At 52.7% G+C, this 55,297-nt stretch carries 56 protein-coding genes, 1 other RNA gene, 4 pseudogenes and 1 riboswitch (1 of these 62 cut by a window edge); of the genes and pseudogenes, 30 read left to right on the plus strand and 31 right to left on the minus strand.

Features of this window, described 5'->3' with window-relative positions; genetic code table 11:
• Positions 1-191 precede the first annotated feature (191 nt).
• Positions 192-1,130, minus strand: a complete 939-nt coding sequence (cysK, locus tag HPC37_RS01435) for a cysteine synthase A (RefSeq protein WP_208121474.1) — start codon at positions 1,128-1,130, stop codon at positions 192-194.
• 189 nt (positions 1,131-1,319) lie between these two features.
• Between cysK and hutW the strand changes: the two genes are divergently transcribed.
• Both hutW and HPC37_RS01445 read left to right on the plus strand, forming a co-directional pair.
• Positions 1,320-3,134, plus strand: a complete 1,815-nt coding sequence (gene hutW / locus HPC37_RS01440) for a heme anaerobic degradation radical SAM methyltransferase ChuW/HutW (protein WP_208121475.1) — start codon at positions 1,320-1,322, stop codon at positions 3,132-3,134.
• Position 3,135: 1 nt separating this feature from the next.
• Complete coding sequence (locus tag HPC37_RS01445; protein ID WP_208121476.1) at positions 3,136-3,750, plus strand: NAD(P)-dependent oxidoreductase; 615 nt, start codon at positions 3,136-3,138, stop codon at positions 3,748-3,750.
• Here the strand turns inward: HPC37_RS01445 and cysZ are convergent.
• Positions 3,734-4,537, minus strand: a complete 804-nt coding sequence (gene cysZ, locus HPC37_RS01450; protein WP_208121477.1) for a sulfate transporter CysZ — start codon at positions 4,535-4,537, stop codon at positions 3,734-3,736. The genes HPC37_RS01445 and cysZ overlap by 17 nt on opposite strands.
• A 200-nt stretch (positions 4,538-4,737) precedes the next feature.
• Here cysZ and zipA point away from each other — a divergent pair, with 200 nt between their 5' ends.
• Entirely contained in the window at positions 4,738-5,721 is a 984-nt protein-coding gene (gene zipA, locus HPC37_RS01455; RefSeq protein ID WP_208121478.1) for a cell division protein ZipA, read from the plus strand.
• A gap of 41 nt (positions 5,722-5,762) precedes the next feature.
• Positions 5,763-7,771: pseudogene (gene ligA, locus HPC37_RS01460) on the plus strand (NAD-dependent DNA ligase LigA).
• Here the strand turns inward: ligA and HPC37_RS01465 are convergent.
• From HPC37_RS01465 to HPC37_RS01475, 3 genes are all read right to left on the minus strand, one after another.
• Positions 7,768-8,331, minus strand: a complete 564-nt coding sequence (locus HPC37_RS01465) for a 5-formyltetrahydrofolate cyclo-ligase (protein WP_208121479.1) — start codon at positions 8,329-8,331, stop codon at positions 7,768-7,770. The pseudogene ligA and the gene HPC37_RS01465 sit on opposite strands and share 4 nt — an antisense overlap.
• Before the next feature lie 11 nt (positions 8,332-8,342).
• Positions 8,343-8,524, minus strand: a non-coding RNA gene (gene ssrS, locus HPC37_RS01470) — 6S RNA.
• Positions 8,525-8,623: 99 nt separating this feature from the next.
• On the minus strand, positions 8,624-8,914 hold the full coding sequence (locus tag HPC37_RS01475) for a cell division protein ZapA (RefSeq protein WP_208121480.1): 291 nt from the start codon (positions 8,912-8,914) through the stop codon (positions 8,624-8,626).
• 128 nt (positions 8,915-9,042) lie between these two features.
• On the opposite strand from HPC37_RS01475, the gene HPC37_RS01480 reads away from it, so the two are divergent.
• The 9 genes from HPC37_RS01480 (at position 9,043) to rplS (ending at position 16,886) form a co-directional block, all read left to right on the plus strand.
• Positions 9,043-9,597, plus strand: a complete 555-nt coding sequence (locus HPC37_RS01480) for a UPF0149 family protein (protein WP_208121481.1) — start codon at positions 9,043-9,045, stop codon at positions 9,595-9,597.
• A gap of 10 nt (positions 9,598-9,607) precedes the next feature.
• Positions 9,608-10,966, plus strand: a complete 1,359-nt coding sequence (pepP, locus tag HPC37_RS01485; RefSeq protein ID WP_208121482.1) for a Xaa-Pro aminopeptidase — start codon at positions 9,608-9,610, stop codon at positions 10,964-10,966.
• A complete protein-coding gene (ubiH, locus tag HPC37_RS01490) occupies positions 10,944-12,146 on the plus strand; it encodes a 2-octaprenyl-6-methoxyphenyl hydroxylase (RefSeq protein ID WP_208121483.1) in 1,203 nt (400 codons plus the stop codon). Before pepP ends, ubiH begins: the two co-directional genes overlap by 23 nt.
• Entirely contained in the window at positions 12,143-13,369 is a 1,227-nt protein-coding gene (locus HPC37_RS01495) for an FAD-dependent monooxygenase (RefSeq protein WP_208121484.1), read from the plus strand. The genes ubiH and HPC37_RS01495 overlap by 4 nt, the downstream gene beginning before the upstream one ends.
• A gap of 64 nt (positions 13,370-13,433) precedes the next feature.
• The gene (locus HPC37_RS01500) at positions 13,434-14,798 is read left to right on the plus strand and encodes a sodium-dependent transporter (RefSeq protein WP_208121485.1); all 1,365 of its coding nucleotides are present in this window, start codon (positions 13,434-13,436) and stop codon (positions 14,796-14,798) included.
• 164 nt (positions 14,799-14,962) lie between these two features.
• A complete protein-coding gene (gene rpsP / locus HPC37_RS01505) occupies positions 14,963-15,211 on the plus strand; it encodes a 30S ribosomal protein S16 (RefSeq protein ID WP_208118784.1) in 249 nt (82 codons plus the stop codon).
• Between the two features lie 17 nt (positions 15,212-15,228).
• Positions 15,229-15,753: a ribosome maturation factor RimM gene (gene rimM / locus HPC37_RS01510; RefSeq protein ID WP_208121486.1), complete on the plus strand. Its 525-nt coding sequence runs from the start codon at positions 15,229-15,231 to the stop codon at positions 15,751-15,753.
• Between the two features lie 16 nt (positions 15,754-15,769).
• Positions 15,770-16,504 carry a tRNA (guanosine(37)-N1)-methyltransferase TrmD gene (gene trmD, locus HPC37_RS01515; protein ID WP_208121487.1) on the plus strand — a complete coding sequence of 245 codons (735 nt, stop codon included), beginning with the start codon at positions 15,770-15,772 and terminating at the stop codon, positions 16,502-16,504.
• 34 nt (positions 16,505-16,538) lie between these two features.
• Positions 16,539-16,886 (plus strand): 50S ribosomal protein L19, encoded by a 348-nt coding sequence (rplS, locus tag HPC37_RS01520; RefSeq protein ID WP_208121488.1) that lies wholly within the window; start codon positions 16,539-16,541, stop codon positions 16,884-16,886.
• A gap of 108 nt (positions 16,887-16,994) precedes the next feature.
• Here rplS and dnaJ read toward each other — a convergent pair.
• From dnaJ to dnaK, 4 genes and pseudogenes are all read right to left on the minus strand, one after another.
• A pseudogene (gene dnaJ, locus HPC37_RS01525) lies at positions 16,995-18,144 on the minus strand (molecular chaperone DnaJ).
• Between the two features lie 25 nt (positions 18,145-18,169).
• The gene (locus HPC37_RS01530) at positions 18,170-18,403 is read right to left on the minus strand and encodes a DUF2798 domain-containing protein (RefSeq protein WP_208121489.1); all 234 of its coding nucleotides are present in this window, start codon (positions 18,401-18,403) and stop codon (positions 18,170-18,172) included.
• A gap of 8 nt (positions 18,404-18,411) precedes the next feature.
• Positions 18,412-18,795, minus strand: coding sequence for an AraC family transcriptional regulator (locus tag HPC37_RS01535; RefSeq protein WP_208121490.1), 384 nt, complete (start codon positions 18,793-18,795; stop codon positions 18,412-18,414).
• 59 nt (positions 18,796-18,854) lie between these two features.
• Entirely contained in the window at positions 18,855-20,774 is a 1,920-nt protein-coding gene (gene dnaK / locus HPC37_RS01540) for a molecular chaperone DnaK (protein ID WP_208121491.1), read from the minus strand.
• A 236-nt stretch (positions 20,775-21,010) separates the two neighbouring features.
• Between dnaK and cmoA the strand changes: the two genes are divergently transcribed.
• The 5 genes from cmoA to HPC37_RS01565 are packed head-to-tail and all read left to right on the plus strand — an operon-like array spanning position 21,011 to position 24,552.
• Positions 21,011-21,742, plus strand: a complete 732-nt coding sequence (cmoA, locus tag HPC37_RS01545) for a carboxy-S-adenosyl-L-methionine synthase CmoA (protein ID WP_208121492.1) — start codon at positions 21,011-21,013, stop codon at positions 21,740-21,742.
• Positions 21,742-22,704, plus strand: coding sequence for a tRNA 5-methoxyuridine(34)/uridine 5-oxyacetic acid(34) synthase CmoB (cmoB, locus tag HPC37_RS01550; protein ID WP_208121493.1), 963 nt, complete (start codon positions 21,742-21,744; stop codon positions 22,702-22,704). The genes cmoA and cmoB overlap by 1 nt, the downstream gene beginning before the upstream one ends.
• 6 nt (positions 22,705-22,710) lie before the next feature.
• A complete protein-coding gene (locus HPC37_RS01555) occupies positions 22,711-23,124 on the plus strand; it encodes a group III truncated hemoglobin (protein ID WP_208121494.1) in 414 nt (137 codons plus the stop codon).
• 1 nt (position 23,125) lies between these two features.
• The gene (locus HPC37_RS01560) at positions 23,126-23,683 is read left to right on the plus strand and encodes a DNA-3-methyladenine glycosylase I (protein ID WP_208121495.1); all 558 of its coding nucleotides are present in this window, start codon (positions 23,126-23,128) and stop codon (positions 23,681-23,683) included.
• 41 nt (positions 23,684-23,724) lie between these two features.
• Complete coding sequence (locus HPC37_RS01565) at positions 23,725-24,552, plus strand: D-hexose-6-phosphate mutarotase (RefSeq protein ID WP_208121496.1); 828 nt, start codon at positions 23,725-23,727, stop codon at positions 24,550-24,552.
• Here HPC37_RS01565 and HPC37_RS01570 read toward each other — a convergent pair.
• Entirely contained in the window at positions 24,549-25,232 is a 684-nt protein-coding gene (locus tag HPC37_RS01570) for a 4'-phosphopantetheinyl transferase family protein (protein ID WP_208121497.1), read from the minus strand. The two genes, HPC37_RS01565 and HPC37_RS01570, sit on opposite strands and share 4 nt — an antisense overlap.
• A gap of 52 nt (positions 25,233-25,284) precedes the next feature.
• On the opposite strand from HPC37_RS01570, the gene HPC37_RS01575 reads away from it, so the two are divergent.
• Both HPC37_RS01575 and HPC37_RS01580 read left to right on the plus strand, forming a co-directional pair.
• Positions 25,285-25,995 carry an AzlC family ABC transporter permease gene (locus HPC37_RS01575; RefSeq protein WP_208121498.1) on the plus strand — a complete coding sequence of 237 codons (711 nt, stop codon included), beginning with the start codon at positions 25,285-25,287 and terminating at the stop codon, positions 25,993-25,995.
• Entirely contained in the window at positions 25,988-26,308 is a 321-nt protein-coding gene (locus HPC37_RS01580; RefSeq protein WP_208121499.1) for an AzlD domain-containing protein, read from the plus strand. Before HPC37_RS01575 ends, HPC37_RS01580 begins: the two co-directional genes overlap by 8 nt.
• A gap of 62 nt (positions 26,309-26,370) precedes the next feature.
• Here the strand turns inward: HPC37_RS01580 and HPC37_RS01585 are convergent, their stop codons facing one another.
• The gene (locus HPC37_RS01585; protein ID WP_208121500.1) at positions 26,371-27,726 is read right to left on the minus strand and encodes a TolC family outer membrane protein; all 1,356 of its coding nucleotides are present in this window, start codon (positions 27,724-27,726) and stop codon (positions 26,371-26,373) included.
• Between the two features lie 143 nt (positions 27,727-27,869).
• Here HPC37_RS01585 and HPC37_RS01590 point away from each other — a divergent pair, with 143 nt between their 5' ends.
• The gene (locus HPC37_RS01590; protein ID WP_208121501.1) at positions 27,870-28,496 is read left to right on the plus strand and encodes an NUDIX domain-containing protein; all 627 of its coding nucleotides are present in this window, start codon (positions 27,870-27,872) and stop codon (positions 28,494-28,496) included.
• A gap of 136 nt (positions 28,497-28,632) precedes the next feature.
• Positions 28,633-29,463, plus strand: coding sequence for a 3',5'-cyclic-AMP phosphodiesterase (cpdA, locus tag HPC37_RS01595; protein ID WP_208121502.1), 831 nt, complete (start codon positions 28,633-28,635; stop codon positions 29,461-29,463).
• Between the two features lie 58 nt (positions 29,464-29,521).
• Here the strand turns inward: cpdA and dsbB are convergent, their stop codons facing one another.
• Together dsbB and nhaB are read right to left on the minus strand one after the other, a co-directional pair.
• Positions 29,522-30,058 (minus strand): disulfide bond formation protein DsbB, encoded by a 537-nt coding sequence (gene dsbB, locus HPC37_RS01600; protein ID WP_208121503.1) that lies wholly within the window; start codon positions 30,056-30,058, stop codon positions 29,522-29,524.
• Between the two features lie 9 nt (positions 30,059-30,067).
• Positions 30,068-31,615: a sodium/proton antiporter NhaB gene (gene nhaB, locus HPC37_RS01605; protein WP_208121504.1), complete on the minus strand. Its 1,548-nt coding sequence runs from the start codon at positions 31,613-31,615 to the stop codon at positions 30,068-30,070.
• A gap of 371 nt (positions 31,616-31,986) precedes the next feature.
• Between nhaB and gap the strand changes: the two genes are divergently transcribed.
• Positions 31,987-33,006: a type I glyceraldehyde-3-phosphate dehydrogenase gene (gene gap / locus HPC37_RS01610; protein WP_208120353.1), complete on the plus strand. Its 1,020-nt coding sequence runs from the start codon at positions 31,987-31,989 to the stop codon at positions 33,004-33,006.
• Positions 33,007-33,099: 93 nt separating this feature from the next.
• Here the strand turns inward: gap and HPC37_RS01615 are convergent, their stop codons facing one another.
• The 7 genes from HPC37_RS01615 to HPC37_RS10840 form a co-directional block, all read right to left on the minus strand.
• On the minus strand, positions 33,100-33,999 hold the full coding sequence (locus HPC37_RS01615; RefSeq protein WP_208121505.1) for a siderophore ABC transporter substrate-binding protein: 900 nt from the start codon (positions 33,997-33,999) through the stop codon (positions 33,100-33,102).
• 1 nt (position 34,000) lies between these two features.
• On the minus strand, positions 34,001-34,780 hold the full coding sequence (locus tag HPC37_RS01620; protein WP_208121506.1) for an iron ABC transporter ATP-binding protein: 780 nt from the start codon (positions 34,778-34,780) through the stop codon (positions 34,001-34,003).
• Positions 34,777-35,730, minus strand: coding sequence for an iron chelate uptake ABC transporter family permease subunit (locus HPC37_RS01625; protein WP_208121507.1), 954 nt, complete (start codon positions 35,728-35,730; stop codon positions 34,777-34,779). The genes HPC37_RS01620 and HPC37_RS01625 overlap by 4 nt, the downstream gene beginning before the upstream one ends.
• The gene (locus tag HPC37_RS01630) at positions 35,723-36,676 is read right to left on the minus strand and encodes an ABC transporter permease (protein WP_208121508.1); all 954 of its coding nucleotides are present in this window, start codon (positions 36,674-36,676) and stop codon (positions 35,723-35,725) included. The genes HPC37_RS01625 and HPC37_RS01630 overlap by 8 nt, the downstream gene beginning before the upstream one ends.
• 72 nt (positions 36,677-36,748) lie before the next feature.
• Complete coding sequence (locus HPC37_RS01635) at positions 36,749-37,537, minus strand: alpha/beta hydrolase (protein WP_208121509.1); 789 nt, start codon at positions 37,535-37,537, stop codon at positions 36,749-36,751.
• Between the two features lie 35 nt (positions 37,538-37,572).
• Positions 37,573-38,547 carry a TonB-dependent receptor domain-containing protein gene (locus HPC37_RS10835; protein ID WP_235961255.1) on the minus strand — a complete coding sequence of 325 codons (975 nt, stop codon included), beginning with the start codon at positions 38,545-38,547 and terminating at the stop codon, positions 37,573-37,575.
• Positions 38,513-39,685: a TonB-dependent receptor plug domain-containing protein gene (locus tag HPC37_RS10840; RefSeq protein ID WP_235961257.1), complete on the minus strand. Its 1,173-nt coding sequence runs from the start codon at positions 39,683-39,685 to the stop codon at positions 38,513-38,515. Before HPC37_RS10840 ends, HPC37_RS10835 begins: the two co-directional genes overlap by 35 nt.
• A gap of 169 nt (positions 39,686-39,854) precedes the next feature.
• On the opposite strand from HPC37_RS10840, the pseudogene HPC37_RS01645 reads away from it, so the two are divergent.
• Positions 39,855-40,816 (plus strand): annotated as a pseudogene (locus tag HPC37_RS01645) (YbgA family protein).
• Here HPC37_RS01645 and thiE read toward each other — a convergent pair.
• The 7 genes from thiE to HPC37_RS01685 all read right to left on the minus strand — a co-directional run bounded on the left by thiE (position 40,813) and on the right by HPC37_RS01685 (position 47,211).
• Positions 40,813-41,466, minus strand: coding sequence for a thiamine phosphate synthase (gene thiE / locus HPC37_RS01655; protein WP_208121512.1), 654 nt, complete (start codon positions 41,464-41,466; stop codon positions 40,813-40,815). The pseudogene HPC37_RS01645 and the gene thiE overlap by 4 nt on opposite strands.
• Before the next feature lies 1 nt (position 41,467).
• Positions 41,468-42,286, minus strand: coding sequence for a bifunctional hydroxymethylpyrimidine kinase/phosphomethylpyrimidine kinase (gene thiD, locus HPC37_RS01660; protein WP_208121513.1), 819 nt, complete (start codon positions 42,284-42,286; stop codon positions 41,468-41,470).
• Positions 42,276-43,067 (minus strand): hydroxyethylthiazole kinase, encoded by a 792-nt coding sequence (thiM, locus tag HPC37_RS01665; protein ID WP_208121514.1) that lies wholly within the window; start codon positions 43,065-43,067, stop codon positions 42,276-42,278. Before thiM ends, thiD begins: the two co-directional genes overlap by 11 nt.
• A gap of 6 nt (positions 43,068-43,073) precedes the next feature.
• Positions 43,074-44,021, minus strand: coding sequence for an ABC transporter substrate-binding protein (locus tag HPC37_RS01670; RefSeq protein WP_208121515.1), 948 nt, complete (start codon positions 44,019-44,021; stop codon positions 43,074-43,076).
• Positions 44,022-44,030: 9 nt separating this feature from the next.
• Complete coding sequence (locus HPC37_RS01675; RefSeq protein ID WP_208121516.1) at positions 44,031-44,777, minus strand: ABC transporter permease; 747 nt, start codon at positions 44,775-44,777, stop codon at positions 44,031-44,033.
• Positions 44,761-45,486, minus strand: coding sequence for an ABC transporter ATP-binding protein (locus tag HPC37_RS01680; protein ID WP_235961259.1), 726 nt, complete (start codon positions 45,484-45,486; stop codon positions 44,761-44,763). Before HPC37_RS01680 ends, HPC37_RS01675 begins: the two co-directional genes overlap by 17 nt.
• A gap of 55 nt (positions 45,487-45,541) precedes the next feature.
• Positions 45,542-45,632: riboswitch (TPP riboswitch) on the minus strand.
• A gap of 97 nt (positions 45,633-45,729) precedes the next feature.
• Entirely contained in the window at positions 45,730-47,211 is a 1,482-nt protein-coding gene (locus tag HPC37_RS01685) for a carbon starvation CstA family protein (RefSeq protein WP_208121517.1), read from the minus strand.
• Positions 47,212-47,439: 228 nt separating this feature from the next.
• Here HPC37_RS01685 and HPC37_RS01690 point away from each other — a divergent pair, with 228 nt between their 5' ends.
• Together HPC37_RS01690 and nadE are read left to right on the plus strand one after the other, a co-directional pair.
• On the plus strand, positions 47,440-48,876 hold the full coding sequence (locus tag HPC37_RS01690) for a nicotinate phosphoribosyltransferase (protein WP_208121518.1): 1,437 nt from the start codon (positions 47,440-47,442) through the stop codon (positions 48,874-48,876).
• Positions 48,873-49,619, plus strand: a complete 747-nt coding sequence (gene nadE / locus HPC37_RS01695) for an NAD(+) synthase (protein WP_208121519.1) — start codon at positions 48,873-48,875, stop codon at positions 49,617-49,619. Before HPC37_RS01690 ends, nadE begins: the two co-directional genes overlap by 4 nt.
• On the opposite strand, the gene HPC37_RS01700 is transcribed toward nadE, so the two are convergent.
• The 3 genes from HPC37_RS01700 to serB are packed head-to-tail and all read right to left on the minus strand — an operon-like array spanning position 49,616 to position 51,264.
• The gene (locus tag HPC37_RS01700) at positions 49,616-49,795 is read right to left on the minus strand and encodes a DUF5363 family protein (RefSeq protein WP_208121520.1); all 180 of its coding nucleotides are present in this window, start codon (positions 49,793-49,795) and stop codon (positions 49,616-49,618) included. The genes nadE and HPC37_RS01700 overlap by 4 nt on opposite strands.
• 8 nt (positions 49,796-49,803) lie before the next feature.
• Positions 49,804-50,295 (minus strand): YajQ family cyclic di-GMP-binding protein, encoded by a 492-nt coding sequence (locus HPC37_RS01705; protein ID WP_208121521.1) that lies wholly within the window; start codon positions 50,293-50,295, stop codon positions 49,804-49,806.
• A 15-nt stretch (positions 50,296-50,310) separates the two neighbouring features.
• Complete coding sequence (serB, locus tag HPC37_RS01710; RefSeq protein WP_208121522.1) at positions 50,311-51,264, minus strand: phosphoserine phosphatase SerB; 954 nt, start codon at positions 51,262-51,264, stop codon at positions 50,311-50,313.
• A 103-nt stretch (positions 51,265-51,367) separates the two neighbouring features.
• On the opposite strand from serB, the gene HPC37_RS01715 reads away from it, so the two are divergent.
• The 3 genes and pseudogenes from HPC37_RS01715 to HPC37_RS01725 all read left to right on the plus strand — a co-directional run bounded on the left by HPC37_RS01715 (position 51,368) and on the right by HPC37_RS01725 (position 54,582).
• Positions 51,368-52,021: a YtjB family periplasmic protein gene (locus HPC37_RS01715; RefSeq protein ID WP_208121523.1), complete on the plus strand. Its 654-nt coding sequence runs from the start codon at positions 51,368-51,370 to the stop codon at positions 52,019-52,021.
• A gap of 77 nt (positions 52,022-52,098) precedes the next feature.
• Positions 52,099-52,605: a hypothetical protein gene (locus HPC37_RS01720; RefSeq protein WP_208121524.1), complete on the plus strand. Its 507-nt coding sequence runs from the start codon at positions 52,099-52,101 to the stop codon at positions 52,603-52,605.
• A pseudogene (locus HPC37_RS01725) lies at positions 52,580-54,582 on the plus strand (TonB-dependent receptor plug domain-containing protein). The gene HPC37_RS01720 and the pseudogene HPC37_RS01725 overlap by 26 nt, the downstream one beginning before the upstream one ends.
• A gap of 86 nt (positions 54,583-54,668) precedes the next feature.
• Here HPC37_RS01725 and rpsT read toward each other — a convergent pair.
• A complete protein-coding gene (gene rpsT, locus HPC37_RS01730) occupies positions 54,669-54,935 on the minus strand; it encodes a 30S ribosomal protein S20 (protein ID WP_208120365.1) in 267 nt (88 codons plus the stop codon).
• Between the two features lie 283 nt (positions 54,936-55,218).
• On the opposite strand from rpsT, the gene murJ reads away from it, so the two are divergent.
• Positions 55,219-55,297, plus strand: the beginning of a protein-coding gene (murJ, locus tag HPC37_RS01735; RefSeq protein WP_208121525.1) for a murein biosynthesis integral membrane protein MurJ. Its footprint extends 1,493 nt past the window's final position; 79 of the gene's 1,572 nt are visible here — the first part of the coding sequence; it begins with the start codon at positions 55,219-55,221; its stop codon lies off the right edge, out of view.

Raw genomic sequence — 55,297 nt, forward strand, 5'->3', positions numbered from 1 at the left:
GGCCTCAACAAACGAAAGAGGTACATTATGGCTAAGAAACAAAAACTATTTTTGCGCAAATCGCATCATTAGCAGTTGCCTTTACCCTCACTTTGGGTGTGACTGCCATCAGCGTAACGCAATACATTAACTAAGTTAATCACAAACAAAACCCGCCAATTGGCGGGTTTTTTATTGCCTGCAAAGAGGGGTTAAATCCCCTCAAAAAGTGCAGTACTCAAGTAGCGCTCTGATGCCGATGGCAACACCGCCACAATCACTTTGTCGGCAAATTCCGGCAGTTTTGCCAAGCGATCTGCCGCCGCCACCGCCGCACCGGATGAAATACCGGCCAAAATGCCCTCTTGCGCCATGAGTTTGCGCGCGGTGGCCAGTGCGGTGTCGCTGTCGACTTGCTCAACACGGTCGATCAAATCCAAATCCAAGTTTTTCGGGATGAAGCCAGCACCAATGCCTTGAATTTTATGCGGGCCAGGTTTGACCTCGTCACCGTTTAACGTCTGGGTGATAACCGGCGATTCTTTTGGTTCAACAGCAACGGATACAATCGCTTTGCCGAAATCTTGCTTAATCGCGCGGCTGATGCCGGTGATGGTGCCGCCAGTGCCCACGCCTGCCACCAACACATCAATTTTGCCTTCACTGTCGTGCCAAATTTCAGGGCCAGTGGTTTGCTGGTGAATGGCTGGGTTGGCAGGGTTTTCAAATTGTTTTAACTGCACAAAGCGCGCATCGGAACTGGCGATTTCTTGCGCTTTTTCAATCGCGCCTTTCATGCCTTTGGCCGCCTCGGTCAGCACCAAATTCACACCCAAGCCTTTAAGCAGGCGTTTGCGCTCTTCACTCATGCTCTCAGGCATTGTCAAAGTGATTGGGTAGCCGCGCGCCGCTGCCACATAGGCCAGCGCAATGCCGGTGTTGCCGCTGGTGGCGTCCACAATTTCTTTGCCTTGGCTCAAAATGCCGTCTTTTTCAGCCTGCCACACCATGTTGGCGCCGATGCGGCATTTCACGCTGAAGCTTGGGTTGCGGGATTCAATTTTCACCAGCAAATTGCCGTTGTGGCCGAAGTGTTTCAAGCGCACCAGTGGGGTGTGCCCGATGGTTTGTGAATTGTCTTCAAAAATCATACTCATCTCCTATGGTTGTACCTTGAGGATACACCGCACTTGGGCTTTGCTCAACTGCTTGTGGTTATATCTTATAACTGTTGGTTATTAATCAAATAGAATTGAAAATCATTATTATTTGATTTTGGTCAAACCGCACTTTGCGGCAATTTGGTATAACGTGGCTCTCATCAACAACCGAAGACAACGATGATCAACACACTTGACTACACGGCACAACAAGCCGCACCTCACGCCTTCCCTGAGCGGCAGGCGTTAATGCCGATTTGGGGCGGGCAGGCGGTGGCGCGTGACCAGTGGCCTGCATTGTGGCGCCAAGGCATGGTGCATGCCATCCGCGGTGATGCGCTGGCCTATTTGCACATCCCTTTTTGCGCCAGCCACTGCGTTTTTTGCGGGTTTTATCGCAACCGCTGGCAAGATGACCAAAGTGCGGTTTACACCGACCGCGTCATCGAGCAACTCAAATACGAAGCTCGCCTGCGTGAAGACAACGGGCAGGTCCGCGCGGTCTATTTTGGTGGCGGCACGCCAACAGCGCTGCACACCGCCGATTTGGTGCGCTTAATCCGCGCCTGTTATGACTATTTGCCCTTAAGCGAGGACTGCGAGTTCACCATTGAAGGGCGCATCAGCCACTTTGAGCTTGATAAAGCCCGCGCCTGCATTGACGCTGGCGCCAATCGCATTTCTATTGGGGTGCAAACCTTCCATACCCCGCTGCGCAAACGTCTCGGGCGCAAGCACAGTGGCGAGCAGGCGGTGGACTACCTCAGCGCCTTGAGCGAATTAAACGCCGTGGTGGTGGCGGATTTGATTTTTGGCCTGCCGAGCCAAACGGATGAGATTTGGGCGCGTGATATTGCCATCGCCGCCGCGCTGCCCATCGCAGGGCTGGATATTTATGCTTTTAATAATTACGCCCATTTGCCGATCAACCGCCTGATTGAGCACGGCACCTTGCCAGCGCCTGCCAGCTTTGCCGAGCAAAGCCTGCAGTATGCCTATGCCGCCCAGCAACTTGGCGCAGCGGGCTGGCAGCAGGTGAGCAACAACCACTTTGCCTACCCAAGCCGCGGCGAGCGCAATCGCTACAACACGCTGGTGAAATCCAACCTGCCGTGCTTGGCTTTTGGCTCCGGCGCGGGTGGCAATTTGGGGGAATATCGCTACCAAGTTGAAAGCGATTTGACGCAGTATTTATCAAGCCCAACCGACAGCGCGCCGCTGTCGTATTTCAGTCAGCACAGCGCACACAAAACGCTGCTCGGGCAAGTGCAGCACAGCTTAGAGCTGGGCTACTTAGACGCCAATTTATTTGCCGACAACCCACAAGCGCAGCAGCTGCTTACTCGTTGGCAGCAACAAGGATTGTTAACGCGCAAAGAGGCGCACATCACGCTTAACACCAGCGGGCGCTATTGGTCGCCCACATTGATTCGTAAACTCATGCTCACGTTGCCTGAGCCGACTAAGGATACCAACATGAAACAGCCGTTAACCGACGCACAAAAAACCGCACTTTGCGATAATCTTAAGGCCAACCCTGGGCAAATTTTGGAAATGCTCGCGGGCATGAATCAATGTAGCCTTGAAGAGGTCATCGCCTGCCTGCCACCAGAGATGGTGATGAAAACCCGCGGCGAGCGGATGGTGGAAATTCTGCAAGCCATTGCAGGCTGGGAGGATGACGTGACTTTTATTGTGCACACGCCCGATGCCATTGCCGAGGTGACAGGCAAATTGCCGATGGGCAAAATTGCCCGCGGTTTTTACAACTTTGACCAACGTGCCAAGGGCGCGCTGCACGGGCATTTGCGCTATGAAAATTGCGCCGCGATTTATCTCCTCGACCGCCCGTTTATGGGCAAACGCACAGTGGCGCTGACCTTTATCAATCGCCAAGGTGAGGCGATGTTCAAAATTTTTGCCGGCCGCGAGGCCAACGGCGAGCTTAAAGCCGCGCAACTTGAAGCGTTTCGCGAGTTGATGCAAGGAGCGTGATATGATTCTCATTTTTGGCGCCAATGGCAAACTCGGGCGTGCGTTGTGCGACGCACTCACCGCACCGCTCACCGCCGCGGTGCGCAGCGCACCGCGTGATGATTTTTTCACTCAAAACGCGATCCCAATCGTGCAGGCTGATGTGCTGGACAAAGCGCAGTGTGAGGCGGTTGTCCGCGCCGTGCAGCCAACGGTGGTGATTTCAACTGTAGGTGGCAAAAACGCCGATGGCGTGCGCAGTGATGGCGTGGGGAATATCAATATTATCGATGCCGTGGCCAAACACGCACCCAACGCCACCTTGGTGCTGGTGACCAGCGTGGGCTGTGGTGAGCAATGGGCGATGATGAGCGAGCGCTTTCAGCAGGCTTTAGGTGAGGCGATCACCGCCAAAACCGCGGCGGAAGATCACCTCAAAGCCAGCGCGCTGAACTGGCTGATTGTCCGCCCAGGTGGCCTGACCGATGGCATGGCACACGCCGTGGAGTTGGCCTGCGAGCTGCCGGCGCAACACAGTGTTTATGTCAGCCGGCAAAGTGTCGCACGCGCCATTGCCACACTGATTGCGCAAGGCGCTCGCCACCAGTGCGTCAGCGTGGTTAGCGCGAAGGCGTAATATCGCGCGGCGATGTAGCAACCGCACTTTGTGTTTTTTGCTCGCTTAACAACAGTGGGCGGTAGTGGTCAACCCAAAGTGCGGTCGCGCCACACACCGCTACCGGGATAATAATAAAATTCAAAAACGGCACAAAGGTACACAGCGACACCAGCCCGCCAAAGGTGAGGTTGAGGGCGCGTTTTTCGCCGAGTTGGTAGCGCATTTTCATAAAGGCGATTTTGTGGTTATCAAACGGGTAATCGCAGTACTGAATCGCCGCCATCCACGCACCATAAAGGAAAAACAGCGGCGGAATAACCGTTTGCCCAATGCCAGGGACAAAGCTCAGCGCAAACAAGCCTAAAAATTTTGGGAAGGAGTAGACAAACTTTTGCCACTCGCGTTTGACAATCCGCGGCGTGTCTTTGACCAAATCGAGCATGCCGGCGTCATTGAGCTTTTCACCGGTGAGCATAATCTCCACTTTTTCCGCCAACATGCCGTTAAAGGGCGCGGCGATAAACCCTGCCAACAGGTTGAAAATAAAGAAATAAATCACCAACAGCGTGATCACCGCCAGGGCATAAATCACATAGCTGAGCCAATCAAGCCAGTCAGGCACAAAACTCACCGCCCAGGCGGCAAAGTGGCCGACTTGGCCCATCATTAGCCAAAAAATGGCAATCAGCAGCACGATGTTGATCACAATCGGCATCACCACAAAGCGGCGCAGCCCCTTTTGGGTAATCAGCCGCCAGCCTTGCAAAAAATAATCGAGTCCTTGTTTGTAGTCTGAGGTAAACATAGCGTTCTCTGTTGATCGAAAATGGGCTCACTATAAGGCAGCACCAAGGAGAATGCAAATTTTGTGCGCTGGCGGGCAAATTCTGCTAACTGCGTAGTCCACGGGCAAAAAATGTGGTAAGCTAATTCCCACGTGTTGCTGTGCCGTGAGCGTGCGGCAGTGCGGCAAATCCTCTCAGGGTGTACATAAATAGGTGCAAAATGGATTTACATATTATTTTAATCGTTTTTATCGTACTGATTGTTGCTGTGTTGCTCATTCATGGGCTGTGGTCGAGTCGGCGTGAAAAATCGCAACTGTTTAAATCCGCCAAAACCTTCACCTATGATTCTCGCGTGGCCAACAACGATATTTTAGACATTGAAACACCTCAAGCGTCTGCCGCGTCTGTGCCACCTGCCGGTGCAACCAATGCGCCCGCTCCCGAGCCTGCCGCGCGTGAGCCGATGAGTGTAGCCGAAGAGGTGGACAACATCCGCATCACGCTGCCGGGGCATAACACTAACGCCAGCAGCGCACCCGCTGAGCCGAAAGCGAGCCTATCGCGCTCAAGTTTGCTGCACAAAAGTGTGGCTGAAATTGAGCAACAAGCCGACCGTGAGCATGGCATCACCATCACCGCGCCGGAAGATCGCGCCGCGCTGGCTGAGCGGGCCGCGCAGTTGCCAAAAATTGATGAGTTGCAGCCACAAGAGAGCGCCGTGACTATTCAAGAGCCGCCGGCACCTAAAGCGCCTGAAAACGAGATAAAAGCCGAAGCTCCGAAAGCGGAGAAAAAATCCGCCCCGAGTGACACCATTATTTTTTATGTGGTGCCCAAAGCCGGCGCGTTCAAAGGCTTGGAGATTGTGCAATCCCTTGAAAGTTTGGGCTTTAGCTATGGTGAAGGGCAATTGTTCCACCGCCACTTCCAGCTGCAAGACACCACCAGCCCGATTTTGTTCAGTGCCGCGCATATGTACAAGCCTGGAATTTTTGACATGGCCACCATTGCCGATGCTACCTCGCAGGGCTTGATTGTGTTTATGACATTGCCAACTCACGGCAACAATTTAGCCAATTTCCGCCTGCTGCTCCATAGCGTGAAAACACTCTCTGACGATCTCAATGGTGAGGTGCTCGACGTGCATCGCACGCCGTTTAACGAACAATCCAAAGCGGACTACCTCGCCATGTTGCAATAACCTAGACCGCACTTTAACGTGCGGTTTTTTCTGGAAGCTTTATGACCATTGAATCCCAACTCGCCCACTTGCGCCAAACGCTGCGCCAGTATGAATACGAATACCACGTGCTTGACGCCCCGAGCGTGCCCGATAGCGAATACGACAAATTAATGAACCAGCTCAAAGCGCTGGAAGCCAAGCACCCGGAGCTTGTCACGCCAGACTCCCCCACCCAGCGCGTGGGCGCCAAGCCGCTGGCTGGGTTTCAGCAAATTCGCCACGAGATCCCGATGCTCTCGTTGGATAACGCCTTTTCAGACGACGAGTTTTTTGCCTTTGTTAACCGCGTGCGCGAGCGCTTAGGCGATGACCGCACGTTGACTTTTTGCTGTGAGCCCAAGCTTGATGGCTTGGCGGTGAGCATTTTGTATGAAAACGGCCAGCTGGTGCAAGCCGCCACCCGCGGGGACGGCACCACAGGAGAGGACATCACCGCGAATATCCGCACTATTCGCAGCATTCCGTTGCAGCTTTTAGGCAGCCAAATTCCACCCGCCTTGAGGTGCGTGGCGAGGTGTTTATGCCCCACAAAGGCTTTGAGCGGCTCAACGAACACGCGCTGCAACACGGTCAAAAGCCGTTTGCCAACCCGCGCAATGCCGCCGCCGGCTCCCTGCGTCAGCTTGACCCGAAAATCACCCGCCAGCGCCATTTGCATTTCAACGCCTACGGCATTGGCGCGTTTGACGGTGTCGCCCTGCCGGATACGCACTACGCCCGCTTGCAATGGCTGAAAAATTTCGGCATTCCTGTCAATCAGGAAATTCGCCTGTGCACCGGCACGGACGAGGTGCTGGCGTTTTATCGCGACATCGGCGAAAAGCGCGAGCAATTGGGCTACGACATTGACGGCACAGTATTGAAAATCAACAGCATCGCGCTGCAAGAACAGCTTGGCTTTGTCGCGCGCGCACCGCGCTGGGCGATTGCTTATAAATTCCCCGCGCAAGAACAGCTGACCGTGCTCAATGATGTGGAGTTTCAAGTCGGTCGCACAGGTGCGATCACTCCTGTCGCCAAGCTGGAGCCAGTGTTTGTCGCCGGCGTGACTGTCAGCAACGCCACCTTGCACAACGGTGATGAAATTGCCCGCCTTGGCCTGGCCATTGGTGATACCGTGATTGTCCGCCGTGCGGGCGATGTGATCCCGCAAATTACGGGAATCGTGGCGGAAAACCGCCCTGCTGATGCGCGTGCGATTGTCTTTCCAAGCCACTGCCCTGTGTGTGGCTCGGCCATTGTGCGCATTGACGGTGAGGCGGTGGCGCGCTGCACAGGCGGGCTGATTTGTGATGCGCAGCGCAAAGAGGCGCTGAAGCATTTTGTCTCGCGCAAGGCGATGGACATCGACGGCGTGGGCGAGAAGTTGATCGAACAATTGATGGCCAAAGAGCTCATCCACACACCTGCGGATCTGTTTCGGTTGGATAAAACCACGCTGATGCGCCTTGAGCGCATGGGGGAAAAATCGGCGCAAAATGCCCTGGATAGCCTGGAAAAAGCCAAATTCACCACCTTAGCGCGCTTTATTTTCGCCCTCGGCATTCGCGATGTGGGGGAGGCGACCGCACTGAATTTGGCGAATTATTTCAAAAGTTTAGAGGCCATTCGCACCGCCAACGAAGAGCAACTCAAAGCCGTGCCTGACATCGGTGAGGTGGTAGCCAAACGCATTGTGTTGTTCTGGCAAGAGCCGCATAACGTGGCGGTGGTGGATGACTTGCTCGCGCAAGGGATTCACTGGCCGGAAATTGAAGAAAAAGCGGTGTCGGACAACCCCTTCAATGGCAAAAGTGCGGTGCTCACCGGCACCTTGAGCCAAATGACGCGCGATCAAGCCAAAGCCTTGTTACAAAGCTTGGGCGCGAAAGTCAGCGGCAGCATTTCAGCCAAAACAGACTTTTTAATTGCTGGCGAAAAGGCAGGCTCCAAGCTTACCAAGGCGGAAAGCTTGGGCGTGACAATTTTAAGCGAGGCGGACTTTTTAGCCTTGGTTGAAAACGCTTAAACCACGATCATGTGCGCCAGTGGCACGTCCCACGCCTCAACTGGCAGGGCGTCCACGCGCTGGCAACGGTGAGCAATGCCCACCGGCAAAAAGCCTTTGGCTTGCCAGTTTTGCAAAGTGCGGTCATAAAACCCGCCGCCCATGCCGAGGCGATTGCCTTGCTTGTCAAACGCCACAATCGGGGTGAACAACACATCAATCGCCTCAAGTGGCACGTGGGTGGTTTCATCAAACGCCGGCTCTAAAATGCCAAAGCGGTTGGTCACCAGCTGGCTTTGGCGCGTGAGTTTGAAAAACTGCAAATGCCCTTTTCGCTCAGCATCAAGCCGCGGCAGGCACACGGTGACATCACGTTTGAGCAGCGCATCAATTAAAAGTGCGGTTGGCACTTCACCGTCAAAATCAAGATAAAGCGCCACCGTTTGCGCGTTGTGTTGTTTGACAAAATCCAGCGCCTGCTGGCACAAAGCTTGTTCGGCTTGAATTTGTTCAAGAATGGATAAAGAAAGACGTTGTTGTCGCATATCGCGACGCAGTTGTTGGCGTTGTTGTTTTTTCATGCACACAATTTAGAAAACCCGAGATGCCGTTGTGGATGTTCGGTCCTTGAACCCATCGGTTCAAGGGAGTCGGTCGTACCGCTTTTAGGCTTCTCAGCAAGCTGAGCATGCTCACCAGCGATGAGAGACAGACTCTAAGGTTTGTAAGTATCGGCTCAGGGACTTAATCCACTGACGCACACCCCAGGTGTTAATCACTATACTAACGAAGTTAGCCCAAATGTCTAGTCTTAGGCAAGTGTTATTCAACGAGTTGCTTAATTTCACAGCAAAATCGAACGAGATTCTGATCTCAATCAAGTTTTGCCAGCGCTTGGTTCAAATTGGCATCAAATTGCTCAAGCTTGGAGAAAATCACCTGCTGCTCGGCATTTTTTTGCTTTTCTTGATCAAGCTCAAAGCTCAAATTCAGCGCCACAATCGACAATACGCGGTCAAGCTGCAAAATGCCGGTGCGTTCTTTAAACTCCGCCACGCGCTCATCCAAGCGCTGGGCTGACTCCCGCAAGGCGGCTTGTTTGTCTTGCGGGCAGTTGAGGCGTAATACTTGACCAAAAAGATGCAACTCAATATTTTCCGACATAAAGGCTCCGTCGCTGGCAAATAACGTATTGGCTTTATTATGCCACAGAGTTACAGAATTTAGGCAATTTTTTTTGGCCCTTTGCGCCGACAATGGTACACTAAAGCTTTAACAGAAAAGGGGAAATTATGCTCACCGATAAAGAATACCTTAGCCTTGAGCAAGAATTAAGCAAAAATAATATTGAAGTCAGCCCTGCAGAATTGCACGGCTTTTTATCCGGCCTTGTGTGCGGCGATTTTAAAGAGCAATTTGAGCCGCTGGTCGCGCAAATGTACAGCAACGGCAGTGGCAATGGCATGCCGAAGTTTGTGATGCAGCAAGTACTGCGCATGCTCGCCCACATTCGCGAAGAGATAGCCAACAAGCCCTTTGAGGAGTTCCAATTGTGGCTAAAACCGGGTGATGCCTATGTTCGTGCACGCTCCACATTTGCTTGGTCGGCCACCTTTTTGCTTGGCATCGGCTTTGCCCAGCGCGATCTCGCCATGCATGGCGAGCCGATTCAAAACGCGCTGCAAGACCTTGCCCAAATTGCTGGCACCGAGGTTTACCCAGAAGCAGACCCTGAAGAAGAAGTTGAGATGATCATGACCAATGTCGAAAACTACCTGCGCGAGCTGGTGGCCTTTTTCTATGACTGCTATCACAGTGACGACACCACACAAAAGGTGGTTCACTAAGGCTTAAATTATGGACTTAAGTTATAAATCAGCCATTGATGTGACTGAGTTTCAACAGCGCCGAGTTAGGCTTGGCGCACAATTGCAAAACCACAGCGCACTGCTTGTTTTCAGTAATCAAGAGCAGCGTCGCAACAATTCCAACACCTATCCCTTCCGGCAAGACAGCTATTTTTGGTATCTCACCGGCTTCAACGAGCCCGACAGCGCGCTGTTGATTCAACGCCACGACGACACCACGACTGCCACGGTCTTTTTGCGCCCGTCTGACCCGCTGATGGAAACCTGGAACGGGCGGCGTTTAGGAGTGGATAACGCGCCTGGCAAGCTTTTAATCGATAACGCCTTTTCAATCGATGAGATCGCCACACAGCTGCCAAAATTGCTCTCGGGGGCAACCGCACTTTATCACGCGCCAGACTTGCAACCTTGGGGTGATGACATCACACACGCGGCCCTGCGCCACCTGCGTGAGCACGCGCGCCAAGGGCTGAAAGCGCCCGCGACACTGATTGACTGGCGGCCGTTGGTGGATGAGATGCGGCTGTTTAAATCACCTGCTGAAATTGCGCTGATGCAACAAGCTGGCCAAATCACCGCACTTGGGCATATTCGTGCGATGAAAGCCGCGCGCGCCAATCGCTTTGAATACGAGTTAGAAAGCGAGTTGCTGCACGAATTCACCCGCTTTGGCGCACGCTTTCCGTCTTATAACAGCATTGTGGCCAGCGGTGAAAACGCCTGCATTTTGCATTACACCGAAAACGAAAGCCCGCTGCGCGACGGCGATTTGGTGATGATTGACGCCGGTGCCGAATTTGCCATGTATGCCGGCGACATCAGCCGCACGTTCCCGGTCAACGGGCGCTTTAGCCCAGAGCAGCGCGCCATTTATGACATTGTGCTACGCGCAGAAAAACGCGCCATCGAGCTTTATGTGCCAGGCAACAGCATCAAACAAGCCAACCTTGAAGTGCTGCGCATTATGCTCTCAGGCCTGATTGAGCTGGGCATTATTCAAGGTGAGGTGGAGCAGCTGATTGAAGAGAAAGCCTATTTGCCGTTTTATATGCACGGGCTCGGCCACTGGCTGGGGCTCGATGTGCACGATGTGGGCGACTATGGCTGCGAGCGCGACCGCACTTTTGAACCCAACATGGTGCTGACCGTTGAGCCGGGGCTTTATTTGAGTGAAAAACTCGACATCCCAGCGCAATATAAAGGCATTGGGGTGCGCATTGAAGATAACATTTTGATCACCGAAACGGGCAACAAAATTTTGACTGCTGCGGTGCCAAAAGAAGCTGATGACATTGAGCGTTTAATGCAATCAGCGGAGACTAGCGATGCGCAACAGCCAACACTATGATGTCGTGATCATCGGTGGTGCCATGAGTGGCGCCACACTGGCCTTGATGCTCGCGCAAGCCAAATTGCGCGTGGCGGTGGTGGAGCAACATTTGCCAAAAGCCCACCACGATGGCGGCTTTGATGCGCGCTGCATTGCGCTCTCTCACGGCTCTATGCAGCTGCTCAACCGCGTGCGCGGCGCACAATGCTCGCTGCTCGGTGCCGTGCGCGGCGATCTTTGCGGGATTGAACAGATTCATATTTCAGACCAAGGCCACAGCGGCATGGTCACGCTTGAGGCCGCCAAACTCAACCTGCGCGCACTCGGCGCGGTGGTGCCGCTGGCACGCATGGGTGAGGTGCTGATGCGCTTTATCAATGCGCAAGAGAACATTGACTACCTCGCACCGGCTAGCGTTGAACGCGTTGATTACTTAGCTGACAGCGTGCAGGTCACGCTAACTGATGGGTCGCAACTTGACAGCCAATTACTGGTTGCCGCCGACGGCACGCACTCACGCACCGCGCGCGCGGCAGGCATTGGGCTTGAAACACTCAGCGACTACGGTCAAAGTGCGGTCATCGCCAATGTCAAAACCGAACTGCCCCACCAGCATCGCGCCTTTGAGCGCTTCACCGCCAATGGGCCGGTGGCGCTGCTGCCGATGCACGACAACGTGATGTCGCTGGTGTGGTGTGAGCGCCAAGCGCGCGCTGAAGCACTGATGGCGGCCAGCGAACCGCACTTTTTATCCGAGCTGCAACGCGCCTTTGGTTGGCGGCTGGGCAAACTCGAGCATGTCAGCCCGCGTTTTTGTTATCCGTTAAAACTGCAAAAAGCGCAGCTACTGCACGCGCAACGCTTGGTGCTGGTGGGCAACGCAGCGCAAACTTTGCACCCGATTGCCGGCCAAGGATTTAATTTAGGCCTGCGCGATATTGCCACCCTCGCCGTCATGCTGGGCCAGGCGCACGCGCAAGGGCAAGACCTCGGCGCCAGCGCGCTATTAAGTGACTACGCCCGTGCGCGAGAAAATGACAAAACGCGCATCATGCAGCTGACGGACAGTTTGGTGAGCATTTTTGCCAACCCGCTGCTGCCGTTTGCCGTGGGGCGCAATCTGGGGCTAGGCTGGCTGGCGTGCAACCGCACTTTGCGCCAACATTTTATTAAACCAACATTGGGGTGGGCATCATGAAAAATGTCGATATCATTATCGTCGGTGGCGGCATGGTGGGCTTAGCGCTCGCCGCTTGCCTTGGGCAAAGTGCGGTCAACATCGCCATCATCGAGCCTCACCCACCTGAAGATACCCTTGACGAGGTGGGCTTTCGCGTCAGCGCCTTAAACCTCGCCAGCCAAAAAATGCTCCACCATTTTGGCCTGTGGCACGCCATCCGCGACCACCGCAGCTGTGGCTACCAGCGCATGGCGGTGTGGGAAAAAGACAGCTTCGCCAAAATTCAGTTCAACGCCGCCGAGTTTGGGCTCGACCAACTTGGCCATATTGTTGAAAACGACGTCATCCGCCACCATCTGTGGCAGAAAGTGACACAGCAGCGCAATGTCCGCATAATCCCACGCGCGTTGAAAAGCTTGCACATCAGCGAGCAAGGCGCAGTGGCGCACGTTGACAACGACGAGATTTTGCTCGCTAAACTGGTGGTTGGCGCTGACGGGGCCAACTCGTGGGTGCGCCGGCAATGCAATATTCCGCTCAATTTCCGTGATTACCAACATCACGCGCTGGTGTGCAACATTCACACCGAGCTGCCCCATGAGCACTGTGCGCGGCAATTATTTAGCCACGACAGCATCCTCGCCTTGCTGCCACTGCACCAACCGCACTTGTGTTCGATTGTGTGGTCGCAGCCACCCGATGCGGCCGATGAACGCTTAGCACTCAGCGACAGCGAGTTCAACAAGGCCTTGACCGTGGCGAGCGACGCCTGCTTAGGCCGATGTGAGGTGGTCAGCGCCCGCCGCGCTATTGCACTCACTGCACGCTTTGCCCGCAGCTTTGTGGCCAACCGCGTGGCATTGATTGGTGATGCGGCGCATACCATTCACCCACTGGCGGGCTTGGGCGTCAACCTCGGCTTTATGGACGCAGTGGCACTGGCGCAAGAGATTAACGCCTATCTCAAAGCCCAGCGCGATATTGGCCAGCAGGCGAATTTGCGCCACTTTGAGCGCTGGCGCAAGGCGGAGGCCGCTCAATTGCTGCTGGCGATGCAGGGCTTTAAATCGCTATTTAACCAAGCGAACCCTGTGTTGCAGCTGCTGCGCGGTGTTGGCATGAACGCCACCGATCGCCTGCCATTTGTGAAACACCAATTAATGCAGCACGCGCTTGGGCTGGCCGGCGACTTGCCAGAGATGATTTCAGCGATGCCTGTGGATGCATTGCTTTTTGACTAACCGCACTTTTGGTTTTTGATTGATTTTTTACGCCCTTTTTTAAGGGCGCTTTTGAGATTACCCCATGACAACACAACAACAACGACAAACTTGGTCAAGCAAACTCACCTACATTTTAACCGTCGCGGGCGCCACTGTCGGCTTTGGTGCCACTTGGCGCTTCCCGTATTTGGTGGGGCAAAATGGCGGCGGCGCTTATGTGTTTTTATTTTGCATCGCGATGATCGTGATCGGCATCCCGATGATTTTGGTGGAAAATGTCATCGGCCGGCGCATTCGTGTCAACGCCATCGACGCCTTCTCAGGCACTGCCAACGGCAAGCGCATACCGCACTTTTGGCGCGTGGTGGGCTTGATGGGCATGGTGGGGGCATTTTGCATCATGGCCTATTACATGGTGCTCGGCGGTTGGGTGATCAACTACATCGTCAGCCTGATTGACGGGCAGCTCGACCTCTCCGCGCCCGTGAGTGCGGCGCAAACCAGCGCTTTTTTTGAGCAAAGCATCACCCAAAGCCCGTGGGCGATTACGCTTTACACCTTTTTGTTTGTGCTCATCAATTACATTATTTTGGTCAAAGGCGTGATTGACGGGATCGAAAAATCGGTGAAATACCTCATGCCGCTGCTGTTTATCTTTTTGCTGTGCATGGTGGTGCGCAACATCACGCTGCCTGGCGCGTGGGAGGGCATCCGCTTTTATCTTGAGCCCGATTTTTCCAAAATCACGCCCAAACTGTTTGTGTTCGTGCTCGGGCAAGTCTTTTTTGCTTTAAGCCTTGGCTTTGGGGTAATTATCACGCTGTCAAGCTACCTCGACAAAGGCGAAAATTTAGTGCAAACAGCGGTCATCACGGGCATTGTCAACACCTTGATTGCGGTGCTGGCGGGCTTTATGATCTTTCCATCACTGTTCACCTTTGGTGTGGCGCCCAACTCAGGCCCAACGCTGGTGTTCCAAAGCTTGCCGATTGTCTTTTCCAATATGTGGGCCAGCACCTTTTTTGCCGTGATTTTCTTCTCACTGCTGCTGATTGCCGCGCTCACCACTTCACTGACGATTTATGAGGTGATGATCACCGCCTTGCAAGAAAAAACCAAAATCAACCGCCGCTTGGCGATTTTGTTTGTGCTCGGCGGCGTGTTTATCGCCGGCAATATTCCTTCAATCCTCAGCTACGGCCCGTGGCAGCATATTCATATTTTCGGCAACACCATTTTTGATGCCTTTGATTATCTCAGCGGCAACATCTTGTTTATGCTCACCGCACTTGGCTGCGCGCTGTTTGTCGGCTTTGTGATTGGCAATGAAGCCAAAGCCGAGCTGCGCCTGCCGGCCACCTCTCGCTTTGCCAATCTGTGGTTTCATTACGTCAAATTCATCGTGCCACTGGTGATTTTGCTGATTTTCATCAGCAATCTCTTTTAACAATAAAAGTGCGGTCGCCAACCGCACTTTACCCTTTAAAACTTGCAATTTTGCCCAAAAAGAGTAAAATCTGACAGCTTTTCGTATCTTTATTCGTGCGAAAAGCGTGTTGCCCTTACCTTCGAAATAAGGGTTTTTATTTTACTATCAACTTAGAGGACGCTATGGTAACCATTCGTTTATCTCGTGGCGGAGCAAAAAAACGCCCATTTTATCAAGTAGTTGTAGCGGATAGCCGCTGCCCACGTGACGGTCGTTTTATCGAGCGCGTTGGATTTTTCAATCCATTAGCAGCCGGTAAAGCAGAACGTTTGCGTATCGATCTTGAGCGCATCAACGCGTGGCAAGAAAAAGGTGCAACTGTGTCAGAACGTGTTGCAACCTTGATTAAAGAAGCTCAACAAGCAGCTTAATCGTATAGAGCGTGGCAATGAATAAGCAAAACATCACCACCGTAGGCAAACTTGGTTCGACTTACGGCATCCGTGGATGGCTGCGCCTTTATTCGTCCACCGAACAGATTGAAAGCATTTTTGATTACCAACCTTGGCATTTGTTAATCCAAGGGACATGGCAGCCCACAGAGCTGGAAAGCTGGCGCTATCATAAAAACGATCTGATTGTGAAACTCAAAGGCATTGACGATCGTGAAACGGCACAACGTTTGACAAACGCACAAATTGGTGTTGATGCAGATAACTTCCCGCCATTGGAGGAAGGTTACTACTGGCACGATTTGATCGGCTGTCAAATGGTCAACCTGCAAGGCTATCAGCTTGGCTGTGTGACCGCGATGATGGAAACAGGCTCCAACGATGTTTTTGTGGTTAAAGCCAACGTAAACGATGCTTTCGACAAACAAGAGCGGTTAATCCCGTATCTTGAACAAACAGTAGTTAAAAGAGTCGATCTCACCACCAAAACAATTGAGGTGGATTGGGACGCTGGTTTCTAACCTCAGGCTGTGAGCGATGTGGATCGGAATTATTACGTTATTTCCCGAGATGTTTCACGCAATCACAGACTATGGCGTAACAGGCCGAGCGGTTAAACATCATTTGCTTGAGGTGCAGTGTTGGAATCCGCGGGATTTCACCTTTGACAAACATTCCACCGTGGACGATCGCCCCTACGGCGGTGGCCCTGGAATGTTGATGATGGTGCAACCTCTGCGTGATGCCATTCATGCAGCCAAACAAGCCGCCGGTGAGGGCGTGAAAGTGATTTACCTCTCACCACAGGGGCGCAAACTCGACCAACGCGGCGTTGAGCAGCTGTCACAAAATCAGAAAATGATTTTGGTGTGCGGGCGCTACGAAGGCATTGATGAACGCGTGATTGACGCGGAAATCGATGAAGAGTGGTCGATTGGGGACTATGTCCTCACAGGTGGCGAACTGCCTGCAATGACATTAATTGATGCCGTTGCCCGGTTCGTGCCTGGTGTGCTAGGCAAACAAGCCTCGCGCGAGGAAGATTCCTTCGCACAAGGCTTGCTCGATTGCCCACACTACACCCGCCCTGAAGTGCTAGACGGTGTGGCCGTGCCGGAGGTGTTATTGTCGGGAAACCATGCGGAAATTCGCAAATGGCGATTAAAACAGTCATTGCACCGCACGTTGACCCGTCGCCCTGAGCTATTAGAAGGCCTAGCTCTGACTGACGAACAAAGCGTGCTGCTCGAGCAAATCAAGCAGCAAAAGTAAGATTCAGTTACATCTAGGAATAAAGGTATTTATTATGAGTAACATTATTAAACAACTTGAAGAAGAACAATTGAAAAAAGACGTACCAAGCTTCCGTCCTGGTGACACATTGGAAGTGAAGGTATGGGTAGTTGAAGGTAGTAAAAGACGTTTGCAAGCGTTCGAAGGCGTGGTTATCGCAATTCGTAACCGCGGCTTGCATTCAGCATTTACCCTGCGCAAAATCTCTAACGGTGTGGGCGTTGAACGTACGTTCCAAACTCACTCCCCTGTGATTGACAGCATTAGCGTGAAACGTAAAGGTGCGGTTCGTCAAGCCAAACTTTACTACTTGCGTGAACGCAGCGGTAAATCAGCCCGTATTAAAGAGCGCTTGAACTAATCTCGCGCACACTAAAAAGGCTTGGGAAATCAAGCCTTTTTTTATGTTATAGATTAAATAATACTTCTTTATAAAAAACCGCACTTTATATCAAAGTGCAGTTTTTATTTATTTGCCGGTTAAATCATCAAAGAACTTTTTGACGCCGTCTAAAAAGCTTGAGGATTTGGGGCGGTGTTTGCTGGTGCCGTCGAGGCTTTTTTCCAGCTGTTTGAGCAGGTCTTTTTGCTCGTCGTTGAGTTTGACTGGCGTTTCCACAATCACTTTGCAAATCAGATCGCCTGCGTAGTTGCTGCGGGCGGATTTCACGCCTTTGCCACGCATTCTAAAGAGTTTGCCCGTTTGGGTTTCCGCCGGGATTTTGAGTTTCACGCGGCCGTCCAGCGTTGGCACTTCAATCTCGCCGCCTAAAGCTGCCATGGTGAAGCTGATTGGCACTTCGCAGTAGAGATTGCTGCCGTCGCGCTCAAAAATGCGGTGCGGTTTGACGTGGATGACCACATACAAATCCCCCGCCGGCGCCCCGTTTTCGCCCGCGGCACCCTCGCCACTTAAGCGCAGTTGGTTGCCAGTGTCCACCCCAGCTGGGATTTTGACCGACAAGTTTTTCGCTTTGTGTACGCGCCCTTCGCCGTGGCAGGCTGAGCACGGTTTTTCGATTTTTTTGCCCGTGCCGTGGCAAGTTGGGCAGACTTGTTCTGTGACAAAAAAAGCCTTGTTGGCGGCGCACGCGGCCGCTGCCATGACAAGTTGGGCAGGTTTCGACTTTGGAGTCTTTTTCCGCGCCGCTGCCGTGGCATTTGTCACATTCGGCTAGGGTGTTGATGCGGATATCTTTGGTGGTGCCTTTCACTGCTTCTTCCAGCGTGATTTCAAGGTCATAGCGCAAATCCTCGCCACGCACCACACGCCGTCCGCCACGGCTGCCGCCGCCACCGAACATATCGCCGAAAATATCACCGAAAATATCACCAAAATCCGCGCCACTAAAGCCGCCGCCAAAGCCGCCAGCACCGCCACCAAAGCCACCTTGTTCAAAGGCTGCGTGGCCGTATTGGTCATAGGCGGCGCGTTTTTGTTTATCCGTTAAGATTTCGTAAGCTTCTTGCGCTTCTTTAAACTTCGCTTCCGCTTCTTTGTCGCCCGGATTACGGTCAGGGTGATATTTCATCGCCAGGCGTTTGTACGCTTTTTTGATCGCCTTTTCATCGGCGCTGCGTTCAACCCCTAAAATTTCATAATAATCACGTTTCGACATTTTTTTACCATTTGTTGAGTTAATCTTATTTAAATTCTATTGGTGCTTTATCCAGCACGCGTTTGACAAAACCGGGCACCACCCACACCGCAGGCAATGCCACGCAAAAAGCGATCAGCCACGCCTTGAGCCAGTGGGCAATAAAGTGCGGTTGAAAGCCGGCCTGAATCGCCAACATCGCAAACGAGATAATGCCCGATAAAATCACCACGGTGAGCACCGTCACCACCAGGCGCTCCCAGCGTTTATGAATAATCATGCGCCCCCTTAGCAATGCGGTCGCACTGCGATATAAAGCTCGACTTTGCCCTCAGGCAAGCGTTTTTCAAAATCCACACTCAGGGCGCGTGGCAGCATGCCTTGGCGTGCTTTGCGAGCGATGCTTTGCCAAGTTTGCGCCAAGTCAGCCTCATGGGTGAGCGTTTTGTCATACCATGTGAGTTCTTCAATCACCACGGGCTCTGCGCTATTTGGCGTTGTGCTGGCGATGGCGAAATCGCATTCGTGGCCATCTTCACTGTAGTGATAATACACGCCGACATAATCTTGATCGGGCAAAAGTGCGGTTTGCGCCCACAGTTGGGTGCGCGCATCAATCCAATTGTCACGGTTTAACCGCACTTTGGCGATCGGGTAAAATTGCGTTGCCATAGGCCCTCACATAGCACAAAAGGGCGTATCGCTACGCCCTTGATTGATGATTAAGAAGATTATTTATCCTTCACTTCTTCAAATTCAGCATCAACCACATCGTCGCCGCCGTTGTTTTGGCTTTGGCCTTGTTGTGCTTGTTGTTGCTGGCCGGCTTGCGCTTTGGCTTGCGCGGCTTGAATCAGTTTTTCGGACGCTTGCACAAGGGCTTGTGTTTTCGCTTCGATCTCCGCTTTGTCTTCACCTTTGGCGGCTGTTTCCAGCTCGCTGGCGGCTTTTTCAATCGCGGCTTTGTCATCAGCGCTCAAGCCATCGCCGGCTTCTTGCAACTGTTTGCGTGTGCCGTGCACCAAGTGGTCGGCTTGGTTGCGTGCTTGCACCAGCTCTTCAAATTTGCGGTCAGCTTCGGCGTTAGCTTCGGCGTCGCGCACCATTTGTTGAATTTCATCATCACTCAAGCCAGATGAGGCTTTGATGGTGATTTGTTGCTCTTTGCCAGTACCTTTGTCTTTGGCTGACACGTGGATGATACCGTCGGCATCGATGTCAAATGTCACCTCGATTTGTGGCATGCCGCGTGGTGCTGGGTTGATGCCTTCAAGGTTAAATTGACCAAGCGATTTGTTATCGGCAGCACGTTTACGTTCACCTTGCAACACGTGAATGGTTACCGCACTTTGGTTGTCTTCAGCAGTTGAGAACACTTGCGATTTCTTAGTTGGAATCGTAGTGTTTTTCTCAATCAAGGCGGTCATCACGCCACCCATGGTTTCGATACCCAATGACAGTGGGGTCACGTCAAGCAACAATACGTCTTTCACGTCGCCGGCCAACACACCACCTTGCACCGCAGCACCGATCGCCACCGCTTCATCTGGGTTGACGTCTTTACGCGGCTCTTTGCCAAAGAACTCAGCCACTTTTTGTTGCACCAATGGCATACGGGTTTGACCACCAACCAAAATCACATCATTGATGTCAGACACACTCAAATCAGCGTCTTTCAATGCGGTGCGCACTGGGTCAAGTGAACGTTGTACCAAATCTTCCACGAGGGATTCCAGTTTCGCGCGGGTCAGCTTGATGTTCAAGTGTTTTGGCCCGGTTGCATCGGCGGTGATGTATGGCAAGTTCACGTCAGTTTGTTGCGCAGAAGACAGCTCGATTTTGGCTTTTTCAGCGGCTTCTTTCAAACGTTGCATCGCCAGTGGATCGTTGCGCAAGTCGATGCTTTGTTCTTTTTTGAACTCATCAACGAGGTAGTTGATCACACGGTTGTCAAAGTCTTCACCACCTAAGTGAGTGTCACCGTTGGTCGCCAACACTTCAAAGGTTTTTTCGCCGTCTACATCATCAATTTCAATGATGGACAAGTCAAATGTACCACCACCCAAGTCGTAAACCGCAATGGTGTGGTTGCCTTTGTTTTTATCCAAACCATAGGCCAGCGCTGCAGCAGTTGGTTCGTTGATGATGCGTTTAACTTCCAAGCCTGCGATGCGGCCTGCATCTTTGGTGGCTTGACGTTGCGCGTCGTTAAAGTACGCCGGCACGGTGATAACCGCTTCGGTCACTTTTTCGCCCAAGAAATCTTCGGCGGTTTTTTTCATTTTTTTCAACACTTCAGCAGACACTTGTGGTGGCGCGAGTTTTTCGCTATCTTTCACTTGCACCCAAGCATCGCCGTTGTCGGCTTTCACGATGTTAAACGGCATAATGCTGACATCGCGTTGCACTTCTTCGTCTTCAAAGCGACGGCCGATTAAGCGTTTAATCGCAAACACGGTGTTTTTCGGGTTGGTCACCGCTTGGCGTTTGGCCGGTTGGCCGACTAAAATTTCGTTATCTTGCGTGTAGGCAATGATTGACGGTGTGGTGCGGTCGCCTTCGGCGTTTTCAATCACACGCACTTTGTCGCCGTCCATCACAGCCACACATGAATTGGTTGTCCCTAAGTCAATCCCAATGATTTTTCCCATGATTCTTCTCTCCTATAAATGATTCGTTAAGCTTGCGCTTGATGCTTATAAGATGTGGACACGATTTTGGATTTCAATAGCCATGTGCAAAAAAGTCCACATTTTTTTCAAGCCCCAAGGCGCCCAAGGTATGCTTAATAAATGAGGCTTGAAATTTCATTTTCAAGGCCGTGGGCAAATTTTTTGCGTGTGCGCGTGCTTTTGCCTACAATAGCCCCGTAACAAAGAGAGAAACCATGAACAAAGACACGATATTTTCCACGCCGATTGAGCACATCGGCGATTTCACTTTTGATGACGCGGTCGCTGAAGTCTTCCCAGATATGATTCAGCGCTCCGTGCCAGGCTATAGCAACATCATCACCGCCATTGGCATGCTTGCCCAGCGCTTTGTCAAGCCCAACACCCACGTCTACGATCTCGGCTGCTCACGTGGGGCGGCAGCGCTGGCGGTGAAGCGCAATGTGGCATGCGACAACGTGCGCATCATCGGCGTGGATAATTCGCCTGCCATGGTCGAGCGCGCCCGCGCGCATATCAATGCTTACGCGGGCAAAAGTGCGGTCGAGATTATCCAAGGCGACATCCGCGAGGTGGCAATTGAGAATGCCTCGATGGTGATTTTAAACTTCACGCTGCAGTTTATCGCGCCTGCCGAGCGCCGCGTGCTGCTGGAGAAAATCTACCACGGCCTCAACCCTGGCGGCGTGCTGGTGCTGTCGGAAAAATACCGCTTTGCTGATGGCGCAGTCAACAATCTGTTGATTGATCTCCACCACACATTTAAGCGCGCCAATGGTTACAGCGAGCTGGAGGTGAGCCAAAAGCGCACCGCGCTGGAAAATGTGATGAAGCCTGACACCATCGCCAATCAGCAAGCGCTGCTGGAAAATATCGGCTTTGCCCATGTCAATATGTGGTTTCAGTGCTTTAATTTTGGCTCGATGCTGGCCATCAAGGGGGAATAATGCTCGATTTCAACCCGTTTTATCAACAAATCGCCAGCACCGCACTTTGCCGCTGGTTAGAAACGCTGCCCGCGCAACTGCGCCACTGGCAGGCCAACACCCACGGCGAGTTTGCCAAATGGTGCAAAGTGCTGGACTTCTTACCCGTGCGCGAGTGCGAAATTGATCTTAAAAGTGCGGTCAGCGCGCGTGCCAAAACCGCACTTTCAGCCGGCGAAACCCAACAACTGCGCCACCATTTAAGCCAGCTCAAGCCGTGGCGCAAGGGGCCTTATGATTTATTGGGCGTGTATATTGATTGCGAATGGCGCAGCGATTTCAAGTGGGAGCGCGTCAAACCGCACTTAAGCCCCCTGGCGGGGCGCACGGTGCTGGATGTCGGCTGCGGCAGTGGCTATCATATGTGGCGCATGGTCGGCGAAGGCGCCGAGCTGGTGGTGGGGATTGACCCAACGGAGCTGTTTTTATGCCAGTTTGAAGTGGTGCGAAAACTGCTTGGCAATGACCGCCGCGCGCACCTCATCCCGCTGGGCATTGAGCAAATGCAGCCGCTGGGCGCGTTCGACACCGTGTTTTCAATGGGCGTGCTCTATCACCGCAAATCGCCGCTTGAGCACCTCTCGCAATTGCGCGATCAGCTCACCACCGGTGGCGAATTGGTGCTCGAAACCTTGATTATCGACGGCGATGAAAACGCAGTACTCGTGCCGCCAGGGCGTTATGGCAAAATGAAAAACGTCTATTTTATCCCGTCTGTCGCCGCACTCACCGTGTGGCTTGAAAAGTGCGGTTTTCACAATGTGCGCTGCGTGGATGTGGCCGCCACCACGCCGGATGAGCAGCGCGCCACCGAGTGGGTCGGCAAAGAAAGCCTCATCGACTTTTTAGACCCCACCGACCCAACACGCACCGTTGAAGGCCACCCCGCGCCAAAACGCGCAGTGCTGATTGCAACCAAGTAGGCTTGTATGACAAAACCATTAGAAACCCGCGCCGATATTGAGCGGTTGGTCAATGCCTTTTACGACAAAGTGCTCGCCGATGAGCGCATTGGCTATGTTTTTCAGCACATTGTCGGGCGCCATTGGCAAAAGCATTTGGAGAAGATGTATCGCTTTTGGGCCTCGGTGCTGCTCGGTGAAGAGAGCTATCAGGGCAACCCGATGCTCACCCACATCAAACTGCACAAGCGCCAACCGCTCAATGAAGCGATGTTTGACGTGTGGCTGGCGCTGTGGCAAGAGACCGTAAATGAACTGTTTGACGGTGAAAAGGCCGAGGAGGCGCTGTTTCGTGCCCAGTCGATCAAAACCTTGATGACTCAGCGCGTGCTCAGCGATGAGCTACCGCACTTTATGCAGCGCATTCGCGTGGGGAAATAACATGGGCGAAACCTATTGCGACTACGTGTTGGCGCACCGCGATGATGCGCTCAATCGCGACTATCACGACCATCACTACGGTTTCCCCATCACCGACGACAACGCCCTGTTTGAGCGCTTGGTGCTAGAGATTAACCAAGCGGGCTTGAGTTGGGTATTGATGCTCAAAAAACAAGCTCACTTTCGCCGCGCTTACGCTCATTTTGATATCGCGCAGGTGGCGGCATTTGATGACGATGACAAAGTGCGGTTGCTGGCCGACAGCGGCATTATTCGCAACCGTTTGAAAATCGATGCCGCCATTTATAACGCGCAGCAAATTTTGGCTATCCAAGCCGAATGTGGCTCGTTCAAAGCCTGGCTTGATGCCCACCACCCGCAATCGCTGGCGCAGTGGGTTAAACTGTTCAAGCGCCATTTTAAATTTGTCGGTGGCGAGATTGTCAACGAATTTTTAACCAGCTGCGGCTACCTTGAAGGCGCCCACCAGCCCCACTGCCCGATTTATGCCAAAATCAGCGCGCTGTCGCCGCCGTGGCAAGGTGCTGGCAGAAAATAATAATCGGCGTAAAATAAAGGCAAACAGCTTAGGAGCAGATTATGCATTTAGATTATCAATTATTAAAACTCAACCAACAAATTCACCCCAACTTGAGCCTGCGCAGCGTGGGCGAAATCCCTGTGCTGGTGCTTGAGCACGCCGTGGGCAAAGCCGCCATTTCCCTACAAGGCGCGCAATTGCTAAGCTGGCAACCGCACTTTGCCAAACACGATGTGATTTGGCTCAGCGACAGCGAGCCGTTTAAACAAGGCAGCGCCATTCGCGGCGGCGTGCCGGTGTGCTACCCGTGGTTTGGCCGCCATGGCGAGCCAATGCACGGCTATGCGCGGGTGTCAATGTGGCAACTGACCGCGTGGCAAGTGGACGAAGACGCCGTGAGCCTGACCTTTTGCTTGTTTGACGAGCACCATTTGGTGGAAGCCAAGCTTGAGATGATTTTCACCGAGCAATGCCGCTTGCGCTTTACCCATTACGGCGTGGAGCCAGCCGAGGCGGCGCTGCACACCTATTACAACATTGGGGATATCACACAAACCACGCTGTTTGGCCTGCCAGATGAAGCGTTCAGCAACGCACAGCAGCAAACGTTCAGCGTCAACTCACCGCTGATGCTTGACGGCGCCTTTGATGCGATTTTCACCGCCGATCAGCAAATCACCCACATCGACGACAAAGCCCAAGGCCGCATTGTGGAAGTTGAGCACATCAACGCCTCGGATATTGTGGTGTGGAACCCGTGGGAGAATACGCCAAGCCAAATGCGCCCTGAAGGGTATAAAACCATGATTTGCGTGGAAACGGCGCGCATCCGCCACAAACTGGTGCAAAAAGAGGTGATGGAAGCGGTCATCCGCGTGCAGCGCTAGAGAGCATCAAAGTGCGGTTGCACTTGAAGGCTGACCGCACTTGGCATTTTTTGGGCGTGCAATGCGCCGTGTTGCCATTCAAACGCCTGCACGGGCAATGGCGCGCCTTGATGAAACAGCGCGAGATAAAACGGCAACTCGGCATAAAAGCGCGCGCAGCCTGCTGGCGCAAAGGGCGTGCTGATTGTTTGTTGCACAGGGTCGTGCACCACGCTGTGTAATTTTGCAATGCCCACGCCTTGCGATTTCAACACCGCCTCACGCAGGCACCAGGCTTGATAAAACGCCGCCTGTTGGTCCGCGCTGTGCGCCCACCAGTGATATTCAGCCTCATCACCAATATGCGCAATTAACTCGCCAAACGCGCGCATTTTGGGCTGCTCGATATCGACCCCAACCGCACTTTGCTCGCCACCGCACATCAACGCCACCGCCAGCCACGGCCCAGAATGGCTGATGTTGAAATCCACCCCGCTTACCCCCGCGAAATAGGGCCGGCCGGTGGCGGTGCGCGTGATGCTCTCTGTCAATTTAGGCGATAAGCATGATTGCGCCAACAAGGCGCGCAACACAACCGGCGAGAGCGCACGGCACGCGCTGCGCTGCTCGCGCTTGTCGTTATGCTGGCCTGCGTGCGCCCACGCCAGCAGCAATTTGGGTGTGTGATCAATGACAGCCATGGTGAATTTGGGTAGACTAACGGTATCGATATTGTAGCGGTATTTTCAACAAATGACGAGCAGCCCCAACACCCCTCAACCGTGGCCGAGATTATTGCGTTTAACCTTGCCGATCGCGATGGGCTATTATGCCGCGGGCATCGCCTATGGCATTTTGGCCATCAGCGCAGGGCTGCCTAGTTGGCTTGCCATCGCGTTAAGCGTGGTGGTGTTTTCAGGGGCGGCGCAATATGCCGCTATCCCGTTGTTTGTCGCGGGCGCGGGCTTTTTCCCTTTGGTGGTGAGCACCTTTTTCATCAGCCTGCGCCATGTGTTTTACACCCTCGCGCTGCATCCCGATTTGCCTGAAAAAGGCTTAAAACGCTGGTATAGCGCGCTGGCCTTGACCGATGAAAACTACGCGCTGCTGTCGATTCAATCCCGCGCGGAGCGTCAAGCCAACATTGTGCGCGTGAATTTGCTCTGTCAGTTTTATTGGGTCAGCGCCAGTGCTATTGGCGTGTTGCTGGGCAATCAATTTGCCAATGTGATACCGCACTTGGACTTCGCTCTCCCGTGTCTGTTTGCCATTTTGGCCTATGAGCAATTCCGTCAAGCACAGCAGTGGCTGCCGTTTTTGCTTGCGGCGGTGAGCTTTTTAGCCGCCAAGGTGCTGCTGCCCAACTGGCCGATGCTCGGCGCGGTGATGCTGTGTGCGCTGATGATTTTGCTTCGCTACCGCCACCAACAACGCCAGTTATTAAAAGGGGGCGCTAATGACTAGCCTTGACACCCTCATCACGCTGGCGGGCATGTGTGGCGCCATGGTCATCTGCCGCGGCTTGCCGTTGCTGCTGCCAGGGAGTTGGCTGCAAACCCGCTGGCTGCAAGCGCTCAACCAAATGCTGCCGCTGTGCATTATGCTGATTTTGCTGTTAAGTAGCCTCAGCCTGCCCGCGCTTTCAGGCGACTGGCTGCCCTTTGTGCGTGAGCTGCTCGCACTCGGCATAGTGCTGCTGACGTATCGCCTCTGGCGCAACACCTTGTTGAGCGTGGTGATTGGCATTGTGGCCATTAATTTGATTTATCTGCTGTAAAAACAAAAGTGCGGTCAGCATGACCGCACTTTGCTTTTTTACCGCACTTTTGCTTTTTTGGCTTAACGCAATTTGGTTTTGACCGTCAACAAGCTGTTGAGGTGGTCAAGATCGCTTTGATCAAGCGTGCCTTGCAGTTGGCGCAGTTGCAACTCCAACAACAGATATTGATAACGCGCTTGCGAAAGTTGGCGCTGTGCGTTGTGGCGGTTGCGCGTGGCGGTGAGCACATCAAGCACGGTGCGAGTGCCCGCGTCATACCCTTCGCGCGTGGCGTTGTAAGCGCTGTTGGAGGACACCACATATTGACGATAGGCCTTGATCGAGCTGGCGGTAGCGTTCAAGCCGTTGACGGTTGAGCGGATATTTTTCACCAAATCGCGGTGAGTGGTTTCCAACCCTTCGGCGCTGCTGACATAGGCGTGTTGCTGTTGGCGCACTTGCGAGCTGGTGCGCCCGCCGGTGTAAAGCGGCACAGAGACTTCAACGCCGATGGAGGCTTGATCCAACGTGTGATCTGGGATGCCGTAATTGGCCGCGCGCGGCAAGCGGGAATTAGTTCGATTAAGCCCTGCCACCAAGTTGACCGTTGGCAAATGGCCACTTTCCGCCACTTTAATGCCCTCTTTGGCCAGTTCTTTGGCCATTTTATAGTAGGTCAAAGTCAAGTTGCGTGTTTCGCCTGTTTGGATGTATTGCGCCGGGTCACCATAGTTTTTGGTTTTAAACTTGGCGGTGTTCAATTTGTTCAGCTGGGTTGGGTAGTCACCTGTGATGGAGGCGAGGTTTTCAATGCTGTTGTCCACCGCGTTTTGTGCCGCGATTTCGCTCGCCACCACGCTGTCGAACTGGGCGCGCGCTTCATTTACGTCGGTGATCGCCACCAAGCCGACTTGATAGAGCTGGTTGGTGTCTTTCAGTTGATTTTGCACGGCGCGTTTTTCAGCACGCACGGAATCGAGCGCATCCAAACTGGTGAGCACTTCAATGTAGGCTGCCGCCACACGATAAAGCAGATTTTGCTGCACCGCTTGGTAGGACACCTCCGCTTGTTGCGAGGCCTTTTCTTGCAACGAGAGGTTGCGCCACAAGCTCATGTTAAACAGCGATTGGCTCAAGTTCAGCCCAACACTGAAAGTGCGGTTTTGGTTGAAACTGTTGTCGGTGTAATGGCCGCGATCGCTACTGTGATCGATATAACGGCTAGTGCTAGCACTGCCTTTGGCTGAGAGTTGCGGCAGCAGCGCGCCTTTGGCCTGCTCGCGGCCTTCTTTGACTTGCAGGCTATCTGCCAAGGCCTTTTTCACCACAGGGTCGCTCACTTTGGCTTTTTCATAGGCCTGAGATAAAGTGGTTGCCAGCGCAGACTGTGCCAAACCTAACAGCAGCACACTTGCCAGCACACGCATTTTGTTCATTATTATTCTCCGAAATTCAATTCTCTACTTATGTCATTTTGTTCTTATGAACGAACGTTCATTTTACACAAAAAAGCGAGAAATGTAAGCAAAAATACGCAGAAATTTGGTACACTAGCGATTATTTTTTTATAGGGTGAAGCATGAAAACAGCACAATTTGGCCCGCAGGATCTGCGCATTGAAAAAGAAACCCTTGTCTATGATGGGTTTTTCAAACTCTACACCATTGATTTCAAGCACAAACTCTTCGCCGGCGGCGAAAGTGGCTTGGTGCGCCGTGAGCTGCTGGATAAAGGCGAGGCTGCGGCTGTGATCGCCTACGACCCGCAGCGCGATGCGGTGGTGATGGTCGAACAAGTGCGCATTGGTGCCTATGTGGGGGATAAAACCCGCTCACCGTGGCTGCTTGAGCTGGTCGCCGGCATGGTGGAAAGTGGCGAAAAACCTGAAGAAGTCGCCAAGCGTGAGGCACTAGAAGAGGCGGGAATCACCATTGAAGCCGTTGAGCACGTGATGAGCGTGTGGGACAGTCCAGGTGGCATCACCGAGCGCATTCATATGTTCGCCGGCAAAGTCGACACCCGCGATGTGGGCGGGCTCTATGGGCTGAGCTGCGAAAACGAAGACATTAAAGTGCATGTTATCCCGCGTGAGGAGGCCTACCAAGGCTTGCAAAACGGGCGGATTGACAACGCCATTGCGGTGATGGGCTTGCAGTGGCTGCAACTCAATTATGCCGCGTTGCAACAACGCTGGTTAAAAAAGTGACCTATCTCGAACTTTCAGCAAAAAAATGCTGAAAAATGTGCGGTTATACGCATTTTTGCGAGAAAGGGGCTGACTTATTCATAAAACAGATTATCTTATTTAGCGAGTCTTGTATTTTTAAAACAATAGGTGCTTTGTGAAAACGGCTTTTATTCACCAATCGCAAACAGCCCCCGTGCGCTTTATCCAGCTCACGGACTGCCATTTGTTTGCCGATAAAAATGCACAACTTTTAGGGATCAACACCTTTGAAAGTTACACCGCGGTGTTAAACGAAATTAAAAACCGCACTTTTGACTTTGAATTCATTCTTGCCACTGGTGACTTGGTGCAAGACAGCTCACGCGAGGGCTATCGCTATTTTGGTGAGGAAATCCGTGCGTTGGAAAAACCGGTTTTTTGGATCCCGGGCAATCACGATTTCCAGCCTTATATGGTGGAAGAATTGGCGCAGTTTGCCCCGCAAATTTCGCCGCTTAAGCACATTTTAGTCAACGATCACTGGCAAATTTTGATGCTTGATAGCCAAGTGCTCAACGTGCCCCACGGCTACCTCAACCAATATCAGCTCGATTGGCTGCAAGCCAAGCTGGCGCAATACCCTGAGCGCTTCACCTTAGTGGTGCTCCACCATCACATTGTGCCAACTCGCTCGGCGTGGCTTGACCAACATAACCTACGCAATGCGTCAGAATTTTTAAGCTGCTTGAAAGGCCATGATAAGATCAAAGGCATTATTTCAGGCCATATCCACCACGCGATGGACAGCCAATGGTTTGACTACCCGGTGATGACCACGCCGTCGACGTGCATTCAGTTTAAATCCGACAGCTACAACTTCAGCCTAGGTGTGATGCCACCAGGCTGGCGCGAGTTCACCCTTTATGAAGACGGGCGGGTGGAAACGCAAGTCCAGCGCATTGCCGACAACCTCTTTGTGCCTGACTTGAACATTTCAGGTTATTAAGCACAAAAAACCGCACTTTCAAAGTGCGGTTTTTCGTTATCTCAATATCTCAATTGAATTAGCGAAACAGTGAACGGCTGCTCACGCGGTGGCGTTTAAATTGGCTCAACGCCACGAGGGCGAAAATCGCGATATACATCGCAAACACCACAATCAGCCATTGCGGCATTGAAAAGCCCAACCATTGCCATTTGATTTCACTGCAAGGGCCGCTGGCTTGGAACACCTGCGGCAGCCATTGGTCCAACGGCAATGTTTTCGGGAATTGCACCGTCAACGGGCATTGATTCCAAGGTGCGGGGTTGAGCTGAAAATCGACATGTTTGATCGCCAGCAGCAAGCCCTTCACCGCGCTGAAAAGCCCCAAGGCGAGTGCCAAAAGGCGCACCACCAACCAACGGGGTGCGAGCCACCCAAGCAAACCGGCCAGCGCAATGCCTGCAAACGCCACGCGTTCATAAATGCACATCACGCATGGGTCGAGTTGTTTGATATGTTGGAAATACAACCCCACACCTTCAAAGGCCAGCGCAGAGAGCAAAACCAAAAACCAACTAAAACGGCCAAGAGAAATTCGCTTGAGATAACCTAACATTCACTATCCTTATAACGGTGTTACAATCCAACCGAGCACTTCAAACCAGTGCATTACCGTTGGCAAAACTAATTCGACACACGCCAAGCCCACCATTGAGAGCACAATAGTATAAGGCAGCGCCATATAGACCATCTTACCATAAGATAAGCGAATCAGTGGTGCAAATGATGAGGTTAACAAGAATAAAAATGCCGCTTGTCCATTTGGGGTGGCCACAGACGGCAAGTTGGTGCCGGTGTTGATGGCCACAGCAATCATTTCAAACTGCTCTTGGCCAATCACGCCAGATTGCAGCGCGGCCTTGGCTTCGTTGATATACACGGTGCCGACAAACACGTTATCGGAAATCGCTGAAAGCACCCCGTTGAAGATATAAAACAGCGCCAATTGGGTTTCGTCGGAGGCGTGCAACACAAGGTGGATAATCGGTTGGAATAGCTCTTGATCCACAATCACCGCCACCACGGAGAAAAACACCACCAACAGTGCGGTGAACGGCAAGGATTCTTCAAACGCTTTACCCAGCGCGCTCTCTTCAGTGATGCCACAAAGTGCGGTCGCGAAGATAATCACACTCAAGCCAATCAAGCCCACAGCCGCGAGGTGGAAGGCCAGGCCGACAATCAACCAAATGCCAGTGAGCCCTTGCACATAGAGTTTCATTCTGTCTTGCGGGGTGAGTTTTTTGTTTTGCTCTTGTTGGAAGCGCGCGAGCACCACCCACACTTTTTGTGGCAAGCGGTCGCCGTAGCCAAACACTTTGAATTTTTCCAACGCCACGCAGGTGATCAAACCGCAAATCAATACCGGCAAAGTCACTGGCAGCATGCGCAAAAAGAACTCACCAAAGCCCCATTGCACGCGTTCGGCGATGATCAAGTTTTGCGGCTCACCCACCATGGTCATCACACCACCAAGTGCGGTGCCCACGCCAGAGTGCATCATCAGGCTGCGCAAAAAGCCGCGGAATTGCTCGAGGGTATTGCGCCGTTTGGTGATGCTTTGGTCGTTGAGCAAATCGCCGTGCTCATCATCAAAATGATAGCCAGACGCCACTTTGTGATACACGGCATAAAAGCCTGTCCCGACGCTGATGATCACCGCCACCACAGTGAGCGCATCCAAAAACGCAGATAAAAACGCCGCACTTAAGCAAAATGACAGCGAAAGCAGTTTTTTCGAGCGCACCACCAACAACAGCTTGGTGAAGACAAACAGCAGCAAGTCTTTCATAAAGAAGATCCCCGCCACCATAAACATCAACAGCAACAACACTTCCATGTTGGCCACCACTTCGTGGTAAACGTGCTCAGGCGTGGTCATGCCTATAAAAAGCGCCTCAATCACCAACAGCCCACCGGCTTGCAGCGGGTAGCACTTCAAGGCCATCGCCAAGGTGAAGATGAATTCGACCACCAGCGCCCAACCAGCAATGAAGGGGCTGACGAAGAAAAAGAGGATGGGGTTGACCACTAAAAAAAGCAAAATCGTGGTTTTATACCAATCTGGACTTTTCCCTAAAAAGTTGCGTAGAAATGCACTGCTCATATCCATTGTCTAATCCTAATTATGATTCGGGGGTGAATTGTTGTTATTGTACTAGGTCGGCCTCTTATTTTAGTCATCTGAGCGAAAAAAATAAGTGTTTATTTCACTGCATAAAAAAAATGTTAAGTTCGTCACACTTTTGGCGCAGGCAAACATGCCGAGAAATATGAAACTCCGTTTTTATTTAAAAAAACAGCGGTATTATGGATCATTTTATTTCCTGCTGTCTTGATTTTTCTCAATTTTTTATTGTTTCAGTAGCGCTTCATTTTGTGATATACTTCACACAGTTACAACAGCGAGGCAAACGGCTTGCAAAGCGTGTGCTGCTCGCTTTTGTAGTAATTTTGTTAAACTAACCAAAGGTAGAAAATCTTATGGCAATTAAAATTGGTATTAACGGTTTTGGTCGTATCGGCCGTATCGTATTTCGTGCTGCTGCAAAACGTGATGACATCGAAGTTGTTGGTATCAACGACTTGATCGATGTTGACTACATGGCATACATGTTGAAATACGACTCCACTCACGGTCGCTTTGAAGGCAAAGTTGAAGTTCAAGACGGCCACTTGGTTGTTGACGGTAAAAAAATCCGTGTCACTTCAGAACGTGACCCTGCCAACCTGAACTGGGCTGAATTGGGTGTAGATGTTGCCGTTGAAGCAACTGGTTTGTTCTTAACTGACGAAACTGCACGCAAACACATCACTGCAGGTGCGAAAAAAGTGGTTTTAACCGGCCCTTCAAAAGACAGCACCCCAATGTTTGTTCGTGGCGTTAACTTCAACGACTACAAAGGCCAAGACATCGTTTCTAACGCCTCTTGTACCACAAACTGCTTAGCACCATTAGCCCGTGTTATCCACGAAACTTTTGGTATCAAAGACGGCTTAATGACTACCGTTCACGCCACCACCGCAACTCAAAAAACTGTTGACGGCCCATCAATGAAAGACTGGCGCGGCGGCCGCGGTGCAAGCCAAAACATCATCCCTTCATCAACTGGTGCAGCGAAAGCAGTTGGTAAAGTGTTGCCTGCATTGAACGGCAAATTAACTGGTATGGCCTTCCGTGTGCCTACACCAAACGTTTCTGTTGTTGACTTGACTGTGAACCTTGAAAAAGGCGCAAGCTACGACGAAATCAAAAAAGCATTGAAAGACGCCGCTGAAGGTAAAACATTCAACGGCGAATTGAAAGGCGTATTGGGCTACACTGAAGATGCTGTGGTTTCAACTGACTTCAACGGTGAAGTGTGCACCTCTGTATTCGACGCAGACGCTGGTATCGCATTGACTGATACTTTCGTGAAACTGGTTTCTTGGTATGACAACGAAACTGGCTACTCAAACAAAGTATTAGACCTTGTTAAACACGTCTACGACTACAAAGGCTAATCACCCTTGCAATTGAAAAATACCGCACTTTGGTGCGGTATTTTTTATCTCGAAAACCTAAAGTGCGGTTGCTGACCGCACTTTTATTTTGCGCTATTTCAACGCGGCTTGCACTTCGTTGTTCATCGCTTGCATCGATTGCAGCCCGCCCATGGCAAGATACCAGTTGGCGGCGTCGAGGTAGACAATGTGGCCGTGTTGGTAGGCCTTGGTGCGTTTGATGATGTCGTTATTCAGCACGGTTTTGGCGTTGTCTTTCTTCTCGGTGATGGCGGCGGTGCGGTCAATCACAAAAATATAATCCGGATTGTGCTCAAGCACGTATTCAAAGCTCACGCTCATGCCGTGGGTGGAGGCTTTAATATTTTTATCGGCCGGTGTGAAGCCGTAGCCTTGAAAAATCAAACCAAAGCGGGAGGCATCGCCATAGGTACTGAGCTTACTTTCGTTAACCAATAACACAAGTGCGGTTTTGCCTTGTGATTTGGCGCGGATGGCTTGCACCTGCGCATCGAGCGCATTGAGTTTTTCATCCGCTTGAGCTGATTTGTTGAGAATGGTGGCGATATTGCGCACATTTTGCTGGAAACTTGGATAAAATTGCTGAATATTAATGCCGCTGTAATACACAGGCGCAATTTCCGCAAAGCGCTGCTCCACTTTGGCTTGGCGCGCGGAGATGATGCTTAAATCAGGCGCCACTTCATTGAGCACTTCAAAATTCGGCTCTTTCAAGCTGCCCACATCGCGGTATTGCTCGCCGGCAAAGGCGTTGAGGTAGGCCGGCAGCGCGGTGGCTTTGGGCAGTGCCACCACATTGCCGCCGAGGGTGGCGATGGTGTCTAGCGCGCCAAAGTCAAACACCGCAATGCGTTGCGGATTTTGCGGCACGGTTTGCGCACCTTGTACGCTTTGCACGGTCACATCATTGGCCAATGCCACGCTAGAAAGCAGCCCGAGCGCGGCGGCGAGGGCGAGAAGAGGTTTTTTCATGTTAATCTCCTTTTAAAGTGGGGTTGAAATATAACGCAATCGGTTGATTGTCGATGTGTTGAATGGCGATCGGGAAGTCATAAATTTGCTCGAGCACCGCACTTGACATCATCTCGCGCACACTGCCCTGCTGGCACACGCGTCCATCTTTGAGCGCAATCATGCAATCGGCATAACTGGCGGCAAAATTGATGTCATGAATCACCAGCACCACGCTTTTGCCATGGGTATCACACAGCTCACGCAGGCGCTGCATAATCACCACCGCGTGCTTCATATCTAGGTTGTTGAGCGGCTCATCGAGCAAAATGTAATCGGTGTCTTGCGCCAGTGTCATAGCAATAAAGGCGCGTTGGCGCTGGCCGCCGCTGAGCTGGTGGAGGTATTTGTGGCGAATATCCTGTAGCGCCATAAACGCCAGCGCGCGGTCGATAATGCTCTCGTCTTGCGCTGTCATGCGCCCTTTGTTGTACGGGAAGCGCCCAAAGCCGACCAGCTCCTCCACGCTGATGCGCAAATCAAGGTGATTGTGCTGCTTTAAAATCGTTAACCTTTTTGCCATCTGGACGCTTGCAATCTCGCTGATGGCGTGGCCGTCTAACCGCACTTGGCCTTTTTCAAAGCTCGTCAAGCGGCTGATGACGCCGAGCAGCGTGCTTTTGCCCGCGCCATTGGGGCCGATGATGGCGGTGATTTTGCCTTTGGCAATCTGGCAGCTGACATCGTTTAAAATCACTTTGCCTGCTAAGGTTTTGCTGATGTGTTCAAGCTCAATACTCATGCAAGGTTGCGCCTTAATAGTAGATAAATAAAATAAATGCCACCGACAAAGTTGATCACAACGGTGATCGTGGTGCTGAAATTGAGCACTTGGCTTATCAAAAATTGCCCGCCAAGCAGTGCGCTCAGGGTGATCAAAATGCACGCGGGCATCAGCGTTTGGTAGCGTTGATGCTGCATAAATTCAAAGGTGAGGTTCATCACCAACAAGCCCAAAAACATCACCGGCCCAATCAACGCGGTGGCCACCGAGGTCAGCAGTGCCACCACCAGCAATAAGCGCTTGCTCAATTTGGCGTAATCCACGCCAAGGGTGATGGCCTGATCGCGCCCGAGTGAAAGCACGTTGAGCACCGGCAATTGGCGGAAAACATACACGCACGGCAGCACTACCAGCACCGCCGCCAGCGGCAAAATCTCGCGGTTAACGTTGTTAATGCTGGCAAAATTGACATCTTGAATAATTTGAAACTCGTTAGGGTCAATCAACACTTCCATAAACAGCGCAAGGCTGTGGAAAAACGTGCCGCAAATGATGCCCACCAGCAGCAGAAAATAGAGGTTCGGCTGCTCGCCTTTGAGCATAAAATGGTAAAGCGCAAAAGCGAACAGCAGCATCAACACGGTGGCAACCACAAACTGCCCCAACGCACCCACGGCGAGCAAAGCTTGGCTGCCAAAGGCGAACACCACGGTGGTGTAAAGTAGCACATAGAGCGCATCCAGCCCCAAAATGCTGGGGGTGAGAATGCGGTTGTTGGCTAGCGTGTAGAACACCAGTGTCGCCACCGCAATCGCCGTGCCGCTGAGCACAATGGCGATAAAACCCAACGTGCGGTAATGCAGTGCGTATTGCCAGCGATTCGGCAAAAAGGCGAACAAAAACACCGCACAGGCCACCAAGGTGATGAGCCCAAGCAGCGCAAGGCGGGCGTGTGGGCGCTTAAGCATGGCGGTACCCCTTAAATAAAATCAGCAAAAACAGCCCACTGCCCAGCACGCCGACAATGGTGTTGATGGCAATTTCATAAGGATAAATCACCACCCGGCCTGCAATGTCGCACAGCAGCACAAACAGCGCACCACAAAGTGCGGTCAGCGGCAGCACGCGCTTGAGGTTGTCGCCCCAAAAAAGCGTGACAAGATTAGGCACAATCAAGCCCAAAAACGGGATCATCCCCACCGTGACAATCACCAGCGAGGTGATCAGCGCCACAATCAGCAAGCCGAGGTATAAAATGGCGTTGTAGTTCAGCCCCAAGGTGCGCGCCATGTCCGCACCAAGGCCTGCGATGGTGAAATAACGCGCGAACAGATAAACCACCACCAGCGCCGGCAGGCTGATGTAAAGCAGCTCAAAGCGGCCTGTCATCATCAGTGAAAAATCCCCTTGCAGCCAGCCAGAGAGGTTTTGCAGCACGTCAAGCTTGAGCGCGATAAACAGCGTGATCGCCGAGATAATATTGCCAAACATGATCCCCACCAGTGGCACAAAAATCACATCTTTGAATTTAATGCGGCGCAAAATCAGCATAAACACCAAGGTGCCGGCAAAGGCGACCACCACGGCCACCAGCGTTTTGGCCAGCATTGAGGCGTGCGGGAAGAGCACAATCGCGAGCAAAATGCCCAGCCGCGCGCTGTCCATGGTGCCGGCGGTGGTGGGGGAAACAAAGCGGTTGCGGCTTAAATTTTGCATCACCAGCCCGCACACGCTCAAGGCGCTGCCGGCAATAAGAATGCTCACCAGCCGTGGCAAGCGGCTGACTGTCAGCAACGTCCATTGCTGGGCTTCGAGCTGCCACAGCCCGCTGAGTGTGACGTTAGACGCGCCAATAAACAGCGAGATGCCCGCGCTGAGTAGCAAAATAAGGCTTAATCCAAACAGTGTGCGCATAAGTTATAAAATAATAATGATTTTCATTACTATAACATTAAATTCACACGGTGAAAAAGCCCCAACAAGACGTTAGTCCACTTTTTCTGCTTGCATAGCCTTTAGGGCTATGCGCAACGCAGGCACAATCACCGCACCGTGATTGGCGTGCGGGATTTCACTGAACGGGCAATTGACACCTTGGGCGCGAAATTGTGCCGCGAGCTGCTCGGCGGTGATGCCCGCGCGCCTGGCGGTAATTTTTGCCACTCGCTCGGGGCTGGCCTTAGGGTCACGCTCGGGCTTGGCTTCATATTCGCCGAGCATAATCTGCACAAAGTGCGGTTTTGGCAGGCTGTGCCAATGGCTCATCAACCACTGCGCCTTGCCCCACCACAGCGACGGGCTGGCTAAAAAGTAGTTGTCAAACAAATCTGGCTGTTGAAGCATGGCATAAAGCCCGAACAAGCCGCCAAAGGAGTGGCCAAAAAAAGCACGCTGTTGGATGGCGTGATCGGCTTCCACAAAGGGGCTCACCTGCTCTCGGATTACACGCAAAAACGCATCCGCCCCGCCGCCTTGGGCAAAGGCCTCGCCGTCAGCTTTTGGGGTGTAATCGCGCGTGCGCTCAGGCACAAAATAGCGCGCCTCGCCCACATAGCCAATGCCCACAATCAGTGGCAGCGGCTTGGTGTCATCCACTGCTTCAAGGGCTTTGGCAAAGTGGACGTTGGCGTCTAAAAGATAAAGTGCGGTGTGGTTGAACCGCACTTTAGGTTCGGCGATGAATAAACGCAAAGTGCGGTCGGCAAAAAGTTTATCCACGGTGCGGATGTGGTAAAACTGCGCCACATCCGCCCTCAGTGGTGTGCTAAGGCTCATTACCATCAGCCCCAAAATAAGGCGAAACAGCGCCATTAGAAGCTAATGTTCACATTCGCCCAGTAGCGACGGCCGTCCACCACAGACCAGTTGCCGCCGTTTTCCGCATCGATTTTGTCGCCGCGTTCATTGGCCACGTTCAGCACCGCAAAATTAAACAGCACATTTTTGCTCAGCTGATAATTCGCGCCCACATCCACTGTGGAATAGGCATTAGCGTAGCGAGCTGGGCCTTTGCTGTAGCCTGTGCGTTGGTCAGCCCAAATGCGTTTGCCAACGTAGTTATAGCGCCCAAAGGCCGCCAGCTGTGGCGTGATTTGCCAGTCGAGTTTGGCGTTGAGCTGGTGTTTTGGCGTGTTGGCCAGTGGGTAGCCGTTGTAGTCAAACTTCGCGCCTTGGAGCTTGTCTTCTTTGCGTTTGGAGTGCTGATACGTGTAGTTGACACTCGCGCGCCAGTCTTTGGCGAGTGGGATTTGTGTGGCTAATTCTAGCCCGCGCACATTGGCGCGCCCGACGTTGCCAAACTCAAACAAGTTCGCGCCACTGATTGGGTCCGCTTTGGCCTTGCCTTGTGCGTTGAACACTTGATAGCTGATCAGCTTGTTTTTAAACTCGGTGTTAAACAGCGTCGCGCTCAGGCGGTAGCCATCAACATTGCTGTATTCCACACCCACTTCTTGGTTCCAGCTGGTTTCCGGTTTCAAATCCGGGTTGCCGTAAATCACGCCTGCGCCGCTTTGGGTGGCGGTGACATAGCCTTGGCTGAGCTCACGAATGCTTGGCGCGCGAAACGCTTTGGCCACGCCGCCTTTGACTGTCCATTGCGGGTTAACGTGATAGACCAAATATGCGCGCGGGTTCCAGTGGGTGCCGTAGTGCTGGTGGTTATCCATGCGCACGCCCAAAGTTAACAGCACATCTTGCGTGAGGTTGATTTCGTCTTCTAAAAAGAGCGCTTTTTGAGTGACTTTTTCCTCACTGGCGGCAAACACAGGGCGATATTTCGTCATTTTTCTGTCTGGATCTTCTTTCGTTGGTGCAGGAACAACTTTTTTTCAACACTTTCGCCACGCTGTCATCATTGAGCTTGGCGTGTTGATATTGCCCGCCAAAGACGAAAAAGTGCGGTCCAACTGGCAGCATAAATTTGGCGTCAAACACGGTGTTGGTGATTTGTGGGCGGCGTGGGTCGTAGCCGTCGAGTTTTTCATTCCAGATTTCGCGTTTGGCCTTTTCTTGATACACACTTAATTCAGAACGCAGCGTTTCACCCCAGTTGCCAAAGTGGCTCAGCGCCCAGTGATTGCGAGTGGCTTTGGTGATCATCTGCACGTTTTTGGTAATTGAGCCGCCGCGGTTGGTGGTCAGCGCTTGGGATTCGCCTGGTGTGGCGGTTTTTTCTTGCCGTGCGCGGCCGGCTTCAAATTCAAATTTGTGATTGTCATTCGCCGTGAAGACCAATTTTGAGGTCAGGTTGCCATTTTTATGTTTGTTGGCGCCACCCACGGTGTGGTCTTCCTCGCGCAAATCACCGCCGCCATAGACTTGCATGCCCAAGGTGTTGGCAATCAGCGGGCCGGAGAGGAAAAAGCTGCCTGTGCCTTGCTCGCCATCGTGGCTTTGGCGGGCAATACCGCCTAACGACAACGCGCCTTCCCATTTGTCACTCACCGCTTTGGTGATCACATTCACCACCCCGCCCATGGCATCCGAGCCATACAGCGACGACATCGGCCCGCGGATCACCTCAATGCGCTCAATCGCACCCACCGGTGGCAAAAAGCCGCTTTCAAAGCCACCATTGCCATTCGGGCGAGATTCCCGCGTGTTTTGCCGCCGGCCGTTGGTCATCAGCAAGGTGTAATCGCCGGGCAGCCCGCGGATGGCGATATCTTCTTTGTTGACATTGGCACCACTGACACTCACCCCTGGCACATATTGCACCGCTTGCGCCAAATCACTCACAGGCATGCGCGCCAGCGCATTGTGGTTGATGACCGAAATGCTTGCCGGCGCATCTTTGTAGTCCTGCGAGGTGCCGGCGGCAGTGACCACAATTTCATCGAGTTGATTGTTGGCACTTTGCGCCAACGCGCTGCTCGTGGCAAGTGCGGCAAAAATGGCAAGGGATAATTTGGAATACGGCATAACAGGCTCCTTGAGGTTAATCACAAATAGAAAACTTAAACTGTGTGAAAAGTATACACTTAAACAGCAATGATAACAATTCTTATTTTTAACAGTAAATTAACGCGGTAAAAGTGCGGTCAGCACCGCCAAAACTTGCTAAAATAGCCCCAACAAAAGTGAGGAACTCATGAAACCGACCATTTTAATCAGCCGCTGTTTGGGCTTTGCGCGCTGCCGCCACGATGGCGGGCGCATTAATTTCACCTTGGTGGATCTGCTCAAAGAGTATGTGGATTTCATCACCGTCTGCCCTGAGGTAGAAATGGGCCTGCCAACCCCGCGTGAGAGCTTACGCTTGGTGCAGCTTGACGACAAAGTACACTTAATGCAGCCCAAAACCGAAGAAGATCTGACTGCCGTGATGGACGATTATGCCCACAAAAAGCTCGCTGAGTTGCCGCGCGTGCATGGCTGCATTTTGAAAAGCCGCTCGCCGTCATGCGCGATTAAAGATGCCAAAATTTACTCCGGCCTTGAAAAGGCGCCGGTGTTAGAAAAGGGCGCGGGGCTGTTTGCGCAGCACTTGCAGCGCGCGCGACCGCACTTGGCCTTGGAGGAAGAGGGCCGGCTGACCAACCTGCGCATTCGTGAGCATTTTTTCAGCCGCATTTTTATGCTTGCCCGCTTTGATGAGGTCAAACAAAGTGGCGAGATGAAGCAATTGGTAGCGTTCCATGCGGATAATAAATATCTCTTTTTTGCTTATAATCAGCATCAGAAAAACCTGCTCGGGCGGATTGTGGCCAATCACGCGCAGTTGAGCTTTGAAAACGTGTGCGCGCAATACGAGCAAACGCTGAGCGCACTGTTAGCGAAAATGCCGTCTGTTCGCAACTACATCAACGCATTTGAGCACATTTTTGGTATTTTTCCAAGCATTTGAGCGCGCAAGAGCGCAGTTATTTCAAAGAGCTGCTCGCCCAATACCGCAGCGGGCAGCTGGAGCGCTCGGCCATTGCCAGCCTGCTGAAAAGCTACGCGATCGCCCATCAGCAAGAGTATATTTTAAGCCAAACGATTTTTGAACCGTTCCCCAAAGGCTTAGTCACCCTTGCCGATACGGGCAAAACCAGCCTGCTGGGGGCTTAATCCGCCAGCAATTGCGCCAATGTCGCGCCCACATCGCGGCTTTGAGCAATGGCGGAGATCACCGCCACACCGTCAGCACCCGCCTGAATAATGGCGCGGGCGTCTTGTGCGCTGATGCCGCCAATGGCCACCATCGGTTTGTCAAGCCCCGCTGCACGCACGGCACGGATGGCCTCAACACCCACTGCAGGTTCAGCATCAGGCTTGGATTGGGTTGGGAAGATCGGCCCAAAGCCGCAGTAATCCACCCCTTGCAAGGCATTGGCAGCGCGAAATTGCTCAATGCTGTGGGTTGAAAGGCCAATGAGCATCCGCCCTTGCACGCGCGCAATGAGCTCTTCAATCGGCATGTCATTTTGCCCAACGTGAATGCCATCGGCGTTGAGTGATAGCGCCAATTCAAGGTCATCATCGACAAAAAACGCCACGTTGTAGCGCTGGCACAGCGCTTGTGTGGCCTGAGCCAGGGCTTTGATCTCCTCTTTATTTTGCAAAGCGCCTGCGCCTTTTTCACGGAATTGATAACAGGTTAAACCGCACTTTAATGCCTGTTCAAGGCAGTCAAGCAGCGCTTGTGGGCGGTTGCTGGCGCCTTTGAAATCTTGGCTGCCTGCCACAAAGTAGCAGCGCAGCATCTCACGCACTGTCATATCACTTCCTTTTGCGATCATTATAAGCCCAGTGGTTGGTTGGCCCATGGCCGTGGCCGATGTTTAATGGGTGGCTAATCGCCGCGGTGATAAAGGCTTTGGCGGTGCGGATAGCCTCTTCTTGCTCCGCGCCTTTAGCCAGTTCAGCGGCAATGCAGGCGGAGAAGGTGCAGCCTGTGCCGTGGGTGTGGCGGGTGAGCACGCGTGGCGATTCCATCTCAAATTCGCCCGTTTCGGTGAAGACCCAATCGCAGCAGAGTTTGCTTTTGCTGTCTTGCAAATGCCCGCCTTTGATCACCACCGTTTTCGCGCCCATCGATTGCAAAATCAGCGCTGCTTTGGTGGCTGAGAGTTTGTCCACCACCTCAACGCCGGTGAGCGCATAGGCCTCAGGCAAGTTGGGGGTGATCACATCCGACAGTGGTACCATCAGCGAGCCAAGGGCGCTGACCGCACTTTTATCCAACAGTTTTGAGCCGCCTTTGGCGACCATCACCGGGTCGACCACAATCGGCCCAAAGCGATAGGTGCACAGTTTTTCCGCCACCGCTTCAATCACCGCTTGCGTGCCAAGCATGCCGACTTTGACCGCACTTGGCCTGAAATCTTCATTAATGGCTTGCAGTTGCGCTAAGATAATATCAATCGGCACCGAGTGAATGGCTTGCACGCCGTGGGTATTTTGTGCCGTGACGGCGCACACCACGCTCATGCCAAACACCTCACGCATTTGAAAGGTTTTCAAATCCGCTTGAATGCCCGCGCCACCGCCGCTGTCTGAGCCTGCCACGGTGAGCGCTTGTTTAATTTTATTCCACATCAATTTGTTCCTCTTGCGTTATCATCGCTGGATTAAGCTGCGCTAAGCTGTCTAAAAGTGCCACAGCAAACTGCCCGCACTGGTGCGCTTGCACGCCTTGGGCGGCGAGTTGGCCGGCAATGGCATAATCACGGCACGCCTGCCAAACGGCGGTGAAATGATCCCCGCCGCTTTGGGCTAAATAGGCACCACACACCGCACTGAGCAAGCAGCCTGAGCCTGTGATGCGCGGGAATAGCGGGCTGCCGTTATTCACCCGCACGCACTGCGTGCCGTCGGTTATCACATCCACCGCGCCACTGACGGCCACCACGGTGTTGTAGCGCGTGGCCAGCGCTTTGGCCATGTGTGCGACATCGCCCTCGCCTGTGCCGGCATCCACGCCTTTGCTTTGCCACTGGCTGCCGGCTAGCGTGGCGATTTCGCCCGCGTTGCCCCGAATGGCGGCAACGTCAATCTCCTCTAGCAGCGCTTGCACCGTTTGCTGGCGAAAGGTCGTGGCACCCACACCGACAGGGTCAAGCACCACAGGGATGCCACAGGCATTGGCGCGTTTGCCCGCGGCGTGCATGGCAGCAATTTGCTCACGATTAAGCGTGCCGATGTTGATCACCAGCGCTTGGCAAAGTGCGGTCAGCTCATCCATCTCCTCGGGGGCGTTTGACATAATTGGCGAGGCGCCCAGTGCCAGCAGCCCGTTGGCAACAAAATTGCTCACCACCACGTTAGTAATGTTTAATACTAACGGATTTTGCGCGCGAATGTGAGATAAATAGTCCATTTTCTGTTATTTCTCCGACAATTGTACAGCATATTGCGCCAAGGCTGGCACAGATTTGATCAACCCTTGCGCTTGCATAAATTGCGCAAAGTGAATGTAGCGCTGGTCATCCAGTGCGCTTGGGCGCAGGCTCAAGCGTGGCAACGTGTCGCGCCAGGCACGGCGATTAAGCTCGGTGTCCAGCTCTTTTGGCTTGTAGCTGACAAAATCCTGCCAGGCTTTTTCAGGGTGATTGATTAAATACACCGTGGCCTGCTCAAGCGCGCGGTTAAACGCCAGCAGTGCTTTGTTGTTAAGTTTGTCGCGGTTGGCCAGCACAATCAGCTCGTCATAAACAGGCACGCCGTGCTCTTCGGGGTAAAAGGCGATGCCGTCGTGTTTTTCCAGCGCCATTTGGTTGAGCTCAAAATTACGAAACGCGCCAATCACCGCACTCACCTGCCCGCTGATAACCGCCGGCGACAGTGACCAGTTGACGTTCACCATCTCCACATCGCCTGCGTTGAGGCCCGCGGATTTCAACATGGTGCCCAGCAGCGCCTCTTCAAAGCCGCTGACGGAATAGCCAACTTTTTTGCCTTTGAGATCGGCCAACGTTTTGATATCACCTGCTTTGAGTGCCACAACACTATCAAGTGGTGTTGCAATCAACGTACTGATGCGGGTTAAATTTAATCCTGCGTCAATATCTAACATCATTTGCGGTTGGTAGCCCACGGCTAAATCAGCCTTGTTGCTGGCCACCAGTTTCGGCGGCAGGCTTGGGTCGGCGGGCTCAATAATCTCCACATCCACGCCATTTTGTTTAAAAAAGCCCTTTTGCTGCGCCACCACAATGGCGGCGTGGTCGGGGTTAACAAACCAGTCTAACACCAACGTGAGTTTGTCGTTGGCAACCGCACTTTGCACAAAGGCAAAGCAAAATGAAATCAAAGCAATGAAACGTAAACGCATAGGTTCTCCTTAGTGTAGGGTGCTCGCCCACGGCACAGCGCGGCGCAGCAGTTTATCGACAACAAAATAAAAGGCGGCGGCGAAAACCAGCAAAATAAACAGCGCCGCAAACATCAAATCCACCTGCATGCGTGCGTTGGCATGCAGCATTAAATAGCCAAGGCCGGCGCTGGCGCCCACCCACTCGCCCACAATCGCCCCAATCGGCGCCACCGACACGGCAATGCGCAGCCCTGAGCTCAACGCAGGCAGCGCCGCGGGCAGGCGCACTTTTAACAGCTCACGCTCAGGCGTGAGTTCCATCGTGCGGGCGAGATCAAGCCAACTGCGCGGCGTGTTGCGCAGCCCGTCATAACAACTGGCCGTGACAGGAAAATAGATAATCAGCACTGTCATCACCACCTTGGAGGCCATGCCAAAGCCAAACCACATCACCAGCAGTGGCGCGATGGCAAACACCGGGATCGCTTGGGAGAGCACCAGCACCGGCAGCAAAAAGTAACTTAAGCGTGGCGAAAGCGCCAAAATCAGCGCGGAAATCAGCCCCAGCGAAAAGCCCAGCAGCAGCCCAAGTAGCATTTCGCTTAACGTCACCAGCGCGTGGGACAGCAACAGCGCGCTGTGGTGCTCAAACTGCCCAAACACCGCCATCGGCGCGGGCAGCATAAAGTGCGGTAGCGCAAACACGCTGACCGCACTTTGCCACAGGCCAAGCAGCAAGGCGCTTAAAAAAAGCACTTTAAACAGGGTTTTCATCCGCCCCCCGAAGCTGCGCGAGCAGCGCTTGCACCATCGGCCAATGGCAAGGTGCTTGGCTTTCTCGCGGGGCATGACCTTGTGGGCAAAACGCGCGAGAAAGCACGGCTGGCGTGCCTTGCAGCACATAGATAACGTCGGCTAGGCGAATCGCCTCTTGCGGATCGTGGGTGATCAGCAGCACGCTGCGGCCGGTGAGCAGCGCCCGCGCGAGGGCTTGCAGCTCATATTTGGTGATGGCATCGAGCGCGCTGAAAGGCTCGTCCATAATCACAATCTCAGCGCGTTGCATCAGCGTGCGCGCCAAGGCCACGCGCTGGCGCTGCCCGCCTGAGAGTTGGTAGCAAAATTTGTTGCCGTGCTCGGCCATGCCCACCGCCGAGAGCAGCGCTTGCGCCTCATGCGCGGTTTGGGCATTTTTTTGCCCATGCAAATGGGCGTGCAGCTGCACGTTGTCTAACACCGTCAGCCATGGGAAGAGCGCATCGTTTTGCGCGAGATAAGCGACCGCACTTTGGCGTGTGAGGGCGTGGTATGACGCCTCCTCTAAGCCTGCCAAAATACGCGCCAAGGTGGATTTGCCCACGCCTGAGCGGCCTAAAAGTGCGGTCCACTGGCCTTGCGGGAGGGTGAAATCAAACTGCGAAAACAGCGCCTGGTCGCGATAGGCGAAGTGGAGATTGGCAATAGCCAGCGCGTTCACGGCCATTATCGCCAGAACAATAAACGCGTGAGTCTAAATGCCGTGTGTGGTGAGTATTGAAGTGTTTGCATGGTTAGTTTCCTACGTCAGTGTTAACTGTATCAGGTTCACGGGTATCATCTCAGCAGCGAACTGCACCCCGACTAATGGGCATAATGTACAAGCAGTGGCGTAAAAAAACACAATTTTTTTACATCTCACAAAAAAAGGCTGCCCAAGGCAGCCTTTTGTGCGTTTATGCGGTTATGCTTACGCCAGCTCAGAATCTGGGTCGCCTTTGGCGATCGGTTTGAGCAATTTAAAGAAGCACACCACCGCCACAGCGGTCAAGGCTACGCCGACCCACACTGCGATGTCGTATGGCAAGTGGAAGCCGATTGGTGCATAGGCCAAGTAGGTGGCGCTCACCATGGTCATGAAGGTGGCCGGAATAGTACAAATCCAGTGGAATTTGCCGTAGCGGTAGAGGTAGGCGCCCGCGGTCCACAACATCACCATCGCGGTGGTTTGGTTGGCCCAGCCGAAGTAGCGCCAAATCACACCGAAGTCCACTTTCGAGATGATAAAGCCGATGACAAACAATGGAATCGCGATGATCAAACGTTTCATGATGTTGCGTTGGTCAAGTTTGAAGAACTCCGCAATGATCAATCGCGCCGCACGGAAGGAGGTATCCCCTGAGGTGATTGGCAACACCACCACACCGAGCACTGCCAGCAAACCGCCGAACATGCCTAACATGTGGGTTGCAGAGTCATACACCACTTTCGCCGGTGTGCCTGCGTCGATGGCTTGTTGCATCAGCGCTGGGCTGTCGTAGAAGGTCAAACCAACAGAGCACCAAATCAAAGCAATCACACCTTCACCGATCATCGCACCGTAGAAGACAAAGCGGCCTTCTTTTTCGTTTTCCATACAACGCGCCATCAATGGTGATTGGGTGGCGTGGAAGCCAGACACCGCACCACAGGCGATGGTCACGAACAACAATGGCCAAATTGGCAAATCTTTTGGTGAGAAGTTTTGGAAGATTTTATCAAAGCTCATGCCGCCCACGCTATGGAAGAGGGATTTGTCTTCAAACAGCAAGGCAAAGAACATACCAAATGACATAAACAGCAACAAGGCGCCAAACAGTGGGTAAACACGGCCGATGATTTTGTCAATTGGCACCAAGGTGGCGATGATGTAGTAAACAAAAATGATCGCAGTCCAAATCATCAACACTTGCGGTTGCGCCCAGCCTGCGCTGGCACCGTAGTTGTCTTGGGTGATGTTGGTTAACAAGGCCGCTGGGCTGACCACAAACACCACGCCCACGAGCACTAAGAGCAATAACGCCAACACGTTCATGAAGTGTTTCACCGGCCGGCCTAAGTATTTGCCGGAGAGGTTTGGCACGGATGAACCGCCGTTACGCACGCTGAGCATGCCTGAGAAGTAATCGTGCACGGCGCCGGCAAAAATGCAACCAAACACAATCCACACCATCGCAACCGGGCCGTATAACGCCCCCAAAATTGGCCCGAAGATAGGGCCGGTGCCGGCGATGTTGAGCAATTGAATCAGCCAAATTTTGCGTTTTGACATTGGCACGTAGTCCACCCCATCGCTTAATTGGTGGGCTGGGGTTTCACGTTTTGGGTTGATTTTGAAGATACGTTCTACAATTGAGCCGTAGATGAAGTATCCCGCTAGCAATAAGCCAAGACAGCATAAAAACCACAACATAATTTTGACCTCTAGATTAAGGGATAAAGAAAAAGGTAAGTCGGGTGGATTTTAACAGAATTTTTTTCAGGTAAAACAGATGTAAACAAATCCGCGCAAGTTTATGCTAAAAATGTGACAGCCCACACATTTCTCACACGGCGATGAGGAATAAATCACCGCACGCAGGCGTTGACAAAGTGCGGTTGTGTGCCTATGGTGGTGGCAAACAATTGACAAAGGTGACCTATGAGCAACGCATTATTAATGGACTATTACGAGCTGACCATGGCCAATAGCTACTTCGAGCAAGGCCGCAGGCAAGAATGGGCCGTGTTTGATTATTATTTTCGCCGAGCGCCCGACAACGGCGGCTACGCCCTGTTTGCTGGCCTGACCGCACTTTTAGACTTTGTTGAAACGCTCCACTTTGATGACGACGACATCGCCTTTTTGCGCCGCAAAGGCGGCTTGAGTGAGGCATTTTTGGCCTATTTGAAAGATTTCCGCTTTCAAGGCGAAATTTATGCTTTTGCTGAAGGCTCGGTGATCTTCCCCAATGAACCGGTGGTGAGCGTGCGCGCGCCATTGATTGACTGCCAGCTGCTTGAAACCATGCTGCTGATCTTTTTAAACCACCAGTCGTTGATCGCCACCAAAGCGGCGCGCATTTGTACTCAAGCGGGCAACCGCCCCGTGTTTGAATTTGGCGCCCGCCGCGCTCATGGTGCGGATGCCGCCTTACTCGGTGCGCGCGCCGCCTACATCGGTGGCATTGCGGGCTCGGCCAACACCCAAGCGGAGCGCGATTTTGGCGTGCCTGCGGTGGGCACCATGGCGCACGCCTATGTGCAAAGCTTTGACAGCGAATTTGACGCGTTCGCCGCCTACGCCAAATGCTACCCTGACAACACTGTGCTGCTGGTGGACACCTACGACACCTTACGCCAAGGAATCCCGAATGCGATCAAAGTGCAGCGCGAGATCCTCGCCCCGCTTGGGCACACGCTCAAAGGTATCCGCATCGACAGCGGCGATTTGGCTTATCTCAGCACGCAAGCGCGGCGAATGCTCGATGAAGCAGGGCTTCAACACACGCAAATTATGGTTTCCAACTCGCTGGATGAATATTTGATTAAAGATCTCACCACCCAAAACGCCGCGATTGACGCCTTTGGCGTGGGTGAGCGGCTAATCACCGCGCGCAGTGAGCCGGTGTTTGGCGGCGTGTATAAAATTGTCTCGCTCGAGAAAAACGGCGAGGCGATAGCCAAAATCAAACTTAGTGAAAACGCGGTGAAAACCACCACCCCAGGTTTTAAGCAGGTTTATCGGCTCTACGATCAGCAGCAGATGGCGATTGCCGATTTGGTGACGCTGCGCGAGGAAGTGATTGATGAAAACGCGCCTTATGTGCTGTTTGACCCGCTCAACCCGTGGAAGAAAAAGCGCATCACAGAGTTTACCGCCAAGCCACTGCTGCAATGCGTGTGGCGTGATGGCGCGCGCACGGGTGCCAATAACACGCTAGAGCAAGCCCGCGCGCAAGCCAAGCGCGACCTTGCCAGCCTGTGGGATGAGGTCAAACGCCTTGAAAACCCACACGGTTACTATGTTGACCTTTCCCAATCGCTTTGGCAATTGAAGCAAGATTTAATCGAACAACACACAGGAGATGCGCTATGACCGCACTTGACTACTGCCGCTACCTCAGCGACTGGCTCGAAAGCCAACGCAAATCGCTCTATCAACTCGACGGCTATGTACTCGGCCTAAGCGGTGGGATTGACTCCGCCGTGTGCCTTTATCTCGCCGCGCAAACTGGCGCGCCCGTGCACGTTTATATGCTGCCAACGGATGTCAACAACCCACAAGATCTCACCCACGCGCAGTTGATTTTAGACGACCTCAAACTCAAAGGTGAGGTGATTTCCATTCAGCCGATGTATGACGCGGTGTGGAATAATATTCAAAGTGCGGTCAACCCCAACCCTGAGCGCAAGAACGTGCTCTATGGCAACTTGATGGCGCGGCTGCGCATGGTGACGTTGTACACGCTGGCGCAAAGCCACCGCGCGGTGGTGATCGGCACCGATAATTTGGCCGAATCCTACACGGGCTACTTCACCAAATTTGGCGATGGCGCCGCTGACGTGCTGCCGCTGGCGCGCCTTCGCAAAGAGCAAGTCTATGAACTGGCGCGCGCGTTGGGCGTGCCGCAGCCAATCATCGACAAAGCGCCGAGCGCGGGGCTTTGGGAGGGGCAAACGGATGAAGGCGAGCTTGGCTTTAGCTATGCCGAGCTCGATGCCTTTTTGCGCGGCGAGGCCGTCAGCGCCGAGGTGGAAGCGCGCATTGCCTACTGGCACAATCGCTCCCGCCACAAACGGATGCTGCCGCCAACGCCTGAGCGCGCACTGGAAGATTAAGTGCGGTCAACCGCACTTTGAGGTTTCTCCGCCTTTTTTTCAGGCGTTGGGTCTTGTTTGATGATCGGCACACAGCGGCGGCAGCCCCCGCCGTTGTCAACGTTGAGGTCTTTGCACAATTCGTTGTATTTATCCAACAGCCGGCGCAACAGGCCCTTTTTTTCACCACTGGCCATAAGCTCTCCTAATCACGGAAGTTGTTGAATTGAAACGGCTGGCCAAGCTCGGCGTTTTTCACCAGCTGGATCACCGCTTGCAGCTCATCGCGGGATTTGCCCGTCACCCGCACTTGGTCGCCTTGAATTTGGGTTTGCACTTTGAGCTTGGCGTCTTTGATCAACTTGGTCAATTTCTTCGCCATTTCAGCCTCAATCCCTTGTTTGACTTTGACCTCTTTGCTGTAAATTTTGCCGCTGTGCTCCAAATTCTCGCTCACATCGAGGCTCGCTTGCTCAATGCCGCGCTTCATCATGGCGTTGCGCAAAATGTCCAACAACTGCTCTACTTGGAAGTCGGATTCGCTGCTGACTTTGATCAGCAACTCTTTTTCGTTGAGCGTGATGGACGCCTCCACATTTTTGAAATCCCAGCGGTTGCCAAGATCGCGGTTGGCGTTGTCGACCGCATTTTTAATTTCATGGGCGGTCACTTCTGAAACAATATCAAACGATGGCATATCGGCTCCTTAACTCTATTCTTGCACGCCAACACGGCTTTTGGCGCGCAGCAAAACTAAAAGTGCGGTCAAATCACAAAAATTCACCTTCACGGCGGCCTCGCGCTGCACCTTCGGCTTGGCGTGATAGGCCACGCCAAGGCCGGCTTGCGCCATCATCGCCAAATCATTGGCACCATCACCAATGGCGATAACTTGCCCTTTAACAAGGCCAAGCTGGTCGCGCAGCGCGTTTAAGGTATTGGCTTTCACTTGCGCGTCGACAATCTCGCCTTTGACCTGGCCTGTGAGTGTGCCGTCGATGATCTCAAATTGGTTTGACACCGCGGCAATCAAGCCGAGCTTTTCTTTTAAATAATCGGCAAAATAGGTAAACCCGCCTGAAGCAATCGCCGCCTGCCAGCCGTGGGCGTGCAGCTCGGTAATCAGGTGCTCAAGCCCTGGCATCAAAGGCAATGTTGACCGCACTTGGGCTAAAATCGCCTCACTGGCGCCTTTGAGCGTGCCCACGCGCTTGCGCAAACTTTGGGCAAAATCGAGCTCACCGCGCATCGCGCTTTCGGTGATTTTCGCCACCTCGTCGCCGGTGCCAGCAAGCTTGGCGATTTCATCAATGCATTCAATTTCAATCGCGGTGGAGTCCATGTCCATCACCAACAGCCCAGGCTGGCTGAAGTCTGGCACATCGCTCAAAGCGGCCATATCCAGTGAAAGTGCGGTCAGCTTGTCATCAAGATTGGCAAACTCGCCTTGCACAATGGCGCCATCAACGCCCTGCTCGCTAAACACATCCACCAGCGCCACCGCACTTTGCGTGTTGCTAAAAAGTGCGGTCAAGGCGTCAAAGGTCAAGCCCGTGGCATACACCACCGAGCGCGGCGCGCTTGAGCGCGGCAGGCCGTGGGCGTTGAGCGCAAGCGGCTTGTCAAAAGTGCGGTGGCTTTGGCTGAGGGAATTGACGTTAGGCATTTTTCGCTCCACAATACGCGTTGACTGGCAAATTCAACTTAGATTACCTGATTCAATTTCGTGTTACAATCCCAAAATCAACACGAGCAGCAAAAGAGGCGCTATGTTAACCCTAAATCGAACCAAAATGAGCAAAGTGGCGCTGTTTATCAGCATCATGGCGCTGTGCGCGCTGATTTTGTCGATGGTGTTTTTAGGCCTCAAGCAGTTCAAGCTCGGCTCGCAACTCTCGGGCAACACGCAAGTCTCCCACCTCTCTCACGCACTGGTGCGCCAACAGGCCAATTTGCTCTCCGTGCTGCTGGCCAACACCGCCAGCCAAGCCACGCTCAACGCCAGCCTGGCGGAGTTTTGCCAGCAAGATTTTGCCCTTGATGCCACGCTTTATGCCCACAATGGCGCAATTCTTGCCAGCGCCGGCGCCACGCCTTTTGACGGCGCGCGGCTGAAAGCAGAAGACCCAAACCAGCAGCAAATTGTTGAGCCCATCACCAACAGCAGTGGCATTCAGGGCTATTTACGCGTGAGTTTTGACACGCAATATTCGCAAACACCGTCGGCCAAGCTCAATAATTTGTTCCATCAGCTTTATGCCCAGCTGATCATTGTGTTTTTATGCGGCGCAATTTTTGCCAGCAGCTTGCACTTTTGGCATAAAAAAGTCCACATCATCACGCACCGCCGCCCTCGCGCGCGCACCACGCCACTAAAAAGTGCGGCGCAGCGTTTTCACGCTAATCGTCGGCGTAAAAAATAGCCGTTTTTGCTTTATCCCCCAATTCGTTTTATAATAAATCGTTATGTTATGATTTATATAACGTGTTGGAGTGGCGGATGAAATTTGAGGTGGTGTATAAATTTGCCCTGCTGTGCGCGCTGGTACTTGGCTTGCTGGGCATTGTGGGCAGTGGTGTGGCGCTTTATCTCCGCTGGCAGCCGTGGCTTATCGGCGTGCATTTGGCTTTTGCCGTGCTGCTACTGGCAAGCTTGTTGCTGCACATTCACAGCCGCAAAAGCAAGGCGTTGAAAATCACCACGCAATTTCGCGATCTGGTGCTCAAAAGCCGCTACCCGAGCTTTTGCAATCTTGAGCGTTTGATCGCCAGCTGTGAGCCCATCACGCCCATTGCACTCGCCGAGCAGCTCGATTTAGCGTTTGCCCAATTGGAAAGCGCTTTAAGCGAGGCCAATATCACCTTACGCGCAGCTGACAAAAGCCTGCGTGACAACTTCCCAGCCAACGATGAGAAGATTTTCTCCGTTGTCTCCATTGCACTTTATCTCTGTTTTTCTGTTAACCGAAAAGGAAACGCGTATGAAAAAGACCCTGTTGTGCGCTAGCATCAGCCTAGCTTGCCTGCCGGCGGCCGCTCAAGTGTTTGAGCTCGGCCAAATTGAAGTGGTTGGCGAAAAAACCACCGATTTAAGCACCGTGCGTGTTGATCAAAACGACCTGCAACGCAACAACGTGACCAACGTGGCCGAAGTGGCGAAAATGCTCTCAGGCGTCAGCCTTGAGCGCAAAGGCGCGCGCAATGAGCAAAACCTGCTGGTGCGCGGCTTTGACGCCCGCCGTGTGCCGGTGTTTATCGACGGCATCCCTGTATACGTGCCGTATGACGGCAACATGGACATCGGCCGCTTCACCACCTTTGATCTCGCCCAAATTGATATTTCCAAAGGCGCCAGCTCCGTGCTTTATGGCCCGAACACTTTAGGTGGCGCGGTCAACTTGGTGTCGCAAAAACCAACGCGCGAATTGCAAGGCTCGGTGGGTTATCGCTTTGCCCACGGCCGCAGCGGTGGCACCGGCGTGAACCAGCCGTATTTCAACCTCGGCAGCAAACAAGAGAAATTCTATGCTTTGCTCAGCGGTTCGTTTTCTGAAAACAAGGCTTGCAGCTCTCCAAAGGCTATCGCCAAACACAACCGAACGGTGACGACGGCGGACGTGCGGAAAACTCCGTGCAACGGGATAAAAAACTCAGCCTGAAATTGGCCTACACCCCAAATGCCAGCGATGAATACGCGCTTGTGCTCTCGACCCAAAAAGGCTTGAAACAACAGCCGTTCTACTCTGGCAAAAATAAAGATATGGAACGCTACTGGCGCTGGCCGCAATGGAACAAAGACAGTGTCTACTTCCTCTCCCACACCCAATTTGAGCAGCATCAAATGTATCTCAACACCAAGGCGTTTTTCGACACCTTTGACAACAAAATGTCAAGCTATGATGATGCCACTTTCACCACCCAAACACCGAAGATGAAAAACGGCGACAGCTACTACCGTGACTACTCTTACGGGGCTGGCTTTGAGCTTGGCGGCAACCTCAATGCCGACAATGCGCTGAAATTCTCCGCCTTGTTGAAACAAGACGTTCACCGCGAGCACAACGACAGCGATCCCGTTGCTAAAGACAAAGACCGCACTTACAGTTTTGGGCTAGAAAACACCTATCGCTATATGCCAAACACCAAAATCATTGCGGGCATCAGCTTTGACCGCCGTGAAGCGCAACGGGCGGAAAACTTCCAAAAATGTGACGGCCACGGCAAACAGCCTGTGATTTGCCCGTTTGAAGTGGGGGATAAAAACGCCTTTAACTACCAATTAAAACTGGTGCACAACTTTGACGAGCACGACGAGTTTGCCTTAGGCTTTGCCAAGAAAACTCGCTTTGCCACGATGAAAGATCGCTACTCTCGTCGCTTTGGCCGCTTTGAGCCAAACCCATTCTTATCGCCAGAAACGGCCTATCACTATGAAATGAGCTATATGCGCACCTTCGGTGATTGGCTGAAACTCGACGGCGCGCTGTTCCACTCACGCGTGAAAGATGCGATTGAATCTGTTCCTGTCGACAAAAAAGTGAGCCAAAACCAAAATCACGGTGAAGAAACCTTCAGCGGCGTGGAAGTGGCAGCCACTGTGTTTGCCAGCGACAACCTGACACTCGGTGCCAACTACACCTACACCCGCGCGAAAAACAAAACCGACCGTGACTTCATCATTCGCGACATTCCAAAACACAAAGTGTTTGCGTATGTGGATTGGCGCTTTGTGCCGGCCGCCTCGCTTTACATCAGCCAAGAAGCTGAACACGGCCGCTACAGCACCGACGGCTTTGGCAAGAAAGCACAATTGGTTAAATTGCCAGGCTTTGGGGTGACCAACGCCAAGCTGACCTACAACGTGACACCGCAATTGAGCGTGGACGCCGGCGTGAGCAATCTGTTTGATAAAAACTATTACTACGCCGCCGGCTACCCTGAAGAGGGCCGCCTCTACTTCTCAAACGTTCGTTATAGCTTCTAAAACACAAAGTGCGGTTTGACCGCACTTTTGCTTTTTAGGCATAAAAAAACCGCACTTTAAAAGTGCGGTTTTTGCGTTAGGAAAAATTAAGCGGCTAATTTTTTGATTTGAGCGCTTAATTTTGATTTGTGGTTTGCAGCTTTGTTTTTGTGGATTAAGCCTTTAGATGCCATTCTGTCCACAACTTTTTGCATTTCAAGATAAGCGGCTTGCGCAGCTTCTTTTTCGCCCGCTTCTACTGCAGCGTAAACTTTTTTGATATAAGTGCGCATCATAGAGCGATGGCTTGCATTGTGTTGACGGCGTTTTTCAGATTGAATCGCACGTTTTTTAGCTGACTTGATATTAGCCAAGGTCAAACTCCCAAGAATTTCTGTAATAAAAATTAAGACATAAAATAAGGTCGTAAACTATGCCTTTTTTTTATGCGCTTGTCAATGAATTTATTCAAATTGGCGTGGGCCAATGTTGGTTCGGTGAGACACAACCGAAAATCACCTTCAAAACCTGGCCATGCGTGTGCGGTTACCATTTTGACGATGTGGGTGGTATTTTAACAGTTTTTTGCGCGAGAATATAGCGAAAAGCGAAATTTTCTATACAATGAGCCTATTGACACTTAATGAGCATGTTGTTTTGAGCAAAGGACTTTTAAAATCAGGCATGGTGGTCAGCGTCATGACCCTGCTCTCGCGGGTGCTGGGGCTGGTGCGTG

Source organism: Spirabiliibacterium mucosae, from assembly GCF_014884965.1.
GTDB classification, from domain to species: domain Bacteria; phylum Pseudomonadota; class Gammaproteobacteria; order Enterobacterales; family Pasteurellaceae; genus Spirabiliibacterium; species Spirabiliibacterium mucosae.

What these genes read in the sequence shown, in the direction of transcription:
- rimM (WP_208121486.1), top strand. Translation starts at nt 15,229, where the DNA reads ATGAATAAGCAAAACATCACCACCGTAGGCAAACTTGGTTCGACTTAC.
- cysZ (WP_208121477.1), bottom strand. Translation starts at nt 4,537, where the DNA reads ATGTTTACCTCAGACTACAAACAAGGACTCGATTATTTTTTGCAAGGC.
- rplS (WP_208121488.1), top strand. Translation starts at nt 16,539, where the DNA reads ATGAGTAACATTATTAAACAACTTGAAGAAGAACAATTGAAAAAAGAC.
- HPC37_RS01555 (WP_208121494.1), top strand. Translation starts at nt 22,711, where the DNA reads ATGACAAAACCATTAGAAACCCGCGCCGATATTGAGCGGTTGGTCAAT.
- serB (WP_208121522.1), bottom strand. Translation starts at nt 51,264, where the DNA reads ATGCCTAACGTCAATTCCCTCAGCCAAAGCCACCGCACTTTTGACAAG.
- gap (WP_208120353.1), top strand. Translation starts at nt 31,987, where the DNA reads ATGGCAATTAAAATTGGTATTAACGGTTTTGGTCGTATCGGCCGTATC.
- HPC37_RS01475 (WP_208121480.1), bottom strand. Translation starts at nt 8,914, where the DNA reads ATGTCGGAAAATATTGAGTTGCATCTTTTTGGTCAAGTATTACGCCTC.
- ubiH (WP_208121483.1), top strand. Translation starts at nt 10,944, where the DNA reads ATGCGCAACAGCCAACACTATGATGTCGTGATCATCGGTGGTGCCATG.
- HPC37_RS01565 (WP_208121496.1), top strand. Translation starts at nt 23,725, where the DNA reads ATGCATTTAGATTATCAATTATTAAAACTCAACCAACAAATTCACCCC.
- cmoB (WP_208121493.1), top strand. Translation starts at nt 21,742, where the DNA reads ATGCTCGATTTCAACCCGTTTTATCAACAAATCGCCAGCACCGCACTT.
- HPC37_RS01635 (WP_208121509.1), bottom strand. Translation starts at nt 37,537, where the DNA reads ATGAGCCTTAGCACACCACTGAGGGCGGATGTGGCGCAGTTTTACCAC.
- HPC37_RS01575 (WP_208121498.1), top strand. Translation starts at nt 25,285, where the DNA reads ATGACGAGCAGCCCCAACACCCCTCAACCGTGGCCGAGATTATTGCGT.
- HPC37_RS10840 (WP_235961257.1), bottom strand. Translation starts at nt 39,685, where the DNA reads ATGCCGTATTCCAAATTATCCCTTGCCATTTTTGCCGCACTTGCCACG.
- cysK (WP_208121474.1), bottom strand. Translation starts at nt 1,130, where the DNA reads ATGATTTTTGAAGACAATTCACAAACCATCGGGCACACCCCACTGGTG.
- nadE (WP_208121519.1), top strand. Translation starts at nt 48,873, where the DNA reads ATGACCGCACTTGACTACTGCCGCTACCTCAGCGACTGGCTCGAAAGC.
- trmD (WP_208121487.1), top strand. Translation starts at nt 15,770, where the DNA reads ATGTGGATCGGAATTATTACGTTATTTCCCGAGATGTTTCACGCAATC.
- pepP (WP_208121482.1), top strand. Translation starts at nt 9,608, where the DNA reads ATGGACTTAAGTTATAAATCAGCCATTGATGTGACTGAGTTTCAACAG.
- HPC37_RS01625 (WP_208121507.1), bottom strand. Translation starts at nt 35,730, where the DNA reads ATGCTTAAGCGCCCACACGCCCGCCTTGCGCTGCTTGGGCTCATCACC.
- HPC37_RS01670 (WP_208121515.1), bottom strand. Translation starts at nt 44,021, where the DNA reads ATGCGTTTACGTTTCATTGCTTTGATTTCATTTTGCTTTGCCTTTGTG.
- HPC37_RS01590 (WP_208121501.1), top strand. Translation starts at nt 27,870, where the DNA reads ATGAAAACAGCACAATTTGGCCCGCAGGATCTGCGCATTGAAAAAGAA.
- dnaK (WP_208121491.1), bottom strand. Translation starts at nt 20,774, where the DNA reads ATGGGAAAAATCATTGGGATTGACTTAGGGACAACCAATTCATGTGTG.
- HPC37_RS01615 (WP_208121505.1), bottom strand. Translation starts at nt 33,999, where the DNA reads ATGAAAAAACCTCTTCTCGCCCTCGCCGCCGCGCTCGGGCTGCTTTCT.
- HPC37_RS10835 (WP_235961255.1), bottom strand. Translation starts at nt 38,547, where the DNA reads ATGACGAAATATCGCCCTGTGTTTGCCGCCAGTGAGGAAAAAGTCACT.
- HPC37_RS01445 (WP_208121476.1), top strand. Translation starts at nt 3,136, where the DNA reads ATGATTCTCATTTTTGGCGCCAATGGCAAACTCGGGCGTGCGTTGTGC.
- thiM (WP_208121514.1), bottom strand. Translation starts at nt 43,067, where the DNA reads ATGGACTATTTATCTCACATTCGCGCGCAAAATCCGTTAGTATTAAAC.
- thiE (WP_208121512.1), bottom strand. Translation starts at nt 41,466, where the DNA reads ATGACAGTGCGTGAGATGCTGCGCTGCTACTTTGTGGCAGGCAGCCAA.
- zipA (WP_208121478.1), top strand. Translation starts at nt 4,738, where the DNA reads ATGGATTTACATATTATTTTAATCGTTTTTATCGTACTGATTGTTGCT.
- HPC37_RS01500 (WP_208121485.1), top strand. Translation starts at nt 13,434, where the DNA reads ATGACAACACAACAACAACGACAAACTTGGTCAAGCAAACTCACCTAC.
- HPC37_RS01685 (WP_208121517.1), bottom strand. Translation starts at nt 47,211, where the DNA reads ATGTTGTGGTTTTTATGCTGTCTTGGCTTATTGCTAGCGGGATACTTC.
- HPC37_RS01675 (WP_208121516.1), bottom strand. Translation starts at nt 44,777, where the DNA reads ATGAAAACCCTGTTTAAAGTGCTTTTTTTAAGCGCCTTGCTGCTTGGC.
- HPC37_RS01630 (WP_208121508.1), bottom strand. Translation starts at nt 36,676, where the DNA reads ATGCGCACACTGTTTGGATTAAGCCTTATTTTGCTACTCAGCGCGGGC.
- HPC37_RS01495 (WP_208121484.1), top strand. Translation starts at nt 12,143, where the DNA reads ATGAAAAATGTCGATATCATTATCGTCGGTGGCGGCATGGTGGGCTTA.
- dsbB (WP_208121503.1), bottom strand. Translation starts at nt 30,058, where the DNA reads ATGTTAGGTTATCTCAAGCGAATTTCTCTTGGCCGTTTTAGTTGGTTT.
- cmoA (WP_208121492.1), top strand. Translation starts at nt 21,011, where the DNA reads ATGAACAAAGACACGATATTTTCCACGCCGATTGAGCACATCGGCGAT.
- HPC37_RS01535 (WP_208121490.1), bottom strand. Translation starts at nt 18,795, where the DNA reads ATGGCAACGCAATTTTACCCGATCGCCAAAGTGCGGTTAAACCGTGAC.
- rpsP (WP_208118784.1), top strand. Translation starts at nt 14,963, where the DNA reads ATGGTAACCATTCGTTTATCTCGTGGCGGAGCAAAAAAACGCCCATTT.
- HPC37_RS01530 (WP_208121489.1), bottom strand. Translation starts at nt 18,403, where the DNA reads ATGATTATTCATAAACGCTGGGAGCGCCTGGTGGTGACGGTGCTCACC.
- HPC37_RS01580 (WP_208121499.1), top strand. Translation starts at nt 25,988, where the DNA reads ATGACTAGCCTTGACACCCTCATCACGCTGGCGGGCATGTGTGGCGCC.
- HPC37_RS01690 (WP_208121518.1), top strand. Translation starts at nt 47,440, where the DNA reads ATGAGCAACGCATTATTAATGGACTATTACGAGCTGACCATGGCCAAT.
- thiD (WP_208121513.1), bottom strand. Translation starts at nt 42,286, where the DNA reads ATGTGGAATAAAATTAAACAAGCGCTCACCGTGGCAGGCTCAGACAGC.
- HPC37_RS01620 (WP_208121506.1), bottom strand. Translation starts at nt 34,780, where the DNA reads ATGAGTATTGAGCTTGAACACATCAGCAAAACCTTAGCAGGCAAAGTG.
- HPC37_RS01570 (WP_208121497.1), bottom strand. Translation starts at nt 25,232, where the DNA reads ATGGCTGTCATTGATCACACACCCAAATTGCTGCTGGCGTGGGCGCAC.
- HPC37_RS01720 (WP_208121524.1), top strand. Translation starts at nt 52,099, where the DNA reads ATGAAATTTGAGGTGGTGTATAAATTTGCCCTGCTGTGCGCGCTGGTA.
- hutW (WP_208121475.1), top strand. Translation starts at nt 1,320, where the DNA reads ATGATCAACACACTTGACTACACGGCACAACAAGCCGCACCTCACGCC.
- HPC37_RS01680 (WP_235961259.1), bottom strand. Translation starts at nt 45,486, where the DNA reads ATGGCCGTGAACGCGCTGGCTATTGCCAATCTCCACTTCGCCTATCGC.
- HPC37_RS01465 (WP_208121479.1), bottom strand. Translation starts at nt 8,331, where the DNA reads ATGAAAAAACAACAACGCCAACAACTGCGTCGCGATATGCGACAACAA.
- nhaB (WP_208121504.1), bottom strand. Translation starts at nt 31,615, where the DNA reads ATGGATATGAGCAGTGCATTTCTACGCAACTTTTTAGGGAAAAGTCCA.
- HPC37_RS01700 (WP_208121520.1), bottom strand. Translation starts at nt 49,795, where the DNA reads ATGGCCAGTGGTGAAAAAAAGGGCCTGTTGCGCCGGCTGTTGGATAAA.
- HPC37_RS01585 (WP_208121500.1), bottom strand. Translation starts at nt 27,726, where the DNA reads ATGAACAAAATGCGTGTGCTGGCAAGTGTGCTGCTGTTAGGTTTGGCA.
- HPC37_RS01480 (WP_208121481.1), top strand. Translation starts at nt 9,043, where the DNA reads ATGCTCACCGATAAAGAATACCTTAGCCTTGAGCAAGAATTAAGCAAA.
- HPC37_RS01560 (WP_208121495.1), top strand. Translation starts at nt 23,126, where the DNA reads ATGGGCGAAACCTATTGCGACTACGTGTTGGCGCACCGCGATGATGCG.
- HPC37_RS01715 (WP_208121523.1), top strand. Translation starts at nt 51,368, where the DNA reads ATGTTAACCCTAAATCGAACCAAAATGAGCAAAGTGGCGCTGTTTATC.
- HPC37_RS01705 (WP_208121521.1), bottom strand. Translation starts at nt 50,295, where the DNA reads ATGCCATCGTTTGATATTGTTTCAGAAGTGACCGCCCATGAAATTAAA.